We start from the raw sequence: 56,709 nt of genomic DNA on the forward strand, positions 1-56,709 counted from the left end.
GCAGGCCGTGACCGCTTATCAGGCGATTGTTTCTCTGCTGGCCGGAGGCTTGCTGATGATCCCCATAACCCGTCTGAGACGGACCCTTCCCAGATATACGGCCATCTACGGGTTTAAGCATGGGGCGGCCATCTGTGCCCTGACCACGGGATTCAGTCTGCTGGCAAGGGGATTGGTTCTGATCTGGGTCCTGTTGTTCTTCTAAGTAAAATACCGATATTTCAATTTCAGGCCAAAGGGTTTGAAAACTTTACCCATCCCAATTATTCTGGTAGTATGCACAAAACAAATTAACCTGGACTGGACCTAATATTTTTGTTGTTTAACCCCTTTACATTAGCCTTCTCCCATGAATGGGCACACCTGGAACCCCAATTTCGGGCCTATCATTTTGAAGGGTCATTGTCCCGGGTGAGGCTGGCCATCCTGGTCGGTATTTTCTTTTACGGTATATTCGGCATTCTGGACTATGTCATGATGCCGGATATAAAAAATATTTTCTGGGCCATCCGTTATCTGATTGTCATTCCTCTGGCGCTGTTTACCTTTGGCTTTTCTTTCAGGCCTGAATTTAAAACCTGGGCCAACCCCTGTCTTTTTTTCATCTGCCTGACCGGAGGCTTGGGCATTGAACTGATGGTTATCCTGGCAGACCCGCCAGCCACCTATTCCTATTATGCCGGAATTATTCTCGTTTTCATTACCATCCACACCTTTTTGAACATCTCTTTTTTATGGGCAAGCGCCTGCTACTGGTCCATTGTCCTGTTTTACGAAATCATAGCCATCTGGGTGATGGACACCCCCAGCATTGTTCTGATCAATAATAACTTTTTTTCATTTCCGCCGTGATCATCTGAATGCTGGCCGGCTACACCATGGAGGTGAACAGCCGGTACAGATTTTTGTCCAGCCATTTACTGGCCCTTGAAAAAGACAAGGTCAGCCAGATCAACAAAAGCCTGGACCACAAGGTAAAAAAAAGAACCAAAGCATTGTCCCTTGCCAACAGCCGGCTTCAAAAAGAAATGGCCGAACGCCTGAAAACCCAGGCCCAACAGCTCAGGCTGGAAAAAGAGTTGAACAAGCGGCAGAAACTTGAAGCCATCGGCACCCTGGCCGGCGGCATTGCCCATGATTTCAACAATATTCTTTCGGCTGTCATCGGGTATACCAAACTGGCCATGGAGGATACCGATCCCCAAGAAAGAACTAAAAATCAGGCACAGGTGATCAAAGCGGCCCTGCGGGCCAAGGAACTCACCTCCCAGATTTTAACCTTCAGCCGCCAGGCTGAGCCCATGGCCCGTCCGATTAAAATCCGGCCGGTCATGGAAGAGGCCTTAAATCTTCTCAAGGCATCCATTCCGGCAAGCGTGACCATCACAACCCAGCTGAAATCTGAAGCCAAGGTGATTGCCGACCCCACCCAGATACATCGGATCATCATCAATTTATGCACCAATTCGGTCCAGGCCATGGCAGACCATACCGGGACCTTGAACATTATTCTGGATGATCTTTTTTTGGATGCCCCCAAGAAAAGTCTTGCTCCAGGCCCCTATATCAGGCTGTCCATCAGCGATACGGGCCAGGGCATGAGCCCCCAGGTCATGGAAAAAATATTTGATCCTTTTTTCACGACCAAGGCGGTTGACCAGGGCTCGGGAATGGGGCTGTCGGTTGTTCACGGTATTGTCAAACAATACCGGGGCAGCATCCGGGCGTACAGCGAACAAGGCCGTGGCGCCACCTTTGTTGTCCTCCTGCCCCAGACCGACAAAAAAATTACAAAAAGCATAATTCCGGACCCCACGCCTTTGGGAAAGAATGAAACCATTCTGGTTCTCGACGATGAAATCGCCCTGACCCAAATGATGGAAAAAGCGCTCACCGCCACAGGCTACCAGGTAAAACCCTTTTGCTCGCCTCACAAAGCGTTGGCATACGTAAAAGCCAACCACATTGACCTGATTATCACGGATTTTTCCATGCCTGAAATGAACGGGGTTGAGTTTGCCAAAAAGGTTGTGGCCATCGGGAATGTTCAGAATTCTGTGTCACGGTTTCGGTTCCCGGATCTGCCTCAGCGCCAGCGGAAGTAAAAGTCAGGTCCGAGAATGGGCCTTCAATCAGCCACGTCGGAGGAGTTGACTTTTGCTGGAGTGGAGTTCCTGGAACCATCTTTTCCATCTGTAAATAAATCCCTATCAAATTCCCAGCTCTTTATCCAGCCGGCCTTCAAAGAAAATTGCCAACTGGGAAATTGTCAGTGACCAATTTTGAATCGGCATTGTCCATTTTTTACTGGCGTTCTGGATCCCCATGTAAAGCAGCTTTAACAGGCTGTCCTGGTTCGGGAATGATCCCTTTGTTTTGGTCAGTTTTCGAAACTGTCGATGCACAGCCTCAATGGTATTTGTGGTGTATATTATCCGTCGAATCTCTTCTGGATATTTAAAGAAATGACTGAGGCGTTCCCAGTTGTTCCGCCAGGATTTTATCACAATCGGGTATTTGTCATTCCATTTATTTTCCAAGATATCCAGTTCTTCTTCGGCCAGATCCTTATTGACCGCTTTATAAACACGTTTTAGATCTGCCATAAATTCCTTTTTATTTTTGGAACCAACGTATTTCAATGAATTTCGGATCTGGTGGACTACGCAGACTTGAACTTCTGTGTCCGGGAATATGGTCTCAATGGCCTCGGGAAAACCTTTTAGACCATCAACACAGGCAATCAGGATATCTTTTACCCCTCGGTTTGAAAGGTCTGTTAACACCTGCAGCCAGAAGTTCGCACCCTCATTCTCGGATATGTACAGCCCAAGAACCTCTTTGCGGCCCTCGATATTCACCCCAAGAATTGTGTAAACGGCTTTGCTGCTGACCTTTCCGTTTTCTCGTACTTTATAATGTATGGCATCAAGCCATACGATTGGGTACACATTTTCCAACGGCCTGGCCTGCCATTCTTTGACGGTATGAATGATTTTATCGGTAATGGTGCTCAGAGTGGCATTTGAAATCTCAAGTCCATAGATTTCCTGTAAATGGGAAGCCATATCATTATAACTCATGCCCAGGCCGTAAAGGGCTATTATCTTTCTTTCAATTTCATCGCTGAGCGTTGTCTGATGTTTTTTGACGATCTGTGGAGAGAAGGTTCCGGCCCTGTCACGCGGGGTTTTTAGCTCAAATTTACCATCCAGGGATTTAATGGTCTTTTTGCTTTTTCCATTACGGCGGTTGGCAGAAACTTCCTGCCCGAGATGGGACTCCAACTCTCCTTCAAGAGCAGCTTCAGCAAGATTTTTGATTAATGATGTAAGGACGCCGCCCTTACCTGTGAAGGGTTTACCTTCCTGGATGCCTTTAAGGGCTTTTTGAAAATCAAATTCGGTGTTTTCTTCGGTCATGTCAGTTCTCCTTATTTAGCTGAGTATATCAGCTTTCATTCAACTGACACAGAATTTTGAACGCCCTTTGGCCATCAAACCAAAGCTGCCGATGATACTCTGCACAGGATATAGTGAAAATATCAGCCGGAAGAAACTAACCCCCGCCGGCATCCATGATGTTCTCACAAAACCCGTAGTCAGGCAGACCCTGGCAAATGCCATACGAAACGGTTTAGAAAAAAACCATATCCAGGCCAAAATATAAAATTCCCTGGGGCACCTTGACAGGCCGCAGGGAATTTAAATCTTTAAAAAATCCGGCCGGATCAGTCCATGACCCGTCCTTCTTCAACCCCGTGGCAGGCCACAAAACCTCCGCTGTCAAGCGCCCGCAATGCGGGCACCTCGGTTCTGCAACGCTCATCTGCATACACGCACCGGCCGTTAAAAACACAGCCTGTCGGTAAATTCACAGGGGTGGGCACCTCCCCTTTGAGCTTGATATATTTGGCCTTTTTTTCCCCGACCTTGGGAATGGCCGAAAGCAAAGCCCTTGTATAGGGATGGCGCGGCTCATAAAAAAGGTCATGGGCCGAGGCAAGTTCGCACAGGGTGCCAAGGTAAAGCACGGCCACCCGGCTTGAGATATGATGAACCACGGATAAATCATGGGTGATGAACAAATAGGTCAGATCCATCTCTTCTCGAAGTTCCATGAGCAGGTTCAAAATCTGGGCCTGGATGGAGACATCCAGGGCAGAGACGAGCTCATCCGCCACAATAAACTTGGGGTCCAGAATCAATCCTCTTGCAATGGAAATCCGCTGGCGCTGGCCCCCTGAAAATTCATGGGGATAGCGTGCGATCCAGGCCGGATCCACTCCCACCTTTTCCATGACGTCAGCCACCTTGTCAGCGGCTTCGGCCCCGGTCATCTTGGGATTGTGGAATCTTAAAGGCTCTTCCAGGGTCTGGCGGACGGTCTTCCTTGGATTAAGAGAGGCGTATGGATCCTGAAAAATCATCTGCATTTTTTTCCGAAAGGGCATCCATTGACCATGGTTGAGATTGTCGATGCGCTCCCCGTCAAAGTATACTTTTCCGGAATTGGGCGGATACAGCCCCATGACCACCCGTGCAAGGGTGGATTTTCCGCATCCGCTCTCGCCGACCACGCTCAGGGTCTCCCCTTTGTTCACAAACAAGGAGACATTATTCACTGCTTTGACCGTGGTCTTTTCAAGAACAGGCATTCCCCCCTTAAAGGAGAGCTGGTCCAAAAGGCCGCCTGAAATATCAAAATGCTTGACCACATTATCGATGGTCACCAGATGTTTTTCTTTGTTCATTTTATATCCTTCATTCCTGAAGAGCTGCTCCCGGGGAGCGGCTCGTGCTTTACTGCTCATATTTAGATGGCATTTTTGGTTCATCCGATTAATGCGTACCTTTTATTGTGAAGGTCCAAAAGTTTCAACCTGAAAAACTCCGAATCCCTGTATCCATAAGCTTTCCGTTTCATGGTTTTTATCTTGTTATTTGTCCCTTCTAAAGGACCTGTAGATATCCTGTAATCATAGTATGAAAGGATTCTTTGCCTGTGCACAGCCAAGGTCTTGGCAAATTTCATCAACATTGGAATTTTGGAAATATTGGCCAGATTGATCCAATTGCTGACTATCTTTTCAGCTGTTTCTTTTTTCTTTTGATTCCATATTTGCCTGAGTTCCTCTTTCATGTAGTAGACTACCAATAGCGGCTGATTTATTTTCAATGCTTCTTCTAACCGTTGGGCCTCCTTCTTGTCATCACTGAGGTTTTCGGGATTTTTTAACAAAAGCCACCGGACTCCCTTCAGAAGTTTTTGTTGCCCGGTATTGGCAAGAAGGTTGTAGAGCTTTCGCCTGAAATCCGACAGTTTCTCATTGAACAATTTAACAACATGAAATCTGTCAAAGACAATTGCTGAACCAGAAAGATTTTCAATAACAGCACTCAAGTATGCCGGGGACATATCGATGCTGACGGCTTTGATTTTTGCTTTCGATATTTTCACTTTTGTCCAAAAAGATTTCAAAGCTTCACCACCTTTTCCTTCTCCCACGTGCAGAATTCTACCGGATTCCAGATCCATCACGATGGTCAAGTATTTATGCCCTTTCCCTATGGAAATTTCATCTATGGCAATCTGCCGGACTTTCTCAAGGGGGATATTTCGATAACGCCTCAGCAGGTCTTCTTTCTGGATCTGCTTTATCGTATCCCAGCTGATCCTTAAATGGATGGCAATATCTTTGATTGTCATGAACTGAGACAACTCCAAGACATACCGTTCAAAAGCCCGGGTATAGCTTTTCCCCTCCTGGGCAAAGGATAGTTTGATTTGCCGGACAAATTGACAGAACGAACACCAAATTCTCTGGATAGCCGTCCTGAGAATCACGGGTTTTGAACCTACCGGTATTGTTCTGAGATCTCTTGTCACAATCCCTTTCCTGGTGACGGACCTGGAATTACATTCCGGGCATTTTACCGCCTCCGGTTTTGGTATGAGTTCAAAAGTGATTATTCCACCGATGAAACGTGTTGTTTTATAAAAGTAGTCACGAAGGCCAAAGGCATGGTATATGAAGCTTGTGGACATTAATTCATTCTCCGATTTTGTGCGAATAACACAAAAAAATTAGAACATGATCATGTTCACACCATCATTTCAAGCATAAAAATCCTTACTGTGTTATTGCCTTCCCAGTGATGTTTCTCAGTCCAGGTACGCGATTTTCTGATGAACCGCATTTTTTTTGCCATACGGGCAACCTATTTCATGTGGCAGGCCGCCATGATCCCATTGCCCTTGTTTTCAAGCCGGGGCACCTTCTGGGAACAAATTTCCTGGCTCAACTCAAACCTGGGATTAAAGGCACATCCCTTGGGGATGGAGGTCAGGTTGGGCATCATGCCCGGGATCTGCTTTAAATCCTCACCCGGCGGAATGGAGCCTGGAATGGAACCGATCAGCCCATGGGTATAGGGATGAACCGGATGATGGACCACCTGGTCTGTGGGGCCGTATTCAATAATTTTCCCGGCATACATCACGGCAATTTTTTCGGTCACCTGGGAAACCACACCCAAATCATGGGTAATGAGAATCAAGCCCATCTGTTCTGTTTCACAAAGCTCTTGAAGCAGGTCCATTATTTCCGCCTGGATGGTGACATCCAACGCCGTTGTGAGCTCGTCCGCGATGATAATGGCAGGATCCGCCAATAGAGAAATGGCAATGATGATTCTCTGGCGCATTCCCCCGGACAATTCATGGGGGTATTTATCCAGTCGTTCCTCTGGAGAGGGAATCTGCACTTTTCTAAGCTTTTCCAGGGCAATGGCCCGGGCCTGGGCTTTGGACAATTTTCTATGGGCCTGAAGGGTTTCTATCATCTGATAGCCGATGGTAAATACCGGATTCAGGGTCATCATGGGATCCTGGAATATCATGGCAATACGGTTGCCCCGGATCCTTCGCATCTGGGCATCGTTATAATCGGAAATCCGCTTGCCCTCAAAAAATATACTCCCCCTGGAAATAAAGCCGGGTTTTGAAATCAGATTAATGATGGAAAAACCGGTCACGGATTTGCCGGCCCCGCTTTCTCCCACAAGGCCTAAACGCTCTCCCTTGTCAAGGGTGAAACTGGCGCCGTCAATGGCTGTAATATCACCAAACCTTAAGGCAAATTTAACTTCAAGGTCGTTAACTTCTAAAAGATGAGACATCGTAAACTTCCTATCCTTTGTAGAGTTTGGGGTTGAGTACATCCCTGAGCCAGTCCCCCAGCAAATTGATGACCAGAACAAATACCACCAGCCAGATACCCGGAAAAATGGTGATCCACCAGGACCCTGAGAAAAAGTATTCCTGGCCGGCCCGGATAAGGGAACCGAGAGAAGGCTTGGTCACGGGCATGCCCAGACCCAAGAAAGACAGAGCCGCTTCACTCATCACCGCGTTGGCCACCTGGATAGTGGAGATAACCATCACCGATGTCAGAGAGTTGGGCAGAATATGGCGAAACATGATGGTCCATTTGGGAAGTCCGATCACCCGGGCCGCCTCCACATATTCTTTGTTTTTTTCGCCCATGACCGAGGCTCTGATGGTCCTGGCAAACATGGGCCAGTTGGAAAGCCCGATGATCAGAGTCAAAAGCGGGACGGCCAATCGCTCAAAACTGCCCAGGCCGAATACCACCTGGAAAATAGCGGACATGAAAATGGCCACCTTGTCCCGCTTAAAGCTGTATAGGAAATAAGAGTCTTTAAATCTTTCAAATTTTGTTTTCATTTTGTCCCTGTAATTCTAACGGTGGGATTGATAAACCCGTAAAGAAAATCCACAACCGTATTAACAAATACAAACAGACTTGCCACCACCACAAGATAGGCAATGAGCAAAGAGATGTCTGCCCGGTGCACGGCCTCCAAAAACATAAACCCCATGCCCGGCCACTGGAATACCAGTTCCGTCAGCAGGGTAAAGGCAAACATGATACCGATCTGGACCCCGAATACGGTAATCACGGGCAAGAGGGTATTTTTAAAGGCATGAATCAGCCAGACCCTTGCAGGGGAAAGCCCTTTGGCCCAGGCATATTTGATATATTCGGTTTCCAGCACTTCCATAATCTCGCTCCGGATCAGGCAGATAAACAAAGGAAGCATCAGAGTGGAAAGAGATACACAGGGCAAAATAAGATGCTTGAGTCCGTCAATGGTCAGCATCCCCGTGGTCCACCAGCCCTTGTTGAAAAGATCAATGGTCTCCCCCCGTCCGTAGGAGGGAAGCACCTGCCAGTGAATGGCAAAGAGAAAAATCAGCAGGATGGCGGTCAGATATACCGGCATGGAGACCCCAAGAGTGGAAAAACTCATGGTGAACCTGGATAAAATACTCCTGGGCCGCAACGCACAATAAACCCCCAGGGGCAAAGAGATGAAAACAATGATCAAGGCCGTGCCGAACACCAACTCTATGGTGGCGGGTGCATGGTGGAGAATCACCTCAAGGTTGGGTTTGTTATAAAGAAAAGAGCGTCCCAGGTCTCCTTTGGTGACCGCATTTTTAACAAACCGGGCATACTGGGTGAAAAAGGGATCGTTCAGCCCCATTTGATCGGCAATCTTAGCCCGTTCAGCCGGGGTGACCCGTTCACCCACAAGGTCCCTGACCGGATCGCCGATCTGATCTTTTATGGAAAATCCCACCAGACCAATGACAAGCATGACCAGTACTGCCTGGATAATCCGTCTTACTATAAATGCAAACATGTTTTCAACTTTTCATTTTAGGAATCGTCCCCCCGGAAAAATGACCGGGAGGACGATGTATGGTTGATTACAAATTATTGGGTTACAATTATTCGATGACCAGGTCGCCGAAGTAAGGAAAGTTCATTACGTTCAGCACTGGTTTAACCCGGACATTCTTTTTGGCACCATAGGAAAGATTCTGCCAGTGGTAGGGAACAAAGGCTGCATCGTCATAAAGAATCTGCTCAACTTCCTGGAGCATGGCAGCCCTTTTTTTCAGATTTGTTTCGGATTTGGCAGCAATGACAAGCTCATCAACCTTGGGGTTGCAATAACCGGAGTTATACTGTCCAATACCGGTTTCTGAATCCGCGCACATGGTCAAAAACTCGGAAAAATTGGCTGAATCTTCTGTGTCTGAATGCCATCCGATCATCATCATGTCGGCAGCTTTTGCATCAAATTCGTTCCAGTACTGGGCCTTGGGCATGGTTTTCAGATTTACCTTAATGCCGATTTTACCCAGCATCTGTGCAGTGGCTTCAGCAATTTTCGCATCATTAACATAACGGTTGTTGGGGGCCATCATGGTAATTTCAAAACCTTTTTCATAGCCGGCCTCTTTCATCAGAGCCTTGGCCTTGGCCAGGTCATATCTAGGTTTGAGGCTTGCCTTGTAACCGGCATAGCCTCTGGGGCCCTGCTGGCTTGCAACCGTGGCAGTGCCTTTCATGATTTTTTTCACGATACCGGCATTGTTGACGGCATGAACAATGGCCTGCCTCACACGAACATCTTTGAAGGCTTCAACACGATTCTGGTTCATCTGAAAGGTGATGATACGGCTGCCGGGAATGGCAACCAGTTTAACTTTGTCATCGGAAGCGATTCTTCTGAAATCCTGGGGAGGTACAGGAGAAATAAAGTCTACGTCGCCGGAAAGAAGGGCTGCGACGCGGGTGGCATTCTCTTTAATGGGGGTAAGGATAATTGTATCGACATTACCTGGGGATTTAGTATCCCAGTAGTCTTTAAATCTTTCCATTTCAAGAACCACGTTGTGTTCACGTTTGGTCACCTTAAAGGGGCCTGTGCAGGATACGTTGTTCAGGGCAAAGGATTCCCCGATTTTCAAAAGCAGATCCTTGGGCTGACCGTTTTCATCTTTTCCAGTGTAAAACTCGGAATCCATGGCAAAGAAATAGGTGGCCATGTTCAACAAAAGGGCATAGGGTTTTTTGGTTTTGATGTCGACAGTATAGTCATCAACTATATAACAGCCGTCAAAGGGTTCCAGCAGACCTTTGAAATCCACACTTTTTTTCATGCGGTCAAAGGACCATTTCACATCTTTGGCTGAAAAGGTATTTCCGGAATGGAATTTCACGCCTTTTCTGAGGTAAAACCGCATGGTCAGTTCGTCTGTACGTTCCCATTTAGTGGCCAGACGGGGTTCAAACGTCAATTCCTGGGTCCAGCGGACCAGGGGATCGGCAACCCAATGAGAGAGCTGAAGCATGCCGCCTGAAAGCTGAACCTGGATATCCAGGGATACAGGATCGGCATCCAGGCCGATTTTAAAGGTTTTTGCACCGGCAGAGACTGTGAATGACAGCACCAGAAAAAGACTGAGCATCATTAAAATATTTTTTTTCATTCTATCCTCCAATTTAAAGTTAAATCAACATGTTAAAAACAACGGATCCGCTCTTTTTAACGGTCTGGTCTTACTATATGTTTAAATAATATGAACTAACAAAAAAAGAGGGGGGGCTAATTTCTATTTTAACAAAAAACAGAGGTCTTCAATTTGGTTTTCCGAAAAAACGTGGATCTTATATTCTCTTAATAATGCAGTGGTAATTCCCATACCAGGGACCCGTCTGCCTGAAAAGCTACCATCATAGACAAATGAACTGCCGCAGGAGGGGCTTTTTTCTTTGAGCAGGGCCAGTTGAATTTCCCGGGCCAGGGCAAGGTCAAGGGCAGCCCGGGCCCCTCGGACAAAGGCCTGGGTCACCTCTGTTTTCCGGGTTAAAACTTTTGCCCGGGACAAGGAAAAATCTTCGGCCGTGGCTCTGAAAATCTCAGCCGGCGGCCTGGGTGTGGGCAGTCCCCCGGCAACTTCCGGACAAAAAGGGACAAGCCGCCCCTGATTTTTCCATTTTTGAATCAAAGGATGGTCAAAGGGTTTGGAGGCGCCATCATATCTGACAGGGGCGCCTAAAAGGCAGGCTGAAATTAAAATTTTTTCCATAAACATGATTATACCAACTAATCAATTGTTTGTAAAAAAATCATTGACTATAGACAGATTTAGTGCAATGAATTCAGTGATGTCCGGTTAGGTTTTTGCTTGCTCAATAATTTTTTGATCTTTGACAATATTGTCCCTGTTTGAACTATGAGAGCCCTGCTCCTCGCAGCCAAACAGGTCATTTAGAATGGCGGTTCGCAGCTGCCGAACTCTTTTGATCGTGACCTTTTCATTAAACTGTTTTTGGCAATGGATTGCCAGTAACAGGTAAGTGATAAGGCCGCCAAGAATCTGAACCATAAGGCCGTATTCACTGCGGGCAATGAGATGATATACCTTCAGATGTTCTTTCCACCATTTGAAAAAATCCTCAATGGTCCACCGGAGTTTATAAATTGTTGCTATTTGTTCCGCTGTTAAATCATGCCTGTCAGTTGCCACATAGTATTTGACGCCAGCAATTTTATAGCCAACAACCCGAACAGGCCTTTTCGTCTGGTTTTGATTCGGAGTACCAAGTTTAACCAGTGCATCATAAAAAATGTAGCTGTCGGAAGGGGTCTCGTGGTTATCAATAATTGTTCTTGTTGTCCTGGTTTTTATACGGCAGACAAAATGTTTGCCTTGCTCCTGAAGCAGGTCAAATTCTTTATGGGATTGATATCCACGATCCATAACACCTGTTTGCCCCTTGGAAAGTATTTTGGGAACAAAAGTGCGTTCAGCGCCGTTGCCTTCAGTCAAAAAGATTTTGTTTGGGATTCCGTGATTAATGTCAAATCCGCAATGTACTTTGGCTTTTTTACTTCCTTTTCTGTAGTTCGCCCAGTGCATTGAAAGGACTGCATTTATGAGACTACCGTCAATGGAAACCAACTCTCCTAACTCGGCGTGTTCACCCGGATGACACTCAAGAGCCTGTTTATAAAGATCCTCAAAGATAAATTGCAGTTGTTCGAGTCCCCTGTGATTGATGGCTTCACAGAAACTACTACGGCTGATACCACCGTCTGGCGCAATATTTTCTTTAGCAAAAACATTCTCCTTGAGATCCTGAATTAAATGTCGGGCAGACTTGTGCTCCTGAAGATGGAAATAAACCAAAGCATTTATCTGGTCTTCGAATGTCATTTTTAAAGGGCGGTCTCCTCGAGATTGTAATTCCGGTGCTTTTGAAAGTGACTTTATCAGAGGGCACCTGAAATTGTCAAAGTTCAGGGACCGTAGTTGTTTTTTAGGGACTGAGATGTGCGTCATTTGAGCTCCTTGAGTTAAATTTTCAAGGCGCACAAAAATTTTTACGCACATTTGTCAACACAAAACAGACTGTTTTTTCAATGATTTTAGATGCTTTTTATATGCAACAACCTAACCGGACACTACTGCAATGAATTAGTATTCATTATGAATGTATGAATATAATCAGGAGAAGTCGACAGTGGGCACAAAATACAAGTTTCTGCTTTTATTAAAAAATATCCTAATTTATCCCATGGCATTCCAGCCCGGTTGTCCTGATTATACCCGGACAAAAAAAATGAGAATGAATTCATTGTTATGATTCATCTGAATATGTATTTAAACGAACCGATACACCAGGAGAAAAAATGGCACAGGTAATTTCTGATCGACGGGACATTGAGTTTGTTCTCCATGAACTGCTCCAGGCTGAAACCCTGGCAGATCTGAATGAAGATTTTGCTGATTTCAACAAAAAGACCATTGATATGGTGATTTCAGAAGCCAGAAATTTTGCTGTCAAAGAACTGCTGCCCGCATCCAAAGAAGGCGACGAACAGGGCTGCGTACTTGAAAACGGCGAAGTTACCACACCGGCATCCTTTAAACGGCTGTTTGAACTTTTTAATGAGGGCGAATGGCTGGCCCCCACCGAAGATCCTGAATGGGGCGGACAGGGAATGCCCAGAACCGTTGCATCTGCTGCTGCAGAGTATTTCAACGGCGCCAACTATCCGTTTATGATGTATCCCGGTCTTACCCAGGGTGCAGGCCATTTGGTGGAACATTTTGGTACCCAGGAACAAAAAGACATCTACCTTAAAAACATGTACACCGGAAAATGGTGCGGCACCATGCTCCTGACGGAACCGGGCGCAGGCTCTGATGTGGGTGCGTTGACCACCAAAGCCATCCCCAACGGGGACGGCACCTATAATATTGTGGGTGAAAAAATATTCATCTCCGGCGGGGAGCATGATCTTGCTGAAAATATCATCCATCCGGTTCTGGCCCGTATTGAAGGGGCCCCTGCCGGGACCAAGGGAATTTCCCTGTTCCTGGTTCCCAAATTCCTGGTCAACGATGACGGGTCTTTAGGGGAGTTCAACGATGTGATCTGCACCGGCATTGAACACAAAATGGGCATCCACGGCAACTCCACCTGTTCTTTGTCCCTGGGCTCAAAGGGAAATTGCGTGGGCACCCTTCTAGGCGAAGAAAACAAGGGCATGAAAGCCATGTTCCTGATGATGAATGCCGCCCGCCTTCTGGTCGGATTCCAGGGATTTGCCTGTGCTACCACCGCATACATGTATGCCCTTGACTATGCCAGAAACCGTATCCAGGGAAGAGATCTCATGGAGATCATGAACCCGGATGCCGAAGGGGTATCCATTTTCCGCCACCCCGATGTCAGGCGTCAGCTCATGATGATGAAAGTCAATGTGGAAGGCATGCGAACCCTTCTCTACTTTGTCCACTATTGCTCTGACATGGCCAAATTTGCCAAAACAGATGAAGAAAAGGCAAAATACCAGGGATTTGTAGAAGTCCTCACCCCCATTGCCAAGGGCTATGTAACAGACAGGTCTTTTGAGGTCTGCTCCCAGGGCATGCAGGTATACGGCGGGTACGGGTTCATTGAAGAATACCCCATGGCCCAGCTCCTGCGCGACTGCAGAATCACTTTGATCTACGAAGGGACCAACGGCATCCAGGCCATGGACCTTCTAGGCCGTAAACTGGGCATGAACAAGGGCAAACCCATCATGGATCTGTTTGGTGAAATGCAGAAAACCGTTGCCCAGGCCAAGGCCATTCCCGAACTTGAAAAAGCCGCAGTAAAGGTTGAAGAGGTGATGAACAAACTCGGCGAAGTGGCCATCCATATGGGTCAGACTGCCATGAGCGAGAAAGTGCTTTCAGCCTTTGCCAATGCCCATCCATTTCAGGATGCAACAGGCGACACCACCATGGCATGGATGCTGCTCTGGCGGGCGGTGATTGCGACCCAAAAACTTGAAAAAGCCAAAAAGAAAGACAAACCCTTTTACCAGGGTATTTTAAAATCCCTTGATTTTTATGTGGAAACACAACTGCCCATTACCCTGGGCCGGTTTGCCGCATTGATGAACACCAGTGCCGTGGCCGTGGACATTGAGGACAATATGTTCCCGAGCTAAGCATTTGGCTGAATAAAAAAACGAATCAGCTTTCCTTTTTTAGGGCTGTTGGAATTTTTCCAACAGCCCTTTTTTTTTGAAGATTGACATCCATTTCACCCGGTACAGTTCCTTTTCCCTAACTTTTTATGGTTGAATCTTCATCCAATTCCAATTAGACTAAATCTTCATCCTTGGGATAATCCCGGGATAGATTTTAAGGACAAGAAAAGATCAGATGAACATAAGAGAAGAGGATCATTTAAACCTGTTGTGTGATTTAGGGGAGCTGACCGCCATCCTCACCGGGAATTCTGACATTGAAACCTTTTTGGCCAGCACCACAGCCCTTGTGGCCAAACACCTTAAATCCCATGTAAGCTCCATTTATCTTTTTGAGGCCCAAACAGGCGAACTGGTGCTCAAAGCCACCCAGGGCCTGAACCCCGGGGCCGTGAACCAGATCAGAATGAAACCCAGTGAAGGGCTTGTGGGTAAATGTTTTTCAGAAGACCGCATTCTCAGGGAAGGCAATACCCGGAAAAGCGTAGGCTTTAAATATTTTGACAATGCAAATGAAGATCCCTTTAACTCTTTCTTGTGTATCCCCATTTGCAGAGGCAAAATGCGAATCGGGGTGCTGGCGGTTCAGCACAAAGAGATTGATCATTTTACCCTGTTTGATGAACGGGCATTAAAAACAGTTGTCACCCAGCTGGCAGGGGCCATTGAAAATGCAAGGCTACTCATGACCCTCTCTTTGGAGCACCCGGAGCCCAGACACCCAATCGCCTGTTCCAGCCTGCCGACCTTATATCAAAGGCAAATCAGACAGTTCAGGATCTGCCACAGGAACGATCAGGCCCTCACGCCAGAACCGGAAAAATCTCATTTATGAACCGGATCTCTCGGGAACGGCCTATACCATGACGGATTTCAAGGCTGCCATGGAAAAAACCATGGAAGAGTTAAAAGCCCTTCAGGAAAAATTTGCACAAAGCCTTCCTGAAAGCGCATCCTTGATTTTCACTGCCCATTTCATGATGCTCAAGGATAAAAATTTCACGGGTAAAATGGAATCCCAGGTGGCCCGTGGGGTCTCCCCGGTTAAGGCCATTCAAAACCTGTCCCGAAAATATATAGAAATATTTGCATCAAGCCCCAATGCCTATCTTAAAGAAAAAGCGGTGGATGTGGAAGATTTAAGCATACGGCTTTTATCCAACCTCAAGGCGCTGCACACCAGCAACCTGCCCGGTAAAGGCAGTATTGCCGTTGCTGAAGATCTTTACCCTTCGGACATCCTCAAACTTGTGGCCGACGGCATCCAGGGGTTTGTTCTGGTCGGCGGCGGGGTCACCTCCCATGTAACCATCTTATCCAGGTCCCTTGGCATCCCTTTGATCATTGCAGACGACCCGCGTCTTTTGGACCTGCCTGAAACCACCCGATTACTCCTGGATGCAGGCCAGGGAAACATTTTTATCAACCCGGACTCAGATACCCTTTCCCTGTTCAAAAACAAAAAAGAGGCCGAACGCCAGACCCATCATGAGATGCAAGGGTCCACCTTTACCCGGGACGGCCATCAAATCAGGCTGTTAGCCAATATCAACCTGCTCAGTGAAATCCGCCTGGCCAATGAACTCAAAGCCCAGGGCGTCGGGCTTTACAGGACTGAATTTCCCTTTTTGATCCGGTCAAGCTTTCCTTCGGAAGATGAACAATACCTGATCTACAAACAACTCTTTGACCAGACCCGGGACAAAGAAATCATTACGGTCAGAACCCTGGATGCCGGCGGCGAAAAAACCTTGAGCTATGCCGATTTTTCCCGGGAGGCCAACCCGGTATTGGGGCTGCGGTCCATCCGGTTTACCCTTAAGCACAAAGACATTTTTCAAGCCCAGATCAGGGCCATATTACGGGCGGCCTATGACCAAAACAACATCCGCCTTATGTTCCCCTTGATCTCTTCCATTGATGAATTCCTGGAGGCAAACCAGGTGGTTGAGGACTGTGCCAAGGATCTTTCCCAAGAACAAATACCCCATAACCCCAATATTAAAATCGGCATGATGATCGAACTGCCCTCTGTATTGAGCACCATTGACGAATTTGCCAGGCTAGCTGATTTTTTTGCCATCGGCACCAATGATTTTATCCAGTATAGCAGAGTAAACAATTACTTGAACAAGGATTTATACAACTTATATTTTCCCCATGAGATATTCATCAGATTTACGCAAACGCGTTATAGATTTTGTAGAAAATGGAGGAAGCAAGACGGAAGCTGCCAGTCAGTTTAATGTATCCCGTGGAAGTGTTCATAACTGGACGTCTGCCGAAGATGGTTTGTCATACAAGAAACCCGGTCCAAAAGGACCACGAAGTTTGGATCTGGAAGCTTTGCGCCTCCATGTGGAGACAAATGATGACATGACACAATCGGAAAGGGCGCAGCATTTCGGAGTATCCCGTGCCTGTATCTGGTATAATATGAAACAACTCGGAATCACTCGAAAAAAAAGATGACGGGATACAGGGAGCGAAGCGACAGCAAAAGAAATGCATATCTTCGTCTTCGTGAACGGAGGGCGTTCAAAATTCTGTGTCAGTTGAATGAAAGCTGATATACTCAGCTAAATAAGGAGAACTGACATGACCGAAGAAAACACCGAATTTGATTTTCAAAAAGCCCTTAAAGGCATCCAGGAAGGTAAACCCTTCACAGGTAAGGGCGGCGTCCTTACATCATTAATCAAAAATCTTGCTGAAGCTGCTCTTGAAGGAGAGTTGGAGTCCCATCTCGGGCAGGAAGTTTCTGCCAACCGCCGTAATGGAAAAAGCAAAAAGACCATTAAATCCCTGGATGGTAAATTTGAGCTGGAAACCCCGCGTGACAGGGCCGGAACCTTCTCTCCACAGATCGTCAAAAAACATCAGACAACGCTCAGCGATGAAATTGAAAGAAAGATAATAGCCCTTTACGGCCTGGGCATGAGTTATAATGATATGGCTTCCCATTTACAGGAAATCTATGGACTTGAGATTTCAAATGCCACTCTGAGCACCATTACCGATAAAATCATCCATACCGTCAAAGAATGGCAGGCCAGGCCGTTGGAAAATGTGTACCCAATCGTATGGCTTGATGCCATACATTATAAAGTACGAGAAAACGGAAAGGTCGGCAGCAAAGCCGTTTACACAATTCTTGGGGTGAATATCGAGGGCCGCAAAGAGGTTCTTGGGCTGTACATATCCGAGAATGAGGGTGCGAACTTCTGGCTGCAGGTGTTAACAGACCTTTCAAACCGAGGGGTAAAAGATATCCTGATTGCCTGTGTTGATGGTCTAAAAGGTTTTCCCGAGGCCATTGAGACCATATTCCCGGACACAGAAGTTCAACTCTGCGTAGTCCACCAGATCCGAAATTCATTGAAATACGTTGGTTCCAAAAATAAAAAGGAATTTATGGCAGATCTAAAACGTGTTTATAAAGCGGTCAATAAGGATCTGGCCGAAGAAGAACTGGATATCTTGGAAAATAAATGGAATGACAAATACCCGATTGTGATAAAATCCTGGCGGAACAACTGGGAACGCCTCAGTCATTTCTTTAAATATCCAGAAGAGATTCGACGGATAATATACACCACAAATACCATTGAGGCTGTGCATCGACAGTTTCGAAAACTGACCAAAACAAAGGGATCATTCCCGAACCAGGACAGCCTGTTAAAGCTGCTTTACATGGGGATCCAGAACGCCAGTAAAAAATGGACAATGCCGATTCAAAATTGGTCACTGACAATTTCCCAGTTGGCAATTTTCTTTGAAGGCCGGCTGGATAAAGAGCTGGGAATTTGATAGGGATTTATTTACAGATGGAAAAGATGGTTCCAGGAACTCCACTCCAGCAAAAGTCAACTCCTCCGACGTGGCTGATTGAAGACCCATTCTCGGACCTGACTTTTACTTCCGCTGGCGCTGAGGCAGATCCGGGAACCGAAACCGTGACACAGAATTCTGAACATTCCCGGTGAACGTTATGTACGTCGTTGCAAAACGTTTGTTTATGTTGATGAAAGCGGCTTTTCGCCTTATACAACCCGTCGCTATGGATATGCTCTCAAAGGGCAGCGTGTTCATGGTTTGATTGCAGGAACAAAGCACCCTCGAACGTCTTTGATTGCTGCCCGCATCGAACATAGTTTTGAAGAACCATTTTTGTTTCAGGGAACATGCAATGCGGATATCTTTAATGCTTGGATCGAACACCAGTTGAGTCCACATCTGAACGATAATCATGTCGTTGTGATGGATAACGCATCCTTCCACAAGGGCGAAGAAACCAAATATTTGATCGAAAGAACTGGTGCAGCTCTTTTGTTTTTGCCCCCGTATTCACCGGATCTCAATCCGATTGAACACGATTTTTCGGCCCTAAAAACCATCCGTGAATACAATGAAAACGAAACGATTGATGAAATTATCATGATGTATAAATAATTATCGGCATTGCTATATATGGTGGGGGCGGACCGGACCAACAAGTTGGTTGCAGACCACTATATCCCCTTTCACCCAGCCGTAAACAAAGGCATCCAAACCGTTGCCAGGGCCGCCCAGGCCCAGGGCATTGATCTTTCCGTGTGTGGAGAAATGGCCCACGACCCCAAACACATCCCCTTTCTTGTGGGAATGGGAATTAAAACCCTGAGCGTGAATCCCAAATTTCTGCCAAAGGTCCAGAAGACCATCATGTCCATGACCATGGATCAGGCCCGAACCTATGCCCAAACCCTGGTCAGCCAGACCCGGATCAAGGATGCGGCAAAAATACTTGAGACTCGGCCCGGTCAATAAAAAAACATTGGTTTTCCAAAAGATCTTCCATCAAGCCGTTTTCTTCATCAGGCAATTTCCTGTTGCCTATGCCAATTGAACTTTTGAATTCATAAAAAAGCTCTAAATGGTAAAAAAAATATTGCCATTTGGATTTTCTTACTTATTTTATTAGGAAAGGCTATCTTTTGCCTTGATACAAAATTAAAATAAGGAGGCATCATGTCAAAAAATCAATGTATCCCTCAACAAATATCAAAATTCGGTCTTGGAATTATCATGCTCGGCGCAGCCATGGGGCTTGTGATCATCGGCCTGACCCTGCTGCCCATTTTCGGGTTTATTGCAGCAATACCCGTGGCAGGCTTGGGAATTTATTTTTTCAGGGTTCACCTCAACGATGAATGTGAAATTGATTTTTCAACTGACTGAGCCAATATCCAAAAGATAAAAGGCGTGCCAAAAGATTTTTCAGCACGCCTTTTATACCTTTATCAAAATTAGTATTTAAATTTTCCCACAATGCTGTTGAGCTCAGCAGCCATACGCTGAAGCTCTTCTGCATTGGACGCCACCTTATGGCTGTCTCCTGAAATCCGGTCAGAAGAGGTATTGACTTGACCGATTTGTTCATTGATTTCCTGAAGCATCTCAACCCCTTCAACAATGGACTGGGTCACCTGTTCAATGCCCTGGGAACTCTCGTTGACATTGTTGGAAATTTCCCCTGTGGCAGCAGACTGTTCCTGGATGGCGGCTGCAATGGTGGAAATAATATCATTGATATCTGAAATAATCCCTGAAATGGACTTGATTTCTTCTGCGGTGTTGACCGTGGTATCCTGGACACCGCCGATCTTTTCTTTGATGTCTGCTGTCGCATTGGCTGTCTGGTTGGCCAGATCTTTGATCTCGTTTGCCACCACGGCAAATCCCTTGCCGGCCTCTCCGGCCCGGGCCGCCTCAATGGTAGCATTCAGGGCCAGCAGATTGGTCTGTTCTGAAATATCATTAATGGTTTCGGTTACCGCACCAATGGTCTGGGCAGCCGACCGAAGTTCCTCCATTCGTTCAGACACGGTAGCGGACTGGGTCACGGCACTTGTGGTAATTTCCCTGGCCTTTTCAGAGTTTTTGGCAATCTCGTTGATGGTGGCGGTCATCTCCTCTGTGGCGAGGGCGTTCAAAATTCTGTGTCAGTTGAATGAAAGCTGATATACTCAGCTAAATAAGGAGAACTGACATGACCGAAGAAAACACCGAATTTGATTTTCAAAAAGCCCTTAAAGGCATCCAGGAAGGTAAACCCTTCACAGGTGAGGGCGGCGTCCTTACATCATTAATCAAAAATCTTGCTGAAGCTGCTCTTGAAGGAGAGTTGGAGTCCCATCTCGGGCAGGAAGTTTCTGCCAACCGCCGTAATGGAAAAAGCAAAAAGACCATTAAATCCCTGGATGGTAAATTTGAGCTGGAAACCCCGCGTGACAGGGCCGGAACCTTCTCTCCACAGATCGTCAAAAAACATCAGACAACGCTCAGCGATGAAATTGAAAGAAAGATAATAGCCCTTTACGGCCTGGGCATGAGTTATAATGATATGGCTTCCCATTTACAGGAAATCTATGGACTTGAGATTTCAAATGCCACTCTGAGCACCATTACCGATAAAATCATCCATACCGTCAAAGAATGGCAAGCCAGGCCGTTGGAAAATGTGTACCCAATCGTATGGCTTGATGCCATACATTATAAAGTACGAGAAAACGGAAAGGTCGGCAGCAAAGCCGTTTACACAATTCTTGGGGTGAATATCGAGGGCCGCAAAGAGGTTCTTGGGCTGTACATATCCGAGAATGAGGGTGCGAACTTCTGGCTGCAGGTGTTAACAGACCTTTCAAACCGAGGGGTAAAAGATATCCTGATTGCCTGTGTTGATGGTCTAAAAGGTTTTCCCGAGGCCATTGAGACCATATTCCCGGACACAGAAGTTCAACTCTGCGTAGTCCACCAGATCCGAAATTCATTGAAATACGTTGGTTCCAAAAATAAAAAGGAATTTATGACAGATCTAAAACGTGTTTATAAAGCGGTCAATAAGGATCTGGCCGAAGAAGAACTGGATATCTTGGAAAATAAATGGAATGACAAATACCCGATTGTGATAAAATCCTGGCGGAACAACTGGGAACGCCTCAGTCATTTCTTTAAATATCCAGAAGAGATTCGACGGATAATATACACCACAAATACCATTGAGGCTGTGCATCGACAGTTTCGAAAACTGACCAAAACAAAGGGATCATTCCCGAACCAGGACAGCCTGTTAAAGCTGCTTTACATGGGGATCCAGAACGCCAGTAAAAAATGGACAATGCCGATTCAAAATTGGTCACTGACAATTTCCCAGTTGGCAATTTTCTTTGAAGGCCGGCTGGATAAAGAGCTGGGAATTTGATAGGGATTTATTTACAGATGGAAAAGATGGTTCCAGGAACTCCACTCCAGCAAAAGTCAACTCCTCCGACGTGGCTGATTGAAGGCCCATTCTCGGACCTGACTTTTACTTCCGCTGGCGCTGAGGCAGATCCGGGAACCGAAACCGTGACACAGAATTCTGAACATTCCTCTCTGTGGCTGCTGCCACCATGGTGGTATTGTCCATAGTCGTCCCCATGGTCTGGGAAATACCGTTCATGTTGGCGTTCACCGATTCCGACCCCTTGGCCGCAGAATCAGACCGCTGGGAAGATGCCTTGGCCTCTTTGGCAAGATTTTGGGCGCTATCCAGCAATTGGCCGGACGAATTCCCAACCTGGCCTGAATTGTCGGCAATATCCTTGACGATCTGCTGAAGATTGCCCAAAAAGGTGTTAAACCATGTGGAAAGCTCTCCCAGCTCATCCTGACTGTTGACGGGCAGTTGCCGGGTCAGATCGCCCTCACCCTGGGCAATGTCCTTGATACTTTCCACCACCCGCTTGATGGGTCTTGTGATAAAAAGATTGGACAGAACAACAATTCCTGCACATAACACAAAAGTCACAATAGCACCGATGATCAGCAGCAGGGTCCTTATTTTCTCGGCCTCTGCAAACACCTCTTTTTCAGGGGCCACCGCCACCACCACCCAGCCGGTCATGGGAACCTGGCTGAACGCGGACATCAGATCCGCATCTTCAAATTCGTAATTGCATGTCCCGTTTTTCATTTCCAGCATTTTTTGCCCGAATTCAAAGGTGCTCAAGTCCAGTTTCATAATCTTTTTGGTATCCGGAGGATAGGCCAGAACCGCCCCTTTATGGGTTATCATAAATACAAATCCGGTTTCTCCCACCTTGATGGTATCCAGTTGAGCCTTGCTACCCCCCCCCCCCCCAGATCCACCACGGCATAGAGCACACCCAATATCCTGCCCGATTTTTTCACCGGGCTTGATATCACCAGGATGGGCTTGCCCGATGTTTTGCTCAACAGGAGCTCGGAGGTAAACGGCGTACCTGTCATGGATGCCTTGAAATAGGACCGGGTGGAGACGTTAAGCTTGTTGACGTTCTTGGCATGGGAAGAGGCAATAACAATCCCCTTATCATTGGTCAGGCGCATGCCGGAAAAGACCTTGTGGGTATCAATATAATGCTTCATTTTTGCGCTGGCCAAACGGGCTGAGGCCTGAGTATCATCCGAATCCAAAGAATCGGCCATCACATCCATCCTGGACCAGGTATCCATGGCAATGGTGTTCTGACCCATCCAATGGGACACCTTGGATTGGGCCGAAACAGATATCTGCCTCAAATTTGCAGTATTGGTTTTTTCAAGCCCGTTTTTAGCACTGACATAGGCTGTTAATATGGCCACCCCAAGCCCGACGATCACCAATCCGCCAAGGGGAAACAATAACTTTGACGTCAATTTCATTTCATAAACCCTTTATTATATAAATTTTTGGAAAAAATATTTTGTAATCCGGCAATAAAAACTAATACGATCTTTATGAAAAAGCAATACGATTTAAACATAAATCCTCATTAAACACCCCGCGCCAATTGACAATGCAAAAGATTGGATCCATACTCCCGGCCATGAAAACAGATAAAAACTTTGACGACCTTGCCCCCAAATTCCAACGAAAAGTCTATGGCGGACTAAAAGGAGAGATTCGTCTGGCTGTGATGGAAAAAGATTTGACTGAATTTTATCCCCCTGCCCTGAGCCTTGCAGAAGATTCACCTTTAACTATTCTGGATGCAGGCGGGGGATATGGACCCTTTTCCATAGGCCTTGCAAAACGCGGACACAGGGTTGTCCTCTGCGATTTATCCAAAAACATGCTGGATATTGCCCGAGAAAATTTTTCAAAACAAGGCGTTCAAGACCGTCTTACCCTTTGCCATGGCCCGGTTCAAAAATTATCCCCAGGCCAATATCCCCCCTTTGATCTTATTCTCTGCCACGGGGTTATCGGGTGGGTGGCAGCGCCTGAACAACTGATTGACCACCTTTTATCCCTCTTGCCCGTGAACGGGGCATTGTCTTTGAGTTTTTACAACCTTTTTGGGATGATTTACAAAAACTTGCTCAGAGCCAATTATAAAAAAATTTTAACTCAGGAGTATAATGGTTTTCCCGGAAGCCTCACCCCCACATGGCCCAGAACCCCGAAAGAAGTGCTGAACTGGCTTTCCAAGCCCGGGTTTGAAATACTCTGCCACAGCGGAATCCGGGTGTTTCACGATTATATACTGAAGCCGGACCTAAGGGAACGGGACCCGGAGACGGTAAAAGCCCTTGAACTAAAATTTTCAAGGGAACAGCCATTTAAGGACCTGGGCCGGTACCAGCACATTCTGGGGCTTAAAGCAAGCTGATATCCCTCAAACATTCCACCGGCCATGGGGTTTAATTTTCATCTTTTTTCCCGTGCCCCTGGCATCTCAGGCAATGCGTCTTATTTTATTATTATGGCCTTAATTTTATAGGGGTTAAACCGATAATTATATTTAGATCCAAAACCTGCCAAGGAGAAAAATCATGACCAGGGATAATAAACCATTTGAAGTTGAAAAATCTTTCGGCCTCGGGGTGTTGCTCAAACTGACCAAAAAAAACCTTAAAGGAATTGACATTTCCACAACAGGGAATAAATTTACATCCAGCTTGAGCCTGACTGAAATTAACGATGCGGTTGATCGTATTCTCCGGGCCCATAATATTCGTCTTAAAATAAAATGATCTGCCAGTACAAAACCTGCCCCTGTTTTTTCTTGACGCAGCCCTGCCGGGAGACTACAATTTAGGTCTGTTGAAACCCAATTGGATTTCATGGTTCACATGCCCGGCGTATATTCTCATACCTTCATTTTCCCTCTGACCAGATGATTCCTTTTTTAACCCCACAAAAAAAGGAGAAAAACATGAGAATTTATCCAAAACAGATTATGTGTGCTCTATATTTTTCAGGATTTGCACCGTTGATCCTCTCCTATGGCAAAGCCCTGGCAAGAGAGTTTGATGCACAGATCACCCTCTGCCACGTTGTTCAGGATACGGTCATGCTCTCCAGTCATGCCCAGGCTGGATTTTCCACAGAAGAAGTCACGGCCCGGCGCCTTGAAGATGCCAAACAGGCCCTTGAATCCCTTGCCTGGGAAAATGACACCAGCGCCACCATCCGAGTGTCACTGGGGCATCCGGCAGATGAAATCACCCGCCTGGCTAAAAAACATAGGATAGACCTTGTCATCGGAGCCACCCACGGGGGATCCGGGGTCAAGCGATTTCTGGTCGGATCGGTGACAGACCGGCTGGTTAAAACCCTGGAATGTCCCCTTTTGGTCCTCCACTCCCGGTCAAAAGAAAAAACAGACCGGATCAAACTGCCCTTAAAACGAATCCTGGTAGGATGCGATTTTTCAAAAGGCTCGGGCCTGGCCTTTGACTATGCCCTGAGCCTGGCACAGGAATTTGAAGCAGAACTCCACCTGGTTCACGTGGTCAAGCCCCATATACCGCTGGCCCTGGCCGGTACAGGCCCTCTGAACCTTCCGGAAGATGATTTTCCAGAATGGGATGACCCTTTGGACAGAGAAAAAAGCCCTGAAGAAAAATCCAAAAAAAGGCTTGAGGCCCAGCTCAACCAGATGGTCCCCCAGGAGAGCCGTCATTGGTGTACCCCGGTTATAGGTCTGTGCCAGGGTGAGCCCTATAGAGAATTGATCAACTATTCCGACATCCATAAAATAGACATGATTGTTCTGGGCATTCACGGCCACAGTCTTTTGGACAAATTTCTGGTGGGCTCAACCACAGACCGGGTAATCAGCCGGGCAAACTGCCCGGTGATGGCCGTAAGGCAAACCAGATAATCAGACTCACTTTGTTCACAACACCAGCCCGGGGATTAAGGCCCATAAACAAAGCAAAGATATCCTTTCTATTATGGTTCTTTTTATTTTGGAAAAATGATATAACCCCTCTTTAATTACAATATTTGCTAAGGTTAAGATACAATGACATCATTTAAAGCCAATGCCCACCCCCTTCTCGTGGGCAGTCTGCCCATGACAGACTATAAGGCCGCAACAGATATGGTCATGGCACATACCCCTGAAGTGCCCTTATGGGTACAGCTTCCCCTGTTCAAGGAAGAAGGAATGATCAACCAATTCCTGCCCGGACTGCCCGGATTGACCGAAAAAGGGGATAAATTCTATTTGGACACCCAAAAAGAAAACTTTGACCAGGAATTTCTCTCTTTTTTCGAAGATTATCTTTCCCTGTCAGAGCCCGGGACAGACCTTGAAGGATCACGGTTTGCCTTTACCGAACAAACCGGAAAAGGATTTACAGAATTTATCCGCCAGGTGGATGGCAGCAACAGGCATTTTAATGCATTAAAAGGTCAGGTCACGGGCCCCATCACCTTTGCCACGGCACTCAAGGATGAACAGGGCAAGGATGTTTTCTACAATGACCAGCTCAGGGATGTGGTGGTCAAACAACTGGGCCTCAATGCAGGATGGCAGGCACAGACCTTTGCCAAAAGAGGTGCAACACCGATTATTTTCCTGGACGAACCCGCACTGGCCGGCATGGGCACCTCTGCCTATATTACCATCACCCGTGAGGACGTCATTGCCTGTGTTGAAGAGATTGTGGAAATCATCCACAGGGAAAAAGGTCTTGTGGGTATCCATGTCTGTGCCAATACTGAATGGGATATGCTGCTGGAAAGCGGGATCGACATCATCAATTTTGACGCCTTTTCCTATTTTGACAAATTCATCCTCTATCCTGAACAGATTAAAACCTTTGTCAACCAGGGCGGGATACTGGCCATGGGTATTGTTCCCACGGAAAGGGCAGACCTCATTGCAGCCCAGACCTTAGAGGGGCTGGTCCAAATGTTTAACGATCAATTGTCTCAGCTCACTGCCCTGGGCATCGACCAACAGACCCTGATTGAACAGATTTTTATCACGCCCTCCTGCGGTACAGGATCTCTGGATCTGGATTCTGCCAAACGGGTATTGGAACTAACCCGGGATCTTTCTGCTGCCGTTAGAACTGCTTATTAGAACTGCTTGCCCGTCCCCCCTGAAACCCTATGGGGCTGCAGGGGGGGACGTCTTTAGTCTTCTTTTTTTTTAATATTTTCAGCCAGGGCCTCACCCCGGAAATCATTGGATGAGGGGCCCATCTTTTCATGGAAATCAGGATAGGTTTTCATGAAAGATTTCAAAATTGTATCCCAGGGCAGGTCTGAAAACCGGCCATGATCCCTGACATACTCCATGTGACGGTCCCCTTTGGCATTTAAGGGATGAAATACTGAATCCTGAATACCGTCAAATTCAAGGGGAAGGACCCCAAAGGCCTTGCACAGGCCCAGGTTGAATGCCGGGGTGGCCTTGACCCATTTATCATTGAGAAAAATATCCGTATACCCGTGCCAGACAAAAAGATCGGTTCCCATTCTTTGTTTGAGCTTGTCCGTTGTCAAATGATTTTTCACATCGGCAAACCCCAGTCGAGCCGGTATGCCCTGGCTTCTGACACAGGCAGCCAAAAGAACGGCCTTGGCCACACAATAGCCTTTTTTTTTCTCCAGGGTATAACTGGCCTTCATGGTCTTTGCCCGGGGATCAATGCTGTAGGGATCATACCGGATTTCATCCCTGACCGCATAGTAAAGGCCGATGGCTTTATCAAGATCTGTTTTGGCGTTTTGGGTATAATGGGTTGAAAAGGCTTTAATTTCAGGATGATCCGAATCAATAAAAAACGTGGGTGACATATCCATCTGAATTACTCCCGCTGACCTGTAAAGTATCTGTTAGAAAGGGTCTAATCTCTTTCCTATACCTGGTGCAGGTTTGAAAATCAATATGCTTTCCTTTTTTTAACCAAGACATTGAGACACATTTGTCTGCCCAGGCCGAGACAGACTTGAAAATAATGGATACACCCCTTTAAAAAAGCTCTATGTCTCACCCTAACCACCTGAAATAAAGAGGGCCAAACAACTGGCATGGTTTATGCTTTTTATTTTCTCTGTGTAGCGCACCTAAAGTAAAAGAGAGGACAAATGAAGCCCCATGGCAGAAAAATAAAAAAACAAGTCAGGTCTATTCTTGAAAAATGTACAAGGACTGAAGCCATGGCTCAATTCAAAAAAATTCCAGATGCCCAGTTGACCGGACATTTATTTTCCCATTTCTACCATCTGGATGAGCTGATTAAATACAGAAGCGTGACCGCCATGGGAGAGCTTGCAGTGAGGATATCTGCACACACCATGGAAAAGGCCAGGATCATACTGCGGCGGATCATGTGGAACCTGAATGATGAATCCGGCGGAATCGGCTGGGGGTCTCCAGAAGCCATGGGAGAGATTTTGAGCAAAAGCCCTCAACTCTCCAAAGAATTTAAATCCATCCTCTTTTCATACCTGGACCACCGGGGGAACCATATTGAACACGAAATGCTTCAGCGGGGTGTTCTCTGGGGCATCGGCACTTATCTACAGGCGTTCCCCCAAGACCTGACCCGGACCACAGCCCAGCAGATAATGGCCCACCTTGACTCCCCGGACCCGGTAAGGCGGGGGTTTGCCCTTCGGGCCCTGTTAAATGCAGGCAGCCTTGACCAGAAGAGGATGCCGCCCCATATTAAGACCGACAATCACCCCATTGATATATATACGGGATGGGACCTTGTTCACATCCCAATATCAAAACTGGCCTTGCCTGGGCACAAGGCATAATTTTTACCAAATCCTAAGAGGCTGGCATATGATATTGAATATTGTTCATCTTCACATAAATTATATACCGCCTTGCCGGACTCATTCGTGGGAGATTAACCGTGCTTGAAAAAAAATGTGACAAAAATATCGCCCATACCATTAAACTGGCCCGTGAAATGATTGAGCTGGCCCAAAAAGGGTATGAGCAGCAGGAAGACCCCGGGTGCGGTGTGCTTTACGGAATTCTGTTAGATTCCGGATACCGGATTCTGGATTTAGCCCAAAAAGAGAAACATGCCCACGTGCAAAAAGGCTGGTGGGATGAGTCCATTCACAAGGAGGTCCTATGAAAATCCCTGTCATTGATCTTGGTGATTGTATTCTCTGCGAGGTCTGTGTTGATGTGGCCCCCCATGCCTTTCAAATCAACGATGCCGGGTTTGTGGAAGTCCTTCCCCTAAAAGACTATGGGGATTCAGATATTATTGAAGCGGTAAAAAACTGCCCCAAAGACTGTATCTCCTGGGAATAACCCCTGTCAATGCCTCCGGCTCCCGGCATTGGCATCTTCCCCTTTTTTTAAAATTTCTTAAAAAACCATTGCACCTGATACACAAATGTGTCAATTACAGGGCCAGGCTATAGAATCGGCGTGACACTTATAATACAGAGACAGTCAAAATGAAAAATCCGACCCTTTCCCTGCTGGACCGCGACAACCTCAACCTGGTGCTGGACCATCTCAAGATCGGCATCATCGCCCATACCCCGAAACGTATCATCACGGTATTCAACAAAGAAGCTGAAAAAATAACCGGTTATACCAAAGAAGAGGTCATTGGCCAGGATTGCCATCTTGTGTTTAGTGCCCCTTTTTGCGGCAAAAAATGTTCCTTTTGCGACGATTCTCCCGCCTTTAATGTGGAAACAAAAGAATATCCCGTCACCATGATTACCAAATCCGGGGAGACCCGCCATCTGGAAATGACCGTGACGGCCATCATTGACAACACCAATGTTTTCAAAGGCGTTATTGCCGCATTTAAAGACCTTACCGACTCCATCCGCCTTTCCTTAAAAGCGGAAAACCTGTCTAATTTTGCCGGTATCATCGGCAAAGATAAAGCCATGCAGGATATCTTCAGCCAGATCCGGGATGTGGCCTTGTACAATTATCCCGTACATGTCTCAGGAGAAACCGGAACCGGAAAGGAACGAGTGGCCTATGCCATCCATGATATTTCCGCCTTTGGCAACGGCGCATTTGTTCCGGTGAACTGCGGTGCCATTCCCGAAGGCATTGTGGAAAGCGAACTTTTCGGTCATGTCAAAGGGGCGTTTTCAGGGGCGGTAAAGGAAAGAAAAGGGCGGTTTGAACTGGCCCACAAAGGCACCTTGTTTCTGGACGAGGTGGCCGAACTCCCCTTGAAAACCCAAGTCAAGCTGCTCCGTTTTCTCCAGGAAGGATCCTTTGAAAAAGTGGGCGGAGAAAAAAAGGTCTCCGTAAAGGTCAGAATCATTTCAGCCACCAACAAGAATTTAAAGCAGGAGGTGGCTGCCGGCCGGTTCAGGGAAGATCTCTTCTACCGCCTCAATGTCATTCCCATCCATTTACCTCCCTTGAGAGAGAGAAAAAGCGATATTCCCCTGTTGGCGGCCCATTTCTTAAAAGAAGCGGAATTGGAAAGTCTTCATCCCGTCCCAACCCTGGCCGATGAAACCATGGCCCTGATGATGGACCACCACTGGCCCGGCAATGTCAGGGAGCTTAAAAACGTTATCCAGTTTTCCGTGGTCCGATCCAAAGGCAAGACCATCACCCCCAAAGACCTGCCCATGGAGCTGAACGTTGAGGTGAAACCTGGAAAAGATCCCCTGTTTTCCCCGGATCCCGAGCCGACAAAAACGCCCATAGTCCGGGGAAAACTCAGTGAGGCCTCTGTCCGGGCAGCCCTGACCAGAACCGGAGGCAACAAGTCCAAGGCCGCCAGGGTCCTTGGGGTGGGCCGGGCGACCCTGTACCGGTTTTTGGCCCAAAACGAATCAATCAAAACCTTTTCCAACGAAATTTAACCCAGACGGATCTATTTGCCAAACCAGGCTTGTACATGGAACAGCCCTGGTATTCAATCCATTTGCTTTAATCTGATCTTAAAGGCATCAGAGTCAAATGATTTTTTTGGGGATCCAAGGTAAACCTGGCCTGGTCGCCGTCCAGGTAGTCACCTTTGAGGATGGCCATGGACAACGGATTTTCAATTTCCTGCTGAATTACCCGCTTCAGGGGACGGGCCCCGAATCCCGGGTCATATCCCTTTTGGGCCAAAAATTTAATGGCAGATGCATCCAGGTGAACCCCCAGGTTCCGGGCGGCCAGACGCTGGTTTAAAACAGCGATCTGAATGCCGGCAATCTCCATGAGATTATCAAGGCTCAGGGCATGGAAGGAGATAATCTCATCAATCCGGTTTAAAAACTCAGGCCGGAACGCCGCCTTCAGGACCTTGGCCACATCCTCATCCACCCCAGGGTCATGATTTGCGCCTGCATCCAACAGCAGTCTTGAGCCCAGATTCGAGGTCATGATGATGATGGTATTTTTAAAATCTACTGTCCGGCCATGGCCGTCGGTCATCCTCCCCTCGTCAAGGACCTGGAGCAGAATATTAAATATATCGGGATGGGCCTTTTCAATCTCGTCAAATAAAATCACGGAATAGGGTCTGCGCCGGACCGCCTCGGTCAGGTACCCGCCGTCATCATACCCCACATACCCGGGAGGAGTGCCGATGAGCCGGGCCGCACTGTGCTTTTCCATGTATTCGGACATATCCACGCGGACCATGGCCTCGGCAGAATCAAACATAAACTCTGCCAAGGACTTGGCAAGCTCTGTTTTGCCCACCCCGGTGGGCCCCATAAAGATAAAGGTGCCTATGGGCCGGTCTTCGGGCTGGAGCCCTGACCGGGCCCGGCGAACGGCATTGGAGACTGCGTCAATGGCCTTTGCCTGGCCAATGACCCGTTTTTGGATATAAGATTCCATTTCCACCAGCTTTTCTTTTTCACCCTGCAGCATCCTGGATACGGGAATTCCTGTCCAGTTTGCCACCACATCAGCAATATCGGTCTCATCCACATCCTCTTTGAGCATCTGCCGGGTCTCCTGCAAAGCGGCAAGCCCTTTTTTCTTGTCTTCCAGGGCCTGGTTCAACTCTGCCAGAGCCTCATAACGGATCTGGGCCACTTTTTCCAGATCCCCCTGGCGCTCTGCTAGCTGGGCCTGGGTCTGGAGCCGGTCAATCTCTTCCCGGATCCCTGAAATTTCCTGGATCAGGGATTTTTCACTCTCCCAGTGAAGCTTTAAAGGCCGAATTTGCTCTTCCAAATCCGCCATCTGCTGTTCTAAAAGCCCAAGGCGTTCTCTGGATGCAGCATCCTTTTCCTTGATCAAGGCCTGGCGCTCAATCTTGGCCTGGGTAATTTTGCGCTGGATCTCGTCAATGGCCCTTGGCATGGAATCAATTTCTATTCTCAGCCTGGAGGCGCATTCATCCACAAGATCAATGGCCTTGTCCGGTAAAAACCGGTCTGAGATATACCTATTGGACAGGGTGGCGGCAGCCACAATGGCAGAATCCTTGATACGGATCCCGTGGTGAACCTCATATTTTTCCTTGAGTCCCCGTAAAATGGAAACCGTATCTTCCACAGAGGGCTCTCTGGCATACACCTGCTGAAACCGCCTTTCCAGGGCGGGATCTTTTTCAATATATTTGCGGTATTCATCCAAAGTGGTGGCCCCCACACAGCGCAGACTGCCCCGGGCCAGGGCCGGCTTGAGCATGTTTGAAGCATCCACAGATCCCTGGGCTGCCCCGGCACCCACCACCGTATGAAGCTCGTCAATGAATAAAACAATCTCCCCCTGGGCGGATTCCACCTCCTTGAGAACCGCCTTTAACCGGTCTTCAAACTCCCCTCTGAACTTGGCCCCGGCCAGGAGCGCCCCCATATCCAGGGCCACCACCCGCCTGTTTTTAAGGGCGTCAGAGACATCTCCTTCCACAATCCTCTGGGCCAGGCCTTCCACGATGGCGGTCTTGCCCACGCCGGGCTCTCCCATGAGCACCGGGTTATTCTTCCTGCGGCGGGAAAGAACCTGGACGATCCGCCGGATCTCTTCATCCCGGCCGATCACCGGATCCAGCTTGCCCCTCCGGGCAAGGTCGGTCAAATCCCGGCCGAATTTTTCCAGGGCCTGGTATTTTTCCTCGGGATTCGGGTCAGTCACCTGCTGGCTGCCCCTGATATCTTTGAGCACGGCCAAAATGGCCTCCCGGGTGATGCCGGAGCGATTTAAAAGCTCACCCGCCGTCCCCTTTGTCCGTGCCAGACTGATCAAAATATGTTCCAGGCTCACATATAGATCTTTCATCTTTGAGGCTTCTTTAAAGGCAAGATCAATCACCTTGCGGCTCTCTTTGGAAAGATAGGGATCTGCATTTCCAGGGACCTTGACCATCTTGTCAAAGGCCTGGTTCAACTCCTGAACCAGTCCCTGGGGACTGACCCCGATCTTGTTAAAAATTGAAATGGCCATGCCGTCGGGATCCTTTAGGGCCGCCCCTAAAAAATGAACCGGTTCAATGGCCTGGTGACCCCGTTCCTGGGCAAGGGTCTGGGCCTGGTGAAGCATTTCCTGGGACTTGATTGTTAATTTGTCAAAGTTCATGTATTACCTCCAATTCTATTCTTCATTACTTTTCACACTTACAGCCAATAAAGTAATGCAGTTTTATTATAGGTCAATATCTTAATTTTTATGATAAAATTCTGGCCTGATTTTTCCACCGACACTTGTCTGCATCGCTACAATTGCCGGGATGAACCGGCCCTTTAAAAATAAAATCTTCCCCCCAGGTTTCATGGACAAAATATTATAAACATTTCCTTGGGCCGCGTTGACAACTCCCACCCTGTGGTATATTTTAAGACAGGATCAAATACCCATAATATATCGGGAACATTCATGGACAGTCTGAATTTTAAAACAATGAGATCAAGACTTGGTAAAACCCAAAAAGAGCTGGCACAGCTTTTGGGAATTTCCATCAAAGCCGTCCACAGCTATGAACAAGGGTGGCGCAAAATCCCCCACCATGTGGAGCGGCAACTTTTATTCCTTTTATCCCGGATCATTCATCCCCTAAAGGGCAATAAAAAATGCTGGGATATTCTCAACTGCCCAGAAGAAATCCAAAAAAACTGTCCGGCCAAAGAATTTCAGTCCGGAGACCTGTGCTGGTTTATCAACGGCACCCGATGCAGCGGCAAGGTTCACGGATCCTGGGAAGACAAGATGGAAGAATGTAGAACCTGCAAGGTTTTTTTAAACTTTTTTAAAACAGAACAAGGAATATTAATTGATGAATAAGTTGACCATGGACCACGAGGCCTGCCACACGGATCGGGAAACCATGTCTGACCAGCGCAGGGCATTGCCCGGGGCCATAGAAAAAATCATGAACTCTCTGGAAGATGACCATTGTTTTGCCCATATCGGAGATGCACCCATCCATTTTTCAACCTCCGTACGTGAAATGATCGACAAGTTCAGGGAAATTTTATTCCCGGGATATTTTTCCAAAGAAAAGGTGGATGAAGCCAACCTGCCCTTTCACATGGGCCAGGCCGTATCAAGGCTTTTTGATATTCTCTCCGAACAGGTCATCCATGTGCTTCGCCACGACTGCCTGCGATATGACCAGGTCTGTTCCGAATGCGAGCCCAGGGGAAACAAGGTGGCCTTAGAGGTGATCAAGGCCATACCCGAACTTCGCTCCTGCCTGTCTGAAGATGTCAGAGGCGCCTTTGACGGGGATCCTGCAGCCAAAAGCCATGATGAGGTCATTTTTTCCTATCCAGGCCTTTATGCCATTACCGTATACAGGATTGCCAATATCCTCCACAGCCTCAAGGTGCCCCAACTGCCCAGAATCATGTCGGAAGATGCCCACAGCCTCACCGGGATCGACATTCATCCCGGGGCCGTTATCGGCAAGCGCTTTGTCATTGACCACGGCACCGGCATTGTTATCGGAGAGACCTCTGTGATCGGCAACAATGTGAGAATTTACCAGAATGTCACCATTGGCGCCCTGTCCCTGCCCCCCAATGCAGGGGAAAAACTCAGGTGGGCCAAACGCCATCCCACGATAGAAGATGACGTGATTGTCTATTCAGGCGCAACCATTCTGGGCGGAGAAACCGTTGTGGGTGCCCGGTCTGTGGTTGGAGGCAACGTATGGATCACCCAGTCCATTCCGGCCGATACCAAGGTCTTTATAGAAGAGCCAAGACTGATTTACAAAAACCAGGAAAAAATAAAGGGGTCCCATGAAAAAAATATCTGACGTCACCCAGGCATGCGGCAATACCCCTCTGGTCTATCTGGAAAAACCCTCCCAAGACTGCGGGGCCTCTCTTTTTGCCAAGCTCGAATATTTCAATCCCCTGTCCAGTGTAAAGGACAGGATCGGGCAGGCCATGATCCAGGAAGCCATCAAAAGCAAAAAAATCGACAAAAAGACCCTGATTGTCGAGCCCACCTCGGGCAACACCGGCATTGCCCTTGCCTTTGTCTCCCGGGTCAAAGGGCTTAAACTCATATTGACCATGCCCGACACCATGAGCCTTGAACGGCGCAGGCTATTGATCCACTTAGGCGCCGAACTGGTGCTCACCCCCGGAACCCAGGGGATGAAAGGGGCCATTGAAGAGGCGCACAGGATAGTAGACGCCCATGGCAACGCCTTTATGCCGGACCAATTCTCAAACCCTGCCAACCCAAGAATCCACAGAAAAACAACCGGACCTGAAATCTGGGACGCCCTTGAAGGAGACATCGATATTTTTGTGGCCGGGGTGGGCACCGGCGGCACCATCACAGGCGTGTCAGAATTTATCAAGGAAAAAAAGCCCGGCCTTGTCACCCTTGCGGTTGAGCCCAAAGACTCGCCTGTGATCTCAGGGGGAAATCCCGGCCCCCACGCCATCCAGGGTATCGGTGCGGGGTTTATCCCGGACAATTTAAACCAGAAGATCATTGACCGGATTTTCCAGATTGAATCTGCCCATGCCCTGGCCGGTGCCAGAAGGCTTGCAAAAGACTGCGGCATTCTTTGCGGCATCTCTTCAGGAGCCAATTTCCATGCGGCATTTGAAACCGGGAAAAAACATCCCGGTTCATCCATTGTCTTTGTGGCCTGTGATACAGGAGAACGATATATCAGCACAAACCTGTTCATGGACTGATCCTGAATCTTTGTTTTTTTACTTGCCAACCTGATTTCTATGCATAAATTAAAGCATTTAAATCAGGGGCATTTATGAACCAGAAATTAAACGGGGTGTTGTTCGGGCTGGCAGCGTTTACAGCCTGGGGGTTTTTACCGGTCTATTGGAAACAGATGCAGGCGGTCAATGCCTTTGAGATTCTCTGCCACCGCATTGTCTGGTCATGTCTTTTTCTTGGGGGCATCATTTCCTTTCAAAAAAGGTGGGATGAGGTTTTTAATATCATCCACAATCCAACAGCCCTGATCCGCCTTGTCATCAGCGGGCTGCTCATCGGTCTTAACTGGTTTATCTATATCTGGGCCGTGAATTCGGGCCGGGTGGTGGAAACCAGCCTGGGATATTATATCAACCCCATGATCAATGTGCTTTTAGGATTTCTTCTCCTAGGAGAACGGTTCAGCAGGCTTCAGTGGATTGCCGTGCTTTTGGCCATGACAGGGGTGATCTATTCCCTGGCCGCATACGGGTCATTGCCCCTGTTTGCACTGACCCTGGCCGTTACCTTTGCCCTGTACGGCTTTTCAAGAAAAAAAATTGAAGCAGCCCCCATCCCGGGCCTGTTCATTGAAACCCTGGTCTTGTTCGTTCCGGCCCTGGCCTATATCGGATTCAGAATCGGTTTGGGCACCACCCCATTTATTCAGGAAACAGGCATCACCCTCTGGTGCCTGGGATCCGGAGTGGTGACCAGCCTTCCGCTGCTCTGGTTTGCATCGGCTGCCAAACGGCTGAACCTGTCCACCATCGGCATCCTCCAGTATCTGGCACCCTCGATCGCCTTTGTCCTCGGCGTCTTTGTCTACCAGGAGCCCTTTACCCGCCACAGCTTAGTCACCTTTGCCTTTATCTGGGCAGGAGTGGTCCTCTATATACGGGAATCCTGGAAAGCATCCCGGCAATAGCGCCCATAAAAAAAGGCCTGAACCCCTAATATCTATGCGGGTTCAGGCCCACGCTTGGACAAAACAATAATCAGATCATTTTTCCGTCTTTCCAAAAAGGAGACATCTGCCGAAGCTTGTCAATGGCCGGAACCAGGGTCTCGACAATGAGGTCCATTTCCTCTCTGGTATTATAGTGGGACAGAGAAAAACGAATGGTGCCATGGGCAGATTTAAAGGGCACTTCCATGGCCATGAGCACATGGGAGGGATCCAGGGAACCCGAGGTACAGGCAGACCCGGAGGAGGCGCATATCCCTTTTCTGTCCAAAAGCATGAGAATGGATTCCCCTTCCACCGCATCAAAGCCCATGGATAATGTATTGGGAAGGCGGTTCTCTGTGTCCCCGTTCACCGAGGTGGCGGGAATCTCTTTTAAAAGCCGGGATTCAAGATAATCCCTTAAGCCCTTTACCTGGGTGTCCATCAGGCCAAGGTTTTCCTTTGCCAGTTCACAGGCCTTTCCAAGCCCGATAATGGCGGCAGTGTTTTCCGTGCCCCCCCGGCGGCCCCCTTCCTGGTGTCCGCCAATGAGAAAGGGTAAAAATTTAAACCCCTTTTTTACATAAAGGACCCCCACCCCCTTGGGCGCATGAATTTTATGACCGGACAAGGAAAGCATATCCACGCCCGCAGCTTTCACATCAATCTCCACCTTGCCCGTGGCCTGGACCGCATCCGTATGGAAAAGAATACCTTTTTCCTTTGCCTTTTGGGCAATTTCTTCAATGGGAAATATCACCCCGGTCTCATTATTTGCCCACATCAGAGAAATAAGAGCAGTATTCTGGGTCATGCTTTCATACAGGATATCTGTATCCAGCCGCCCCTTTTTATCCACAGGCACAAAGGTGACCTCATACCCCTGGGTCTGAGCCAGATGGGAAAATAAATTCTTGATGGCCGGGTGCTCCACCACCGAGGTGATCAAATGCTTTTTTTCAGGAAAGGCTTTAATGGCGGCGTTTATGGCGGCATTGTCACTCTCTGTCCCGCAGGAGGTAAATACGATCTCCTCGGGCTGGGCATTGATCAACTGGGCCACCTGCTGCCGGGCCCTGCGTATCTTTTTCCCCACTTCATCCCCAAAGGTATACATGGACGAAGGGTTTCCGTAAAACTGGCCCAAAAAGGGAACCATGGTTTCAATTACCTCATCTGCGACCTTGGTGGTGGCATTGTTGTCCGTATAAATCACATCCATGGCGTATTTCCTTAATTTTCCTGTGCCTGTTTTGCGGTTTCAATCACCTCTTCAATCCGGTCCAGGCATTGTCCGCATCCCCCGCCGGCCTTGAGGTAATGGGTCACATCTTCGGTGGTTTCAAGCCCGTTGGTTTTGACCGCATCAATAATTTCAAGGTCAGTGACATCAAAGCATTCGCAGACCACTTCGCCGGGTTTGGCAAGGATCTGTATCCCCCTGAAATCGGCAATGGCTTTTTTCAAGGCAGACTGCCCCATGACCGAGCAATGCATTTTTTCCTTGGGCAACCCCCCTAAATAATCAGCGATATCGTCATTGGTTACACGGGCGGCCTCGTCTAAGGTCATGCCCTTGATAATTTCGGTAAGGGCCGAAGAAGAGGCCACAGCGCTTGCGCAGCCAAATGTCATAAAAGAGGCATCAATGATCCGCTCATTCTCATTCACCTTTAAAAACAGCTTTAAGGCATCCCCGCAATTGAGGGAACCAGTTTCTCCTACAGCATTGGCATCTTCCATCTCACCGACATTTTTAGGATTTAAAAAATGTTCTTTGACCTTATCTGTGTAATCCCACATGATTTTTCTCCTTGTTCCGCTTTACAAAATGCCCTGTTCAGGGATCGGATATCTGGATAAAAGAATACTACAGGGTGGTAGATTGTCAACATGGTCATTTGAATATTTTCCCGTTTCTTGATTTATCCGTTTCCCGATGTCTCCAGACAACCTGGCAATTTAATTTGCAAAAAACGAGCCTGAGCGCAACCGGACCGGGATGGGTTTGCCGATGGAGATCAGGCCGGGATCTGAACAGGGATCCATGACCACATCCCGTGTAATGATTCTCACCCCGTTTTCAACCGCCCAGACCAGCTTATCCCCATAGACCGGATCAATGTCCCAGGCCGGCGCAAATGAATTTGCATCCATGCGCTGGATCAGATAAAAAATAACGGCCCCATGTCCCTGTTGACGAAGCATGACCAGTTCTTCCAGATGCTTTTGCCCCCTGAGCGTAACTGCATCGGGAAACATGGCACGGCCTGCTTCGACCAGGGTACAATTTTTAATTTCAACATAGCAGCGCTTGCCGCGCTCATCTTCGAGCAAAAGGTCCAGCCGGGTATGAGCAGAGGTCTTGACCTCAGACCTGACCCGGGTATATTCGTCCAACTCCTCCACCAGGTGGTTTTCAATGGCCTGTTTCACCAGCCGGTTAGGTACCTGGGTGTTGATGCCGATATACGAGTCTTTTGTCTGGATCACTTCCCAGGTATATTTAAGCTTGCGTTTCGGGTTGTCGCTTTGGGACACCCAGACCCGTGCCCCGGCTTCGGCACACCCGCGCATGGAGCCTGAGTTCGGACAATGAGCGGTGATCACGTCCCCCGTGTCCAGTTCAATATCGGCTAAAAACCGTTTATACCGTTTGATGAGTCTTCCCTGAATCAGGAAAGGCAGTTCATATCCTTTGTAAACTGTCATGAATATCCTTTTTTTAAATAAAACGTCTGCTAACCTATTACAATGATAAGAGTTTCATTTTTGGCCGGGAACAAATACCATGCCCCGGCCAGTTTCTGCCCTTTAGGGTATGCCGGATAACAAATACCGAGATAAATCTTTTAAATCCATCTGATCCCGTATGCCAAACCGGGTCAGGGCAAAATCGTACTTGACCGGATCATGGGGCTCAATCTGCCGAAATCCCCGGGTGATCTCAAGGGCGCACCCCTTGTTGGCCGCTTTTTTTTGGGTAAAGCCCATGAGGGTCCCGATTTTATAAATATGGGTATCAATGGGATACACCAGTTCCGAGGGGGACAAGGTAGACCAGCCGCCTGGATCCACCTCGTCTTTGCGCACCATCCACCGCAAAAAAAGAAAACTTCGCTTGCAGGCTGAATTTTTTCGGGGATCTGCCAAAAGATGGCCTGGATCCCCGGATTCTAAAATTGTCTGGTACATGGCTGTCAGCCCCTGAACCGGACCGGCAGAGGTTGGGGCCGACAAAAAACAGCCTTCCAGAGAGCCATGGGTTTTAAGAATATTTTGAATCCCGCTAAAAAGGCTGCACAAATGGGCCTCTGTGGCAAACCGATATTTAAACCCCCTAAACCTGTTTTGGATCTGATCCAAACTGGACCGGGTTAAAAATCTATGGGGAGAATCTCCCAGCTCAGCCAGCACATGGCCAACGGTTTTCATGATCATGCCCACCCGGCCGTAGGCCAGGCATGAGGCCACCATCCCAACGATTTCCCGGTCTTGAATTTCAGGGTAATCGTAAAGAAACAACAGGGGATCAGGATCCACAAACGCTCTTTTAGTATACCGTTCATAAAGGGTATCAAGCTTTTGTTTAAATTTTTTATCCTTTTGTTTTCCCGGCATCTTCTTTCCAATGGTCTGTTAGAATTTTATCTGTATCTGTCCCAAGCCCTTGCCGCAATCCCCTTCCACAATAATTAAAAGCAAGATAAGGGCCAGACCCGATCTCGATCCTGGGGCTGGCCTGGATTTTCACTTGACAGGATTTTACCCTTGGCCGTAAAATACTATTTTTCAATTATTATCATTTAAGGAGACCAGATGCTGCAGGAAAAAAAAATCGGGTTTATCGGCAGCGGCAACATGGGCGAAGCATTGGTCAGCGGCCTTGTGCTGTCCAAGGCGGCAAAGCCTGAAAATATCATTTGCTCGGATATTGATACCACACTTTTACAAAAGGTTCAGTCAAAATACGGAATAAAGACCACCACGGACAATATTCAGGTCTGTAAGGAATCGGAAATCATCATCTATGCCACAAAGCCCCAGATCCTGGGATCGGTCCTCAAACAGACCGCACCGGCCCTGAACAAGACCAAGCTGGTGATTTCCATTGCCGCAGGGGTGCCTTTGGCAGCCATTGCCGCAGGGCTGGACAAAGAGCTGCGTCTGATCCGGTCCATGCCCAATATCTGCGCCTTTGTCAAAGAAAGCGCCACAGCCATTGCCGCAGGTCAATTTGTAGTGGACGGGGATGTGAAACTGGCAAGAGCCATATTTGACTCTGTGGGCGAAACCGTGTTTATCCAGGAAAATGTACTCATGGATGCCTTTACCGGCTTGAGCGGGTCAGGACCGGCCTATATTTTCACCATTGTGGATGCCATGGCAGATGCAGGGGTTAAGATGGGGTTGTCCAGAAAAGACTCATTGTTTTTATCCACCCAGACAATTTTAGGGGCAGCCCGGATGCTTTTAGAGTCCAAGGAACACCCGGGCCAGCTCAAGGACAGGGTGGCATCACCCGGGGGCACGGCCATCGCCGGTATCCACACCCTGGAACAGGGAGGGTTGAGAACCACCCTGATCAATGCCGTGGAATCTGCAGCAAAACGGTCAAAGGAGCTGGGAGATATGATGGTCAAAGATTTTATCGAAAACTCCAAGAACGGCAAATAAAAAAACCATGGCCCGGAATCTTAGGGCAGACTCCGGGCCATGGCCCTGGCAAAGGAACGTTAAGGAGGCGGTTATGGGTTTAAATAAAAACAGTGGTTAACTGTTTTTATACGTCAAGTTCCTTTTTAAGCCAGTCACGAACTTTCCCTTCAACGGCATATACCCCTTTGTATTTTCCGATCCCCTGAAGAAACTCAGCTTCAAGATCCTTGGGAAGCTTGAAATTGCCAAGCTCTTCCGAATCAAACCCCTTTCTTCGAACCAGGGTGAGGATGGGCTGTTTTTTCCAGGTATTGATCACAAAGTAAACGGTTTCATTATCATTATCCCTGGAATTGTAATAACTCTGGGACCTTAAGGGCCCCCACTCCAGATGAAGTGCAATGGCCTCTTCAGGCGTCATTTCCCAATCCACTGAATTTACTAGGTTAAGGTTTTTTCTTATTTCATGAAGTCTCATTTTCCCTCCATTTTATTCAGGTTAAACAATTTCATAAAATATTGTAAAAGCAAGCACTGTGCCAACAAAGCCAAAGGCAAATTTATTGCTTTAATTACAGAGAGTTATATTTTTTTTCAAAAGAAAATAGGATAGAGAAGGAAGGATGATACAAGATAAGAGACAGTCATACAGAGACACTATTGTCTCTGTATGACTGTCTCAATTAACCCTACCGATTAATAGTTTTCGCAGAGAATTTCAAAATACCCCTGGGGCTTAACACAGCCCGGACATTTATCAGGAGCGCGCTTGCCCAAATGGATATAACCGCAGCCCAGGCAGCGCCATTTTTGTTCCTCTTTTCGTGAAAAACTATTATCCTTGTCAATGTTGTCAGCCAGGTGTAAGAAAAGCTGTTCATGATAATTTTCAGATACAATAATGGCCTCAAAGGTATCTGCAGCCCTTTCAAACCCCTCTTTGCGGGCGTCTTGAGCAAAGCCTGCATACATGTCGTAGCTCACATAATGCTCAAGTTCTGCAGAGGAGAGAAGATTGGCATGGGTGTTTTGTATCACGCCTGAAGGAAAAGACCAGTTCACAGGCAGGTGCCCCCCGTTGAAAAATTTGAAAAACCTCAGGGCATGTTCAAATTCCTGGTCTGCGGTTTCCTTGAATAATTTGGCGATCTGGATAAACCCCTCGTCCTGGGCCCGGTCCGCAAAAAAATCGTATCGGGTTCTGGCCTGGGTCTCTGCGGCAAAGGATGCCTGGAGATTGAGGGCGGTCTGGCTCTCCCTGAACTTACCCATAAATGTCCCCTTTATTCCTCTATTTCAATGGCATCTGCGCCGCATTCGGCCGCTGCCTGACGGACAATATCCTTGAGATGGTCAGGAATGGGGTCGATCAGGACCTTTGAAAGCAGTGCATCTTCATCATATTGAAACACTTCAGCACAAAGATTGTTACAATTTCTGTCACCCATACAATTTGAGGTAATGGTCACTTTCATTCTGGTTCTCCTTTTTGAATTGAGGTTATGATACGAAAAATTCAGCCCGACCGCATCCAGCCATGGAATTTTTCCACCCATGCCAAGAGTCTTTCAGGGGCATGGGCTTTTTTCCAAAGGCCGGCTGCATATTTATTTGCTTCTGCCATGGTGGGATAGATGTGGATGGTTCCCAGGATTTTGTTCATCCCGATACCATGGGTTTTCGCCAGAACAAACTCTGGGATCATTTCAGAGGCATGATGCCCCACTATGGTTACCCCTAAAATGGCATCCCTGCCCGGAACAGTCAATACCTTAAGAAACCCGGAGGTTTCAGAATCTGTAATGGCCCGGTCAAGTTCGCTGATCTGGTAAATGGTTTTTTCATAGTCAATATTTTCAGCCAGGGCCTCTTGCTCGTTGAGCCCCACCCGGGCCACTTCAGGATCCGTATACGTGGCCCAGGGAATGGTCTTGTAATTGGCCTTGAATTTTTTCAATTTGCCGAACAGGGCATTGACCGAGGCATACCAGGCCTCATGGGCGGCGGTGTGGGTAAATAAAAATTTACCGTGAACATCTCCGCAGCAAAATATATTGGGATAGTTGGTCTGTAAAAAACCATTGGTCCGAATCCTGCCCTTGGGGTCCACCACCACGCCGATCTCTTCCAGGCCAAATCCTTTGGTATTGGGCACCCGTCCAAGGGCCACCAGGATCTGGTCAAAGAAAAGGATCACCTCATCTCCTTTATGGTCACAGACCAGCATCTTTTGCCCCTGGTCCACACGGATCTCCTTGGCATGGTGATCCAGACAAAGGGTCAACCCCTCTGATCTGAACTGGGCCGTCACAATATCCACTGCATCCGGGTCTTCTTTTTTCATGATCCGTGCAGACCTTTGAACCAGGGTCACCTGGCTGCCCAGGCGCTGGAAGGACTGGGCCAGTTCACACCCTATGGGACCGGCCCCAAGGACCAATAGACGGCCGGGCAATTGCCTAATATCCCAGATGGTGTCCGAGGTAAAATATTGAATTTGATCAAGGCCTTTTAAATCCGGCACCATGGGTCTTGCTCCGGTGGCCACAATGATATTTTTGGTTGTAATTTTTTGATCTTTTACCCTCACCTCAAAGGGGGAAACAATCTTGGCCCGGCCTTTGATGCAGTCCACCCCAAGCGCTGAATACCGGGCCACGGAATCGTGGGGTTCAATGGCCTTGATCTTGTCCTGGACCCGGGCCATGACATCGGCAAAATCAAAGGTTACATCCATTTGCTTAAACCCGAATTCCTTTGCCCGGGCAGCCTGGGCCAGAATCCTGGCAGAGGCAATCAAGGACTTGCTGGGCACACACCCGGTGTTCAGGCAATCCCCGCCCATCTTGTTTTCTTCGATCAAGACCACCTTTGCCTTTGCGGCCGCAGCAATATAGGAAGAGACCAACCCTGCGGCGCCAGCCCCGATCACCACCAGATTATAGTCAAATCCACGGGGTTTTTTCCAGTGGGCGTAGATCTTTTTGCCCCGGATCCATTCAATTATTTTTTTGGCAGCCAGGGGAAAAATCCCAAGCAGAGCAAAGGACAAAATCAGGCCAGGCGATAAAATACCGGCCAAAGAATCTATCCTGCCCAGCATGGTGCCGGCATTGACATAGACAATGGTGCCGGGCAGCATCCCGACCTGGGAGACCAGATAAAAAATCCGGACGGGAATGGCGGTAAGCCCCATGACCAAATTGATGACAAAAAAAGGAAACGCCGGGACCAGGCGGAGGGTAAACAGATAAAATCCCCCTTCCTTTGCAATGCCCTGGTTAATGGCCGCAAGCTTGGATGAAAATTTAGTCTGAACCCAGTCTTTGAACATATATCTGGACAATAAAAAAGCCAGGGTCGCGCCGATGCTTGAGGCAAAGGAAACCGCAATCACTCCTGTAAACAGGCCGAATACAGCCCCCCCGGCAAGCCCCATCACCGTTGCCCCGGGCAAAGAAAGTCCTGTGATCAATATATAGACAACCATGTAAAGGGCAATGCTCACCTTTTTGTTGCCCTGGTAAAATTCTCTTAAATCATCCAGACGGTTTTTTAAAAAGGGAAAAGAAAAATAATGGTCCAAATCAAACAAAAAAAACAAAAGAATGAAAATCAGAATGCCCAACATCAAGAGCCATTTTGTTTTAATATATTTTTTCATTCTTCGTCTCTTTTGTTTAAAGATTCTGCTCTATGGCCTGGAACCTGCGGATAAACCGCCGGTCAATATAATCCTTGGCCCAAAAGGCGATCCGCCCCCCGAAAATCAGGCGATTCTTTTTAAGCACCCCTTGTCCGCCGCCAACATTAAAAATCAAAAGATAATCCGGCCCCGGATCAAAGGGCTCTAAAAAAGACCCATCCAGGGCAGCCATGAGATTGTGCAAAAGAACAGGATTTTGCCTGACCGCATAGACCCCGACCTTGTCCAAAGGCTGGGGCTTATGATAGATGCAGTCACCGCCTCCAAAAATTTGGGGATATTCAGGACTCTGGAGAAACCGGTTGACTAAAAGGCCCTTGTCAGGTCCCGTGGGAAGGCCTGAGGCCTCAAATATGGTGGAGGGAACCACTCCCAGGGCCATAAAGGTGAAATCCGTTTTAAATGATTCTTTGGAAGACAGGACAATTTGATCTTGGCTCACCTGGTCCACATACCCGGTTTCCAAAATTTCAATCCCCCGCCGGACCAGGATGGCCCTCACCCTGCCCCTGACCTTGGACGGAAACCTAGTCATGAATCCCTTACCGGCAAAAATTCTTATCCTGGGCTGATGGGCCTTGATTTTCTGCCCCAGCTGCCAGACATTTCCCGCCACCTCAGCCGATGAGGGGCCACCCCCCACAACAGAAACAACAACCTTTTTCTCCTTGAACAGCGCAACAAGCTTTTGGGAGGCCTCCATGAGTTTTTCAATGGGCTTTACCGGATAAACATTTTCAAACCCATCCCCGGCTGCACCCATGGGGACATAGGACCCTACGTTAAACGAGAGAACATCATATTCAAAATCATTGCCGGACTGAGTAAATACCTGTTTCAGCTCAGGATCTATTTTCACCACCCTGTCCCGGATAAAAACCCCGCCCTGGGAGGTGACCACCCGTTGGGTGGCAAACCTGATATCTTCAGGCGTATAGGTGGTGCCCAACATGCCGGGCCCCATGCCCGAGTAATAATGGTAAGCCGAAGGGGCAATCACCGTGACCTTGTACCCCTTGTTTGTAAATGTTGAAATACTTTCCAGGGTCATCATATGGGCATGGCCCCCACCCACCAGAACAAGATGCTTTCTCATCTTTTATATCTCCTGAACGCTTTAGCCCGAATATCTCATAACCTGAAGGTCAGAAACTGAAAATTCGAGGAAACTGGATATTAATCCCTTTAAATACACCAAATTATCCTTGTTTACCAAACCCATTCCAAGGACAGTCACCCTTCGGGCGAACCGATTTTACCTTATCTGCGTTGTTGCAGACCGTTCGCAGTAGAGTCACTACGGTTTCACGGCCTGAGGCCTTGCTGCTAAAGCAAAATCGATTTGTGACATATGCGGGCACCTCAAATCATCCATCTTGGATCAAAGGGTGTCCATTAACCTGCCAAGACTTGCCAAGTGTTCTTTTTCCTCATCTGCGATTTTTAAAACCACTGCCCTTGACGGCCCCGGGGACACCTGGGCGCCCACCCGCTGGTAAAGATCCAGGGCCTGGGCCTCAATGGACATGGCCAAAGAGACCACATCAGCAGGAGAACTTAAATCCGGGTTGAACAGGTCCAGATACTCATCCGTGGTCATTCCCCCTTCCATGGCCTTTGCAGTGGCCATGGAAGACAGATCTTCCACGGTTATTCCGGGGTGTCCAAGATCCTCAAACGCCCTGACAATGGATTTTTGATGTTGCACCTCAATGCGGCCCAATTTCTCAAACAAGGACCGCACATGATCATTCAGGGCCTTGCCGGCCATGGAAAAATAAAATTCTTCAAGCCCCTGCTCAAGGGAAAAGGCCGCCTTGAGTATCTCTTCGAGACCTTCATGTTCTGAAAAAAGATGAATCCCTAAATCCTGGGGTCCCACGGCCGTTTGTGACTGCCAGGCCTTAATGCCTCCGGAGACATTATATACTTTTTTAAATCCCTTGCCCGCCAGCATCTGGGCAGCCACACGGCTGCGCCCGCCAACGGCTCAGTAAACCAGAACCGGCTTTTCCCTGTCAAGTTCCCAAACCCTGTCACCCAGCTGGGGCAAGGGAATCAACATTGCTCCCGGGATATGGGACTGCTGGTACTCTTTGGGCTGTCTCACATCCAGGATGGTGACCTCATCAATGCCAGATCCCTGGATCATGGATTGGGTCTGGTGAAAATCAATGGATTCTGCCGGGGTAAAAAACTGCATCCACTTCATGGTATCCTCCTGAAATCAAATCATCCCAAGGGTTTAAAACTTTTAGGGCTGGCGCCGCATACCGGGCATTTCCACTCTTCAGGCAGGTCTTCAAACCGTGTTCCTTTTTTGATTTTCCCCTTACGATCTCCCCTGTCCGGGTCGTAGATACATCCGCAATTGGCCACCTGACATTGATACATATCTTTGGGTTCTGACATTTTTTTCTCCTTTGGTTGTGATTACCAAACACCCTTTTTTAGATTACGGGCAAGTTGAATTTACAATACTCATGAATGTTTTTATTCTTACACCAAATCCCCTCTATTGTCCTCATTTAATTCACCTGAAAACAAAATGAAAAATTAAGCCTTATTATCCCCCGGCTTCTGCCACCGGTCCAAAGGCCAGGGCGTAAACCAGTGCTGTCTTTGGGGTCAGCCCTAAGAGGGCTTGGGCTTCAAAATCATACATGGCCCCGACCCCGCAAGCGCCAAATGGCAAAAATCCAAAAGGCAAAGATTGGATTTGCAAAGATTGGGCCATAATATAAATCGTCTGGGCCATCCTCCCGGCTCTCATCATCATCTCCCGGTATCCCCTTGGCCCCCTGTCTTTTTCCAGGCAGTCCAGGTCTGACAAAAATAAAAAAATGATCCCGGCCCGACTGATCCATCCCTGGTCCAGGCAAACCTTTGAAAGGGCAGGAGCAAAATCACCCGGTTTCATTAAATGAATCTGAGAAAAATTCTTTGAAAACAGATAAATCCCGTTTTCGCGACCTTGAAGATTTTGACAGACCATGCCCAGGCTTAAATGGGGAAACACTTTTCCAAGGCATGCACGAGAATCTCCCCATCCGAGGGCCAGCCCCTTGAACAGCCGTTGCTGATCCTGGGAAGAGATGGGGTGTAAAACAAAATTGCGCCGGGATCTGCGATTTTTTATAAGGGATTCAAGGAGATAAAATTTATCTGAAAAAAAGAAGGGGGCCTGAACTTTTTCTTGCCCTGAAATATCCAAACTTAAAATCGGATCCCCGTCCATGACCCTTTCCGGCCCTTTAAACCCGGGGAAATGACCTTTATGGCCAGATCCGAAATTTCCTGATTCATGAATTTGAGACAAAATTTTATAATCCAAAAGATATCAGGGTTCTGTTTTAGGGATATGGGGGTCATGAAAATCCGGCCGGGTCCGCAGATAAAACCGATCGAGGAGACCTGACGCAGAATGGTCCCGCCCAATGGTAACAAGGGCCAGGGGCACCTCCATTCCCATGTCAATGCCTAAAAAATCGCCCAGAAGCGTATCTGCAAATTCGTAGGCCACCCCATGTTCAATACCCAGGCTTTTCAATATCATTGATAGATTTTCCACCAAATGTCCGGAATCTAAAAGCATATACCGATAGGCCCGGTGGCGGTACTTCCATGCACTGTTGTAAAATGAGGCCGTGATGATGAAAAAGGCCTTCAAGGAATCATCTTGTTCCTGTCTTTGGGCCAAGATTTGGGGTATGGAGGAGCGAATCTGTATCAGACTGTCCTGGGCCGGGGCATAATAATACACTCCTGTATCAATTTTTTCTTGGTCTTTGACTTTTTCAGCCTTAATTTTTTGGGTCTCAAGCGCCAAATAAAGATGGCAGGGGTAAAGCCCTCCGGCCGAAGGCACGGTTCTTTGGGCAAAGAAACAGCCCTGGACCTGCTTTAAATCCTTGGCCCCATAGGCCAAAAAAAGAATATCTTTTAATTGGTTTATAAAAGAAAACCATGCTTTTCCAGGGGGTTGGTCTATAGGCGCTTTGGGCGAACCGGAGGGGGGGGGTAAACGAATGCTTTTGTTTGCCCCCAGGGATTTGGACCAGACAGGGTAATGGTTAAAATTGAGGAAATGAGACGATATCCGGTTGCGCCTATGGGCATGGGCCCAATAGTAGTCACGGGCTGAGCAGGCGTCTGGCATCACCTTGGGAGCTTCCTTTCAACCCAAACCGGCCTGGATCGATATAAAAGATGCCCGGACGTACCCGGGCCCGGGCTTCTTTTTTTATTTTTCTTTGTCCTCTTCTTGAACATCTGCCTCCATTATCATCATGCACTCATGGCATTCCAACTCCACATTGGGGACATCCCCGTACCTTTTCTTAAGCTCTTCTTCGGACAGATGGGAGGTCCCGCTGCAGCCGCACTGGGGACAGGATGTGGTAATTCTGTATTTTTTGGTCATACCGGTCCTCCTTGTTCAAGACTCTTTGCCCGTGATTCTCGGGTCATTGGGTGTGCCTGCACAATCCGGGGTGTAACAGGTATTGTCCACAAATGAACACTCCTTGTTGCAGGAGGGACACTTTTCCGGCGGGGTATCTGCTTCCAGGTTATATCCGCATTGATCGCATATCCAACTGGCCATAATATCACTCCTTGTATGGTTTTGGGATGACTCCCGTTAATCCTCATTGCCTTGGTTTGACAAAACAGGCTTGGAATAAACAACTATCAAAAAACGTGCCAAGTTTTGATTTTACGATTAAACCTTAGGGTTGACATTTTCCTCAATTGTTGGATGATGACAAAAAAACAGGACAGGGAAAATACCATTTATATGTATACCACAGATCAGGTTCCGGACGCAAACACCAGAGTCAAACCCGGCAGATCCGGCATCAGAGGGATCAAGCCAGGCCCTGACCTGATTCAGGACAGGCAACAGCCACCCTCAGCAGAGACAAGGAAAAACAATGGCAAATTCACCTAAAATCTCCGTGTGTACCCCCATCTGGAACCGGAACCATTTTATCCCCCTGATGATCAAAAACCTTAAATGCCAGAACTATCCCCATGATAAACTCACCTGGGTCATTGACGACGACGGGGATACCCCCCTGATCAGGGACGGAAAAGAGATGAGCCGATTGACCCAGGCTCTGGCCCCCATCAAAATCCGTTACCACTATTATAAGACCCGAAGAACCATCGGGGAAAAAAGAAACAATATAGCCAGGCTGTGTCCGGACCCCATATTCTGCAACATGGACAGCGATGATCTTTATTCCCCCCATTATATTGGATACAGCCTTAAAGAATTAACAACAAAGAATGCCGGATTATGCGGCTCCAAAGACATGATCTTTGTCTACCCGTTTCACAATTTTTCCATGAGCGCCATCAAATGCCGCCATTTGATCCAGATCCATGAAAACACCATGATGATGACCAAAAAATATTTTAACGCCTCAAAGGGGTTCCAAAAAACCTCAAGGGGTGAAGGGGCCGCATTGATAGGACGCAGCCCTGGAAATGTGATCCATATTAGCATCCAGAACCTTGTGGTCACTGTCTGCCACGGCAAAGGCAATATCGTGAACAAAGAGATGTTCAGGAACAAAAGAATTAAACTCAGCATCAAGGCTGAAGACAAATTGCTGTTAAATTCCATCCTCAACATTGCCTAACCCGTTCTGCCCCCCCGGGCAATACCAGGGGTCTAAAACCTGACCAGCTCCACCCGCCGGTTTTCAGCCCGGCCCTGTTCAGTTTCGTTGGTGGCCACAGGACTTGCGAATGAGACCCCGACCGGAAAAAGCCGGGACGAATCAATGCCGAAATTTTCTTTGAGTTCGGCCACCACCTGATCTGCCCTGCGCTGGGACAAATCCTTGTTGCTCTGAAAACTGCCCTTGGTATCTGTATACCCCACAACGAGCAGGTGCATGCCGGGATCTGCCTTGAGAAGCTTGGCAATCTGAACAATGGTCGGGTGTGACTCAGGTTTTAACTCGGCCTTGCCCGTATCAAACCGGATACCGTACAGGGCGATCTTCCCGTCTTGGGAAATGGCCGAAGCCATCTTTTGGGAACTGACAACCACCATTTTATCGGCCATCTTTCCGGTCGTAAGGATATCAAGGACAGTGATTGTCCTGTCCGTAAACGCCTTGCAATAGCTGCCGCCCTTAGACTTGTAGGTATGAACTGCCACAACGGTGTTTTGCGATTCAAGCGCCATGAGTTCATACCGCTGTTCAGAAATCCAGCTGGTCTGGGCGCGATGACTGTTGCTAAAATGGGGGGCTTTGATCCTGGATTCAGGCCAGAGCACCATGGCAAGGCTCTATTCTCCTCCGCCCCCGCCGCTGGACCGATTGGCCGCCCCGCCGCAATCCTTGTTTTTGCAGGCATACCTGGACACGGCCCCTAATTTTCCCAAGGCCTTGGTATAGGTTTTCAAGGCCTGAAACGGGGATATGCCCTCGGGATTCAAATAGACAATCCTCTTGTGCTCCCCTTCAAGGGACAGGTTCTTTTTTGCCTTGAACACCCGGTTGTTCTTCTCATCCCGTGCATCCTCGACCTCTTTTAGGACAGAGACAGGATAAACCGCCTCATCATAATCTGTTTGAAAAAAAGAAATAATATAAGAACCGTCCACCCGGCCCACGAAACTGCAATCCCGGCTGCCGGGCAGATCTGCAGACGGAATCTGCGCATCTGCCCAGCAAAGGGCCGTTGAAAAAAAAATCCAAAAAAAGCCCATGAGTCCTTTCATAACCCCCTCCTTTTGGGACCTGATGATCAATCTCCGTCCAAAAGCCGCCCAATGCCCCCGAGTACCGAGCCCTCACCCTTCTGGGTGCCTCCGGTTGACGGGGCATGCTGGATGATACGATCGGCCAGACGCGAAAAGGGCAGGCTCTGAAGATAGACAACCCCTGTACCCTTTAATGTGGCAAGAAAAAGCCCTTCTCCCCCGAAGAACATGGACTTTAGATTCCCGGGGCGCATTCCCATTTTCCCGGTTTTAAAAAGGCCTGTCTTTTAGAGCAAAAAGAATGATATCCTCTGTTACGCTGAAATGAACATAAATGGATTGTGCTAATGAAGAAAGCTGAAGATTGTAATACTGTTGATGAAGTCCTTGCATGCCTCAAAGAACTGGAAGAAGATCCAAATCGCTTGGTTCGTAACGCTAACGAATTAGAACAGATGGAGCAGGAAATCCTTGAGTATACAAATCGGATAAGCGCCTTTTTTTTAAAAAAAAGATCCAGGCCTCAATAGATTCCTCTGAACAGGTCGACCAAGAAAAAGAATTGATGTCCAATTGGCCGGGACGGATGAAAAGCGAAGGGCTTGAGACCGTTTGGATTCAGCTTTGTACAGATAGTTCGGTTGATATTCATGTTCGATACTATCGAAGGTCCTGTGACCGCCGAAAAGGAAAAAGATATAAAGGTGCATACGCTGGCTTAATCCTTCTTGGAATCCATGATCGCTGCTCGCCTGCTTTGGCTTCTATGGTGAGTTCTTGGTCAGCCTTATTAAGTTCTTTTGAAGAAGTCCGTCAAGTGCTTTGTGACCGTGGGATGACGTTGGGTATAAAGGTCATCCGTAAACTGACCTATCGGTACGCATAGCGGGCTCGAGCCGAACAACAAGCGGGCCGAATCCCATTAAATGATGGAGATTTACTTGAAGGGCGGCGAGTCGTTATCAGCACTGATGGTGGCCGCACTCGGCTCAGAGAGAAGAAAAGGGGACCAAAAACCCAAAAGGATAGAACCCGATTTCGTGGGGCATGGCGAGAACCCAAGCTTTTGATCATTTATGTAGTGGACGCCCATGGAAAACAAGAAAAAAGATTTTCACCATTTATTGATGGCTGTTTCAATGGACCGGATGGTGTATTCCACTTGTTAAAGGGTTATTTGAACTCCCTTCATATTCAGAACTCAGACAAAATACTGTTTGTTGCAGATGGGGCACATTGGATTTGGAATCGAATCCCCGGACTGCTAAAAGCATTGGGTTTGGCTCCTGAGCGTGTGTATGAACTTCTCGATTTCTACCATACAGTTGAGCATCTGGGTACAGTAGTAGGCTTAAGGAAGACCTGGTCATCCAAGGAACGCAAACGCTGGGTATCGAAGCAGCGAGGTCTTCTGCTGAAGGGAAAGGCGATTGAGGTGGTACAGGCCGTCCAGAAGCTTTGTAGAGGCAGAAACAGTAAGGCTATCAAGACGGAACGGGATTATTTTGTGCGCAATGAACTGAGGCTTAATTTCTCAACTGTAAAAGCGTTGAACTTACCTATTGGCAGCGGTGCTATTGAAAGTTCGATTCGGAGAGTCGTGAATTTACGTCTTAAAGGTCCATGCATCTTTTGGTATCGGGAGAATGCAGAAAAAATGATTATGCTGCGATCATTTTATAAAGCAGGGCGTTGGAACTGCCTGAAGCAGATGGCAAACATTCACAATCCAGTGCCAGCGGTATAACCGGGAAAATGGGAATGCGCCCGATTCCCGGCCCGTTCAATGCTATAGTCTATGCCGGGTGAAAACCCCACAATACAGCCGGTATCCACAAAAAGGGTCTCATTGGAAATTTCTTTTTTAACAATGGTTCCCCCGGCATGGATAAAGGCCATACCGTCTCCTTTAAGCTTCTGAAGTATAAAGCCTTCCCCTCCGAAAAACCCTGTGCCGATTTTCCGGGAAAAGGCGATGCTGACTTCAGTCCCCAGGGCAGCGCAGAGGAATGCATCCTTCTGACAGATCAGTTCCCCTCCCATTTGAGCCATATCAAGGGCGATAATCTTTCCCGGATAGGGCGCGCCAAATGCCACCCGTTTTTTACCGGCCCCGATGTTGGTAAAATGGGTAATAAACAAGGACTCGACTGTTGCCATGCGTTTTCCCGCATCCAAAAGCTTACCGAAAATCCCCTTATCCGGCTGGGACCCGTCACCCATTTTGGCCTCAAAAGAAATGCCCTCTTCCATCCAGTTCATGGCCCCGGCCTCTGCGATAACGGTTTCATTGGGGTCCAGTTCAACCTCTACGGTCTGCATATCATCCCCGAAAATCTCATAATCAATCGTGTGGCATTGCATGGATCAACCTCCCTTAAATTTAATTTATACCTTGAATTGGGCGAAAAGAATATCCAATACACTATACCGTATCAATCTGATATTTCAACAACCGAATTTGCCTTGGCGCGATAAGAAAGATCCAAAAAATCGCTTTGGCTTTACGGCCAAGGCCCTGGCGGAGAGATGCTATAATAAATTACAGACCAAAACGATGAAATTCAGAGGAGAATCTGACATGAAAAAATGGCTGATATGCATTGGATGGGGAGCCATGCTCCTGTTTTTCTCAGCTTCATCCTGGGCCCAGGACGAAAACGGCAGGCAAATTATGGACATTCAGACGGACCGGCACAGGGTGGACTCTGCCCGGGATCAATCCGTGATGCTGCTCATCGATAAAAAAGGCAACCGCAAAACCCGAGAGATCAAACGATACGGCAAAAAATCCCAAGACGGACTCAGGCACACTTTGCTTGTTTTTACCTCACCTGCCGACCTGAAAGGGACCACCCTGATGACCCAGGAGATTTCCAAGGGCGAATACAAGCAGTGAATGTTTCTGCCGGGACAAAAATCCCTCCAGCGGATTGCCTCCAAAGCCAAGCGGAGTGCCTTTATGAGCAGCGATTTTACCTATGAGGATATGCAGCCGGACGATCCGAACAACTATTCTTTTTCCGCTCCCCGGTCCGACACCCTGGACGGCCATGACTGTTTTGTGATTGATGTGACCCCGGCAACGGCCGAGGCAAAAAAACAAAGCTCCTATGGCCGGCGGCGGGCCTGGGTCAGAAAAGACATCTATTTCACCGTAAAAATAGAATTTTATGACCGACGAGACCGGCTGATCAAAACCCAGACCTGCCATGATCTGAAAAATTCACATGATGATGTCTGGTATGCCCAGAAAATCCTCATGGAAAACCATAAAAAAAATCATAAAACCCTGATGGGCATCAAGACCAAGGACGTCAACATCCCCATTGATGATGCGCTGTTCTCTGAAAAAACCATTCTCAACAGAAAACACCTATAGCAGACCCACTTCAGGAGAAAAAAACACCATGCAAAAACTGATGCGGTTCAGCCATGCCCACCCCTTTATTACCATGCTCATTTTGCTGGGCATTTCCGCCTGGGCTGCCATGCAGCTGCCCACCCTTGTCATTGATCCTTCCATGGAGGGACTCAGGGCTGGAGATCAGGCCGGAAAAGATGCCTACCAGGCCGCAGTTGACACCTTTGGCTCCGATAAGATCAATATTATTTACCTAAAAGACAAGGATCTGTTTACCCCGGAAAAATTGACCCTGGTGGAAGAGCTGGTGGTTGAACTCGAAGATATGCCCGGCATCCTCAAGGTTGAAAGCCTGTTTTCCACTAACAATTTTAAGAATGAAGAGGGCATGCTGGTCACAGGCCCCCTGGCCGGATGGGTGCCTGAAACCCAGGAGGAATCCCAAGCCCTTCTGGATGATGCCCTGGCCAACCCCATGATCGCAGGCGATCTTGTCGGGGATACAAAAAACAGCATGACCATCAACCTCTTTGTGGATCCAAAAAACCAAAGTCCTGATTTTTCCAAGGAAATCACCCTTGGCATTGACAAGCTTCTCCTTGTGCTTGAACCTGAATTTGAAACCGTATTTCAGATCGGTGATCCCACCCTGAGGTACGAAATTGCAAACATGATGCTCATGGACCAGAAACATATCGTCCCCTTGTCCGTTCTGATCCTGCTGCTCACGCTAGCACTTGTGACCCGGTCTGCGGCCTGTGCGGCCCTGCCCCTGCTGACATCTTTTACCAGCATATTGTGGGTTTTAGGATTCATGGGGCTTATGAATATCCTGACGGTCATTGTTCCTTCTCTTATCCTGGTAATCGGCTCCACAGAGGATGTGCACCTGCTTTTAGAGTATGATCACGGTCTCCATACCCTGGGTGAAAAATCTCTGGCCATCAACATGATGATGCAGAAAATGGGACTGGTGGTCATGATCACGGCCCTGCCCACATTTCTGGGGTTTTTATCCATCTGCCTCAACGATGTGATCATGCTCCGGCAATTCGGCTATGCCGCCTCATTCGGTCTTTTTGTCAACCCGCTGATTACCTGCATGATTACCCCGGTTTACCTGTCCATATTCGGCCGGTCCCAGGCCCCGGCACCCCATTCACAAAAGCAAAACCCCTGGGTTTCTGCATTGGTGGACGCGATCAGCCGCCATAAAAAAGTCATACTGGCCGGCATGATACTGGTCACGATAGTCATAGGGCTGTTCGGCTTTCGCCTCAAACTGGAAAACGATTATATCTCCATGTTTCGAAAAGGAACGCCCATCCTCTCCCGCCTGGATCAACTGACCTCGGAATTCCCCGGGACCCAGACCTTTTTTATCCACATCCAGGGGGGACACTCGGACCTTTTTAAAGACCCGGAAAACCTGGACCAGGTTGCCGATATCCAAACGCTCATCCGAACGAACGGCCAATTTGACAAAACAAGTTCTCTGGTG

Annotated in this window: 63 protein-coding genes and 2 pseudogenes (2 of these 65 cut by a window edge); 32 read left to right on the forward strand and 33 right to left on the reverse strand. The window is 47.9% G+C overall.

From position 1 onward, the window contains the following. The 3 genes from HUN05_22780 to HUN05_22790 all read left to right on the forward strand — a co-directional run. On the forward strand, window positions 1-205 hold the 3' end of the coding sequence (locus HUN05_22780; GenBank protein WDP87602.1) for a hypothetical protein. 773 nt of this gene lie to the left of the window's left edge; only the last 205 of its 978 coding nucleotides appear in the window; its start codon lies beyond the left edge, outside the window; it ends in the stop codon at window positions 203-205. A gap of 197 nt (window positions 206-402) precedes the next feature. Next, complete coding sequence (locus HUN05_22785; protein ID WDP87603.1) at window positions 403-852, forward strand: hypothetical protein; 450 nt, start codon at window positions 403-405, stop codon at window positions 850-852. Between the two features lie 8 nt (window positions 853-860). Continuing rightward, the gene (locus HUN05_22790) at window positions 861-2,105 is read left to right on the forward strand and encodes a response regulator (GenBank protein WDP87604.1); all 1,245 of its coding nucleotides are present in this window, start codon (window positions 861-863) and stop codon (window positions 2,103-2,105) included. A gap of 105 nt (window positions 2,106-2,210) precedes the next feature. Here HUN05_22790 and HUN05_22795 read toward each other — a convergent pair whose 3' ends face one another. The 9 genes and pseudogenes from HUN05_22795 to HUN05_22835 all read right to left on the reverse strand — a co-directional run bounded on the left by HUN05_22795 (window position 2,211) and on the right by HUN05_22835 (window position 12,228). Further along, window positions 2,211-3,422, reverse strand: coding sequence for an IS256 family transposase (locus HUN05_22795; GenBank protein ID WDP87605.1), 1,212 nt, complete (start codon window positions 3,420-3,422; stop codon window positions 2,211-2,213). Window positions 3,423-3,730: 308 nt separating this feature from the next. Beyond that, on the reverse strand, window positions 3,731-4,753 hold the full coding sequence (locus HUN05_22800) for an ATP-binding cassette domain-containing protein (protein WDP87606.1): 1,023 nt from the start codon (window positions 4,751-4,753) through the stop codon (window positions 3,731-3,733). Between the two features lie 80 nt (window positions 4,754-4,833). Further along, window positions 4,834-6,048, reverse strand: coding sequence for an ISL3 family transposase (locus HUN05_22805; GenBank protein ID WDP87607.1), 1,215 nt, complete (start codon window positions 6,046-6,048; stop codon window positions 4,834-4,836). 173 nt (window positions 6,049-6,221) lie between these two features. Next, entirely contained in the window at window positions 6,222-7,181 is a 960-nt protein-coding gene (locus HUN05_22810) for an ABC transporter ATP-binding protein (GenBank protein ID WDP87608.1), read from the reverse strand. 10 nt (window positions 7,182-7,191) lie between these two features. Beyond that, window positions 7,192-7,686: pseudogene (locus tag HUN05_22815) on the reverse strand (ABC transporter permease). Between the two features lie 59 nt (window positions 7,687-7,745). Then, on the reverse strand, window positions 7,746-8,732 hold the full coding sequence (locus HUN05_22820) for an ABC transporter permease (protein WDP87609.1): 987 nt from the start codon (window positions 8,730-8,732) through the stop codon (window positions 7,746-7,748). Window positions 8,733-8,820: 88 nt separating this feature from the next. Beyond that, on the reverse strand, window positions 8,821-10,371 hold the full coding sequence (locus tag HUN05_22825) for an ABC transporter substrate-binding protein (protein ID WDP87610.1): 1,551 nt from the start codon (window positions 10,369-10,371) through the stop codon (window positions 8,821-8,823). A 123-nt stretch (window positions 10,372-10,494) separates the two neighbouring features. Continuing rightward, on the reverse strand, window positions 10,495-10,971 hold the full coding sequence (locus HUN05_22830; protein WDP87611.1) for a DUF523 domain-containing protein: 477 nt from the start codon (window positions 10,969-10,971) through the stop codon (window positions 10,495-10,497). Between the two features lie 87 nt (window positions 10,972-11,058). Next, a complete protein-coding gene (locus HUN05_22835; GenBank protein WDP88200.1) occupies window positions 11,059-12,228 on the reverse strand; it encodes an IS4 family transposase in 1,170 nt (389 codons plus the stop codon). A gap of 350 nt (window positions 12,229-12,578) precedes the next feature. Here HUN05_22835 and HUN05_22840 point away from each other — a divergent pair, with 350 nt between their 5' ends. From HUN05_22840 to HUN05_22875, 8 genes are all read left to right on the forward strand, one after another. Beyond that, entirely contained in the window at window positions 12,579-14,393 is a 1,815-nt protein-coding gene (locus tag HUN05_22840; GenBank protein WDP87612.1) for an acyl-CoA dehydrogenase, read from the forward strand. A gap of 217 nt (window positions 14,394-14,610) precedes the next feature. Next, entirely contained in the window at window positions 14,611-15,270 is a 660-nt protein-coding gene (locus HUN05_22845; protein WDP87613.1) for a GAF domain-containing protein, read from the forward strand. Between the two features lie 28 nt (window positions 15,271-15,298). Next, entirely contained in the window at window positions 15,299-16,681 is a 1,383-nt protein-coding gene (gene ptsP / locus HUN05_22850; protein ID WDP87614.1) for a phosphoenolpyruvate--protein phosphotransferase, read from the forward strand. After that, the gene (locus HUN05_22855; protein WDP87615.1) at window positions 16,596-16,907 is read left to right on the forward strand and encodes a hypothetical protein; all 312 of its coding nucleotides are present in this window, start codon (window positions 16,596-16,598) and stop codon (window positions 16,905-16,907) included. The genes ptsP and HUN05_22855 overlap by 86 nt, the downstream gene beginning before the upstream one ends. A 126-nt stretch (window positions 16,908-17,033) precedes the next feature. Next, complete coding sequence (locus tag HUN05_22860; GenBank protein WDP87616.1) at window positions 17,034-18,245, forward strand: IS256 family transposase; 1,212 nt, start codon at window positions 17,034-17,036, stop codon at window positions 18,243-18,245. A gap of 156 nt (window positions 18,246-18,401) precedes the next feature. After that, window positions 18,402-18,887: an IS630 family transposase gene (locus tag HUN05_22865; protein ID WDP88201.1), complete on the forward strand. Its 486-nt coding sequence runs from the start codon at window positions 18,402-18,404 to the stop codon at window positions 18,885-18,887. Between the two features lie 18 nt (window positions 18,888-18,905). Continuing rightward, complete coding sequence (locus HUN05_22870; protein ID WDP87617.1) at window positions 18,906-19,244, forward strand: hypothetical protein; 339 nt, start codon at window positions 18,906-18,908, stop codon at window positions 19,242-19,244. 201 nt (window positions 19,245-19,445) lie between these two features. Further along, entirely contained in the window at window positions 19,446-19,655 is a 210-nt protein-coding gene (locus tag HUN05_22875; GenBank protein ID WDP87618.1) for a hypothetical protein, read from the forward strand. 68 nt (window positions 19,656-19,723) lie between these two features. Here HUN05_22875 and HUN05_22880 read toward each other — a convergent pair whose 3' ends face one another. Continuing rightward, complete coding sequence (locus HUN05_22880; protein WDP87619.1) at window positions 19,724-20,410, reverse strand: hypothetical protein; 687 nt, start codon at window positions 20,408-20,410, stop codon at window positions 19,724-19,726. Window positions 20,411-20,466: 56 nt separating this feature from the next. On the opposite strand from HUN05_22880, the gene HUN05_22885 reads away from it, so the two are divergent. Continuing rightward, window positions 20,467-21,678, forward strand: a complete 1,212-nt coding sequence (locus HUN05_22885) for an IS256 family transposase (GenBank protein WDP87620.1) — start codon at window positions 20,467-20,469, stop codon at window positions 21,676-21,678. A gap of 105 nt (window positions 21,679-21,783) precedes the next feature. On the opposite strand, the gene HUN05_22890 is transcribed toward HUN05_22885, so the two are convergent. Together HUN05_22890 and HUN05_22895 are read right to left on the reverse strand one after the other, a co-directional pair. After that, window positions 21,784-22,557, reverse strand: coding sequence for a methyl-accepting chemotaxis protein (locus HUN05_22890; GenBank protein ID WDP87621.1), 774 nt, complete (start codon window positions 22,555-22,557; stop codon window positions 21,784-21,786). Continuing rightward, window positions 22,530-23,135, reverse strand: a complete 606-nt coding sequence (locus tag HUN05_22895; GenBank protein WDP87622.1) for a hypothetical protein — start codon at window positions 23,133-23,135, stop codon at window positions 22,530-22,532. The genes HUN05_22890 and HUN05_22895 overlap by 28 nt, the downstream gene beginning before the upstream one ends. A gap of 170 nt (window positions 23,136-23,305) precedes the next feature. On the opposite strand from HUN05_22895, the gene HUN05_22900 reads away from it, so the two are divergent. The 4 genes from HUN05_22900 (at window position 23,306) to HUN05_22915 (ending at window position 26,800) form a co-directional block, all read left to right on the forward strand. Beyond that, complete coding sequence (locus HUN05_22900) at window positions 23,306-24,091, forward strand: methyltransferase domain-containing protein (protein ID WDP87623.1); 786 nt, start codon at window positions 23,306-23,308, stop codon at window positions 24,089-24,091. Between the two features lie 163 nt (window positions 24,092-24,254). Next, window positions 24,255-24,455, forward strand: coding sequence for a hypothetical protein (locus HUN05_22905; GenBank protein WDP87624.1), 201 nt, complete (start codon window positions 24,255-24,257; stop codon window positions 24,453-24,455). A 182-nt stretch (window positions 24,456-24,637) separates the two neighbouring features. After that, on the forward strand, window positions 24,638-25,588 hold the full coding sequence (locus tag HUN05_22910) for a universal stress protein (protein ID WDP87625.1): 951 nt from the start codon (window positions 24,638-24,640) through the stop codon (window positions 25,586-25,588). 144 nt (window positions 25,589-25,732) lie between these two features. After that, on the forward strand, window positions 25,733-26,800 hold the full coding sequence (locus HUN05_22915) for a hypothetical protein (protein ID WDP87626.1): 1,068 nt from the start codon (window positions 25,733-25,735) through the stop codon (window positions 26,798-26,800). Window positions 26,801-26,853: 53 nt separating this feature from the next. On the opposite strand, the gene HUN05_22920 is transcribed toward HUN05_22915, so the two are convergent. Continuing rightward, complete coding sequence (locus tag HUN05_22920) at window positions 26,854-27,531, reverse strand: transglutaminase domain-containing protein (GenBank protein WDP88202.1); 678 nt, start codon at window positions 27,529-27,531, stop codon at window positions 26,854-26,856. A gap of 279 nt (window positions 27,532-27,810) precedes the next feature. Between HUN05_22920 and HUN05_22925 the strand changes: the two genes are divergently transcribed. The 4 genes from HUN05_22925 (at window position 27,811) to HUN05_22940 (ending at window position 30,543) form a co-directional block, all read left to right on the forward strand. Next, window positions 27,811-28,488: a hypothetical protein gene (locus HUN05_22925; GenBank protein ID WDP87627.1), complete on the forward strand. Its 678-nt coding sequence runs from the start codon at window positions 27,811-27,813 to the stop codon at window positions 28,486-28,488. A 101-nt stretch (window positions 28,489-28,589) separates the two neighbouring features. Continuing rightward, the gene (locus tag HUN05_22930; protein ID WDP87628.1) at window positions 28,590-28,820 is read left to right on the forward strand and encodes a hypothetical protein; all 231 of its coding nucleotides are present in this window, start codon (window positions 28,590-28,592) and stop codon (window positions 28,818-28,820) included. After that, window positions 28,817-29,002, forward strand: a complete 186-nt coding sequence (locus tag HUN05_22935; protein ID WDP87629.1) for a ferredoxin — start codon at window positions 28,817-28,819, stop codon at window positions 29,000-29,002. Before HUN05_22930 ends, HUN05_22935 begins: the two co-directional genes overlap by 4 nt. Before the next feature lie 149 nt (window positions 29,003-29,151). After that, entirely contained in the window at window positions 29,152-30,543 is a 1,392-nt protein-coding gene (locus tag HUN05_22940) for a sigma 54-interacting transcriptional regulator (GenBank protein WDP87630.1), read from the forward strand. 67 nt (window positions 30,544-30,610) lie between these two features. On the opposite strand, the gene clpB is transcribed toward HUN05_22940, so the two are convergent. Next, a complete protein-coding gene (gene clpB / locus HUN05_22945) occupies window positions 30,611-33,205 on the reverse strand; it encodes an ATP-dependent chaperone ClpB (GenBank protein ID WDP87631.1) in 2,595 nt (864 codons plus the stop codon). Between the two features lie 297 nt (window positions 33,206-33,502). Between clpB and HUN05_22950 the strand changes: the two genes are divergently transcribed. From HUN05_22950 to rarD, 4 genes are all read left to right on the forward strand, one after another. Then, the gene (locus HUN05_22950) at window positions 33,503-33,907 is read left to right on the forward strand and encodes a helix-turn-helix transcriptional regulator (GenBank protein ID WDP87632.1); all 405 of its coding nucleotides are present in this window, start codon (window positions 33,503-33,505) and stop codon (window positions 33,905-33,907) included. After that, entirely contained in the window at window positions 33,900-34,886 is a 987-nt protein-coding gene (locus tag HUN05_22955) for a serine acetyltransferase (GenBank protein WDP87633.1), read from the forward strand. Before HUN05_22950 ends, HUN05_22955 begins: the two co-directional genes overlap by 8 nt. Beyond that, entirely contained in the window at window positions 34,870-35,787 is a 918-nt protein-coding gene (gene cysK, locus HUN05_22960) for a cysteine synthase A (GenBank protein WDP87634.1), read from the forward strand. The genes HUN05_22955 and cysK overlap by 17 nt, the downstream gene beginning before the upstream one ends. A gap of 74 nt (window positions 35,788-35,861) precedes the next feature. Beyond that, window positions 35,862-36,734 (forward strand): EamA family transporter RarD, encoded by an 873-nt coding sequence (gene rarD / locus HUN05_22965; protein WDP87635.1) that lies wholly within the window; start codon window positions 35,862-35,864, stop codon window positions 36,732-36,734. A gap of 70 nt (window positions 36,735-36,804) precedes the next feature. Here the strand turns inward: rarD and nifS are convergent, their stop codons facing one another. The 4 genes from nifS to HUN05_22985 all read right to left on the reverse strand — a co-directional run bounded on the left by nifS (window position 36,805) and on the right by HUN05_22985 (window position 40,376). Continuing rightward, on the reverse strand, window positions 36,805-37,977 hold the full coding sequence (gene nifS / locus HUN05_22970; protein WDP87636.1) for a cysteine desulfurase NifS: 1,173 nt from the start codon (window positions 37,975-37,977) through the stop codon (window positions 36,805-36,807). Window positions 37,978-37,988: 11 nt separating this feature from the next. Then, a complete protein-coding gene (gene nifU / locus HUN05_22975; GenBank protein ID WDP87637.1) occupies window positions 37,989-38,558 on the reverse strand; it encodes a Fe-S cluster assembly protein NifU in 570 nt (189 codons plus the stop codon). A gap of 159 nt (window positions 38,559-38,717) precedes the next feature. Then, window positions 38,718-39,467 carry a DNA/RNA nuclease SfsA gene (gene sfsA / locus HUN05_22980; GenBank protein ID WDP87638.1) on the reverse strand — a complete coding sequence of 250 codons (750 nt, stop codon included), beginning with the start codon at window positions 39,465-39,467 and terminating at the stop codon, window positions 38,718-38,720. 102 nt (window positions 39,468-39,569) lie between these two features. After that, window positions 39,570-40,376, reverse strand: a complete 807-nt coding sequence (locus tag HUN05_22985; GenBank protein WDP87639.1) for a TIGR02757 family protein — start codon at window positions 40,374-40,376, stop codon at window positions 39,570-39,572. A 198-nt stretch (window positions 40,377-40,574) separates the two neighbouring features. On the opposite strand from HUN05_22985, the gene proC reads away from it, so the two are divergent. Further along, window positions 40,575-41,432 (forward strand): pyrroline-5-carboxylate reductase, encoded by an 858-nt coding sequence (proC, locus tag HUN05_22990; protein WDP87640.1) that lies wholly within the window; start codon window positions 40,575-40,577, stop codon window positions 41,430-41,432. Window positions 41,433-41,538: 106 nt separating this feature from the next. On the opposite strand, the gene HUN05_22995 is transcribed toward proC, so the two are convergent. From HUN05_22995 to HUN05_23045, 11 genes are all read right to left on the reverse strand, one after another. Further along, window positions 41,539-41,892 (reverse strand): hypothetical protein, encoded by a 354-nt coding sequence (locus tag HUN05_22995; GenBank protein WDP87641.1) that lies wholly within the window; start codon window positions 41,890-41,892, stop codon window positions 41,539-41,541. A gap of 218 nt (window positions 41,893-42,110) precedes the next feature. Beyond that, a complete protein-coding gene (locus tag HUN05_23000) occupies window positions 42,111-42,686 on the reverse strand; it encodes a rubrerythrin family protein (protein WDP87642.1) in 576 nt (191 codons plus the stop codon). 11 nt (window positions 42,687-42,697) lie between these two features. After that, window positions 42,698-42,889 carry a ferredoxin gene (locus HUN05_23005; GenBank protein WDP87643.1) on the reverse strand — a complete coding sequence of 64 codons (192 nt, stop codon included), beginning with the start codon at window positions 42,887-42,889 and terminating at the stop codon, window positions 42,698-42,700. 41 nt (window positions 42,890-42,930) lie between these two features. After that, entirely contained in the window at window positions 42,931-45,078 is a 2,148-nt protein-coding gene (locus tag HUN05_23010) for an FAD-dependent oxidoreductase (protein WDP87644.1), read from the reverse strand. A 16-nt stretch (window positions 45,079-45,094) separates the two neighbouring features. Further along, the gene (locus tag HUN05_23015) at window positions 45,095-46,216 is read right to left on the reverse strand and encodes an FAD-dependent oxidoreductase (protein ID WDP87645.1); all 1,122 of its coding nucleotides are present in this window, start codon (window positions 46,214-46,216) and stop codon (window positions 45,095-45,097) included. A gap of 285 nt (window positions 46,217-46,501) precedes the next feature. Beyond that, entirely contained in the window at window positions 46,502-47,332 is an 831-nt protein-coding gene (locus HUN05_23020; GenBank protein WDP87646.1) for a ferritin-like domain-containing protein, read from the reverse strand. 20 nt (window positions 47,333-47,352) lie between these two features. Beyond that, window positions 47,353-47,532, reverse strand: a complete 180-nt coding sequence (locus HUN05_23025; protein ID WDP87647.1) for a rubredoxin — start codon at window positions 47,530-47,532, stop codon at window positions 47,353-47,355. Between the two features lie 154 nt (window positions 47,533-47,686). After that, a complete protein-coding gene (locus tag HUN05_23030; protein ID WDP87648.1) occupies window positions 47,687-48,358 on the reverse strand; it encodes a nitroreductase family protein in 672 nt (223 codons plus the stop codon). Window positions 48,359-48,460: 102 nt separating this feature from the next. Beyond that, entirely contained in the window at window positions 48,461-49,279 is an 819-nt protein-coding gene (locus HUN05_23035; protein ID WDP87649.1) for a SagB family peptide dehydrogenase, read from the reverse strand. Window positions 49,280-49,363: 84 nt separating this feature from the next. Continuing rightward, on the reverse strand, window positions 49,364-49,543 hold the full coding sequence (locus HUN05_23040; protein ID WDP87650.1) for a hypothetical protein: 180 nt from the start codon (window positions 49,541-49,543) through the stop codon (window positions 49,364-49,366). A 15-nt stretch (window positions 49,544-49,558) separates the two neighbouring features. Beyond that, window positions 49,559-49,726 carry a hypothetical protein gene (locus tag HUN05_23045; protein ID WDP87651.1) on the reverse strand — a complete coding sequence of 56 codons (168 nt, stop codon included), beginning with the start codon at window positions 49,724-49,726 and terminating at the stop codon, window positions 49,559-49,561. A gap of 328 nt (window positions 49,727-50,054) precedes the next feature. On the opposite strand from HUN05_23045, the gene HUN05_23050 reads away from it, so the two are divergent. Beyond that, complete coding sequence (locus HUN05_23050) at window positions 50,055-50,768, forward strand: glycosyltransferase (GenBank protein WDP87652.1); 714 nt, start codon at window positions 50,055-50,057, stop codon at window positions 50,766-50,768. Window positions 50,769-50,800: 32 nt separating this feature from the next. Here the strand turns inward: HUN05_23050 and HUN05_23055 are convergent, their stop codons facing one another. From HUN05_23055 to HUN05_23065, 3 genes and pseudogenes are all read right to left on the reverse strand, one after another. Then, the gene (locus tag HUN05_23055) at window positions 50,801-51,418 is read right to left on the reverse strand and encodes an OmpA family protein (protein ID WDP87653.1); all 618 of its coding nucleotides are present in this window, start codon (window positions 51,416-51,418) and stop codon (window positions 50,801-50,803) included. 9 nt (window positions 51,419-51,427) lie between these two features. Next, window positions 51,428-51,862 carry a DUF4892 domain-containing protein gene (locus HUN05_23060; protein ID WDP87654.1) on the reverse strand — a complete coding sequence of 145 codons (435 nt, stop codon included), beginning with the start codon at window positions 51,860-51,862 and terminating at the stop codon, window positions 51,428-51,430. A 26-nt stretch (window positions 51,863-51,888) separates the two neighbouring features. Continuing rightward, window positions 51,889-52,089 (reverse strand): annotated as a pseudogene (locus tag HUN05_23065) (TIGR00266 family protein). Between the two features lie 102 nt (window positions 52,090-52,191). Here HUN05_23065 and HUN05_23070 point away from each other — a divergent pair. The 3 genes from HUN05_23070 to HUN05_23080 all read left to right on the forward strand — a co-directional run bounded on the left by HUN05_23070 (window position 52,192) and on the right by HUN05_23080 (window position 53,591). Next, window positions 52,192-52,374 carry a hypothetical protein gene (locus tag HUN05_23070; protein ID WDP87655.1) on the forward strand — a complete coding sequence of 61 codons (183 nt, stop codon included), beginning with the start codon at window positions 52,192-52,194 and terminating at the stop codon, window positions 52,372-52,374. Between the two features lie 56 nt (window positions 52,375-52,430). Further along, entirely contained in the window at window positions 52,431-52,730 is a 300-nt protein-coding gene (locus HUN05_23075; GenBank protein WDP87656.1) for a hypothetical protein, read from the forward strand. 180 nt (window positions 52,731-52,910) lie between these two features. Further along, window positions 52,911-53,591 (forward strand): hypothetical protein, encoded by a 681-nt coding sequence (locus tag HUN05_23080; protein WDP87657.1) that lies wholly within the window; start codon window positions 52,911-52,913, stop codon window positions 53,589-53,591. Here the strand turns inward: HUN05_23080 and HUN05_23085 are convergent. Then, entirely contained in the window at window positions 53,567-54,208 is a 642-nt protein-coding gene (locus HUN05_23085) for an AIM24 family protein (GenBank protein WDP87658.1), read from the reverse strand. The two genes, HUN05_23080 and HUN05_23085, sit on opposite strands and share 25 nt — an antisense overlap. Window positions 54,209-54,425: 217 nt before the next feature. Here HUN05_23085 and HUN05_23090 point away from each other — a divergent pair, with 217 nt between their 5' ends. The 3 genes in view from HUN05_23090 to HUN05_23100 are tightly spaced (at most 28 nt apart) and all read left to right on the forward strand, a layout consistent with a single transcriptional unit that may run on beyond the window. Beyond that, a complete protein-coding gene (locus HUN05_23090; GenBank protein ID WDP87659.1) occupies window positions 54,426-54,743 on the forward strand; it encodes a hypothetical protein in 318 nt (105 codons plus the stop codon). Further along, window positions 54,744-55,226 (forward strand): outer membrane lipoprotein-sorting protein, encoded by a 483-nt coding sequence (locus HUN05_23095; protein ID WDP87660.1) that lies wholly within the window; start codon window positions 54,744-54,746, stop codon window positions 55,224-55,226. It abuts the gene before it with no gap. Between the two features lie 28 nt (window positions 55,227-55,254). Continuing rightward, a protein-coding gene (locus tag HUN05_23100) for an MMPL family transporter (GenBank protein ID WDP87661.1) crosses the window boundary here: on the forward strand, window positions 55,255-56,709 show its 5' portion. The gene runs 1,281 nt beyond the window's last position; the window shows 1,455 of its 2,736 coding nt (coding positions 1-1,455); its start codon is at window positions 55,255-55,257; the stop codon falls past the right edge of the window.

It is taken from the genome of Desulfobacter sp., assembly GCA_028768545.1.
In the GTDB taxonomy this organism is placed as follows: Bacteria; Desulfobacterota; Desulfobacteria; order Desulfobacterales; family Desulfobacteraceae; genus Desulfobacter.

What these genes read in the sequence shown, in the direction of transcription:
- HUN05_22790 (WDP87604.1), top strand. Translation starts at nt 861, where the DNA reads ATGCTGGCCGGCTACACCATGGAGGTGAACAGCCGGTACAGATTTTTG.
- HUN05_22795 (WDP87605.1), bottom strand. Translation starts at nt 3,422, where the DNA reads ATGACCGAAGAAAACACCGAATTTGATTTTCAAAAAGCCCTTAAAGGC.
- HUN05_22800 (WDP87606.1), bottom strand. Translation starts at nt 4,753, where the DNA reads ATGAACAAAGAAAAACATCTGGTGACCATCGATAATGTGGTCAAGCAT.
- HUN05_22805 (WDP87607.1), bottom strand. Translation starts at nt 6,048, where the DNA reads ATGTCCACAAGCTTCATATACCATGCCTTTGGCCTTCGTGACTACTTT.
- HUN05_22810 (WDP87608.1), bottom strand. Translation starts at nt 7,181, where the DNA reads ATGTCTCATCTTTTAGAAGTTAACGACCTTGAAGTTAAATTTGCCTTA.
- HUN05_22820 (WDP87609.1), bottom strand. Translation starts at nt 8,732, where the DNA reads ATGTTTGCATTTATAGTAAGACGGATTATCCAGGCAGTACTGGTCATG.
- HUN05_22825 (WDP87610.1), bottom strand. Translation starts at nt 10,371, where the DNA reads ATGAAAAAAAATATTTTAATGATGCTCAGTCTTTTTCTGGTGCTGTCA.
- HUN05_22830 (WDP87611.1), bottom strand. Translation starts at nt 10,971, where the DNA reads ATGGAAAAAATTTTAATTTCAGCCTGCCTTTTAGGCGCCCCTGTCAGA.
- HUN05_22835 (WDP88200.1), bottom strand. Translation starts at nt 12,228, where the DNA reads ATGACGCACATCTCAGTCCCTAAAAAACAACTACGGTCCCTGAACTTT.
- HUN05_22840 (WDP87612.1), top strand. Translation starts at nt 12,579, where the DNA reads ATGGCACAGGTAATTTCTGATCGACGGGACATTGAGTTTGTTCTCCAT.
- HUN05_22845 (WDP87613.1), top strand. Translation starts at nt 14,611, where the DNA reads ATGAACATAAGAGAAGAGGATCATTTAAACCTGTTGTGTGATTTAGGG.
- ptsP (WDP87614.1), top strand. Translation starts at nt 15,299, where the DNA reads ATGACGGATTTCAAGGCTGCCATGGAAAAAACCATGGAAGAGTTAAAA.
- HUN05_22855 (WDP87615.1), top strand. Translation starts at nt 16,596, where the DNA reads ATGAGATATTCATCAGATTTACGCAAACGCGTTATAGATTTTGTAGAA.
- HUN05_22860 (WDP87616.1), top strand. Translation starts at nt 17,034, where the DNA reads ATGACCGAAGAAAACACCGAATTTGATTTTCAAAAAGCCCTTAAAGGC.
- HUN05_22870 (WDP87617.1), top strand. Translation starts at nt 18,906, where the DNA reads ATGGTGGGGGCGGACCGGACCAACAAGTTGGTTGCAGACCACTATATC.
- HUN05_22875 (WDP87618.1), top strand. Translation starts at nt 19,446, where the DNA reads ATGTCAAAAAATCAATGTATCCCTCAACAAATATCAAAATTCGGTCTT.
- HUN05_22885 (WDP87620.1), top strand. Translation starts at nt 20,467, where the DNA reads ATGACCGAAGAAAACACCGAATTTGATTTTCAAAAAGCCCTTAAAGGC.
- HUN05_22900 (WDP87623.1), top strand. Translation starts at nt 23,306, where the DNA reads ATGAAAACAGATAAAAACTTTGACGACCTTGCCCCCAAATTCCAACGA.
- HUN05_22905 (WDP87624.1), top strand. Translation starts at nt 24,255, where the DNA reads ATGACCAGGGATAATAAACCATTTGAAGTTGAAAAATCTTTCGGCCTC.
- HUN05_22910 (WDP87625.1), top strand. Translation starts at nt 24,638, where the DNA reads ATGAGAATTTATCCAAAACAGATTATGTGTGCTCTATATTTTTCAGGA.
- HUN05_22915 (WDP87626.1), top strand. Translation starts at nt 25,733, where the DNA reads ATGACATCATTTAAAGCCAATGCCCACCCCCTTCTCGTGGGCAGTCTG.
- HUN05_22925 (WDP87627.1), top strand. Translation starts at nt 27,811, where the DNA reads ATGAAGCCCCATGGCAGAAAAATAAAAAAACAAGTCAGGTCTATTCTT.
- HUN05_22935 (WDP87629.1), top strand. Translation starts at nt 28,817, where the DNA reads ATGAAAATCCCTGTCATTGATCTTGGTGATTGTATTCTCTGCGAGGTC.
- HUN05_22940 (WDP87630.1), top strand. Translation starts at nt 29,152, where the DNA reads ATGAAAAATCCGACCCTTTCCCTGCTGGACCGCGACAACCTCAACCTG.
- clpB (WDP87631.1), bottom strand. Translation starts at nt 33,205, where the DNA reads ATGAACTTTGACAAATTAACAATCAAGTCCCAGGAAATGCTTCACCAG.
- HUN05_22950 (WDP87632.1), top strand. Translation starts at nt 33,503, where the DNA reads ATGGACAGTCTGAATTTTAAAACAATGAGATCAAGACTTGGTAAAACC.
- HUN05_22955 (WDP87633.1), top strand. Translation starts at nt 33,900, where the DNA reads ATGAATAAGTTGACCATGGACCACGAGGCCTGCCACACGGATCGGGAA.
- cysK (WDP87634.1), top strand. Translation starts at nt 34,870, where the DNA reads ATGAAAAAAATATCTGACGTCACCCAGGCATGCGGCAATACCCCTCTG.
- rarD (WDP87635.1), top strand. Translation starts at nt 35,862, where the DNA reads ATGAACCAGAAATTAAACGGGGTGTTGTTCGGGCTGGCAGCGTTTACA.
- nifS (WDP87636.1), bottom strand. Translation starts at nt 37,977, where the DNA reads ATGGATGTGATTTATACGGACAACAATGCCACCACCAAGGTCGCAGAT.
- nifU (WDP87637.1), bottom strand. Translation starts at nt 38,558, where the DNA reads ATGTGGGATTACACAGATAAGGTCAAAGAACATTTTTTAAATCCTAAA.
- sfsA (WDP87638.1), bottom strand. Translation starts at nt 39,467, where the DNA reads ATGACAGTTTACAAAGGATATGAACTGCCTTTCCTGATTCAGGGAAGA.
- HUN05_22985 (WDP87639.1), bottom strand. Translation starts at nt 40,376, where the DNA reads ATGCCGGGAAAACAAAAGGATAAAAAATTTAAACAAAAGCTTGATACC.
- proC (WDP87640.1), top strand. Translation starts at nt 40,575, where the DNA reads ATGCTGCAGGAAAAAAAAATCGGGTTTATCGGCAGCGGCAACATGGGC.
- HUN05_22995 (WDP87641.1), bottom strand. Translation starts at nt 41,892, where the DNA reads ATGAGACTTCATGAAATAAGAAAAAACCTTAACCTAGTAAATTCAGTG.
- HUN05_23000 (WDP87642.1), bottom strand. Translation starts at nt 42,686, where the DNA reads ATGGGTAAGTTCAGGGAGAGCCAGACCGCCCTCAATCTCCAGGCATCC.
- HUN05_23005 (WDP87643.1), bottom strand. Translation starts at nt 42,889, where the DNA reads ATGAAAGTGACCATTACCTCAAATTGTATGGGTGACAGAAATTGTAAC.
- HUN05_23010 (WDP87644.1), bottom strand. Translation starts at nt 45,078, where the DNA reads ATGAAAAAATATATTAAAACAAAATGGCTCTTGATGTTGGGCATTCTG.
- HUN05_23015 (WDP87645.1), bottom strand. Translation starts at nt 46,216, where the DNA reads ATGAGAAAGCATCTTGTTCTGGTGGGTGGGGGCCATGCCCATATGATG.
- HUN05_23025 (WDP87647.1), bottom strand. Translation starts at nt 47,532, where the DNA reads ATGTCAGAACCCAAAGATATGTATCAATGTCAGGTGGCCAATTGCGGA.
- HUN05_23030 (WDP87648.1), bottom strand. Translation starts at nt 48,358, where the DNA reads ATGGACGGGGATCCGATTTTAAGTTTGGATATTTCAGGGCAAGAAAAA.
- HUN05_23035 (WDP87649.1), bottom strand. Translation starts at nt 49,279, where the DNA reads ATGCCAGACGCCTGCTCAGCCCGTGACTACTATTGGGCCCATGCCCAT.
- HUN05_23040 (WDP87650.1), bottom strand. Translation starts at nt 49,543, where the DNA reads ATGACCAAAAAATACAGAATTACCACATCCTGTCCCCAGTGCGGCTGC.
- HUN05_23045 (WDP87651.1), bottom strand. Translation starts at nt 49,726, where the DNA reads ATGGCCAGTTGGATATGCGATCAATGCGGATATAACCTGGAAGCAGAT.
- HUN05_23050 (WDP87652.1), top strand. Translation starts at nt 50,055, where the DNA reads ATGGCAAATTCACCTAAAATCTCCGTGTGTACCCCCATCTGGAACCGG.
- HUN05_23055 (WDP87653.1), bottom strand. Translation starts at nt 51,418, where the DNA reads ATGGTGCTCTGGCCTGAATCCAGGATCAAAGCCCCCCATTTTAGCAAC.
- HUN05_23060 (WDP87654.1), bottom strand. Translation starts at nt 51,862, where the DNA reads ATGAAAGGACTCATGGGCTTTTTTTGGATTTTTTTTTCAACGGCCCTT.
- HUN05_23070 (WDP87655.1), top strand. Translation starts at nt 52,192, where the DNA reads ATGAAGAAAGCTGAAGATTGTAATACTGTTGATGAAGTCCTTGCATGC.
- HUN05_23075 (WDP87656.1), top strand. Translation starts at nt 52,431, where the DNA reads ATGAAAAGCGAAGGGCTTGAGACCGTTTGGATTCAGCTTTGTACAGAT.
- HUN05_23085 (WDP87658.1), bottom strand. Translation starts at nt 54,208, where the DNA reads ATGCAATGCCACACGATTGATTATGAGATTTTCGGGGATGATATGCAG.
- HUN05_23090 (WDP87659.1), top strand. Translation starts at nt 54,426, where the DNA reads ATGAAAAAATGGCTGATATGCATTGGATGGGGAGCCATGCTCCTGTTT.
- HUN05_23095 (WDP87660.1), top strand. Translation starts at nt 54,744, where the DNA reads ATGTTTCTGCCGGGACAAAAATCCCTCCAGCGGATTGCCTCCAAAGCC.